Below are 54,533 nucleotides of genomic sequence, written 5' to 3' on the forward strand. Positions count from 1 at the left end.
TCGAAGATCTGCGCACAGAGCTCCACCTCTGTCTTGCCGTCACGGTAAAGCTTGCCCACCTCGCGGGTCATCAGCGTCGCCAGTTCATCAGCGTGGTTGCGCAGCGCTTTGGCGATCTTGGTCAGGTACGGCGCGCGGTCACGGTGGGACAGAGAGCGCCAGCCCAGAAAGGCTGCATGACACGCCTCGACCTTGGCCATCGCGGCGGACGGATCCATGACCTCATATGTGGCAATGGGGGTTTCAGTGGCGGGATTGATGGTTTCCATCTTTGACATGCTGACCTCGAATGTGATTATCGGTTTCGTTGGTCAGGCAACGCGTGATCGGGGGGATCGTTCCCTTCGCCGCCCCAAGGTGCCGCGCGATCTTGACGCCGATCAGAGCGCGTCGTATCCCAGCCCGCAGAGCGCGGGTATGGTGAAAAGGTATCACGCGAGCTTCCCAAGCTTACGTTGCGGGTTCGATTCCCGCTACCCGCTCCACTCTCCGACAACAGAGTACTTCGCCGACAACAGAGCATTTGGCCTGCGTGGTTTTTTCTGCCATTCTGACACTTGCATTCATGGCGGCCCGGTGCCGCAAACCTTATTGTCAAAGCTGATTTCCGGAGACCCGCCATGGTCGCCCCACCCCGGCCTATTTTTCCCAAACCGCATGTCAAAGGCACCTGCCGCCACTGCGCGCAGCCGCTTGCGCCCAAGGACAATCCCGCCGAGGCGCTGTGCCATCGACCCTCTTGCGTGACGCGCCACCAGATCGAGGCGGCGGCTGATATTGGGCGGCGGGCGTTGGCACGTGATGCGGCCTATCACGAGCTCAGCCGCCGACGGGCGCGCCCTGTACTCAAGGCTGCGGCTGCAGCGGTGGGGCAGCCGGATCTGGGCCGGATCGCCCATGGCATCGCGCCCCGTTTCGACCGGCCTCTGGTGCCTCTGCCCGACGACCGGCGCGCCGCTTTTGTCGCCCATCTCGATATGACGCTCGAGGAAAGTTACGCGCAGGCAGACGGGATCACCCGCGCCCCCGCACAACCCGAGCATGACCACGATTACGTCACCCGCAGAAAAGAGGAACAGCCCGAGCCTGTTGTCGTCAATGCCAGCTGCATTGCCTGCCAAGGCGAATGTTGTCTGAACGGTGAGTCAAGTATGGCCTTTCTCGAGGTGGCGACGATCGACTATGTACGATGGTCCCGGCCTGACCTGACGCGGGACGAAATCCGCGATCTGTACCTGTCACACATCCCCGAAACATCGACCTCCGGCAGCTGCGTCTATCATGGTGCGTTCGGCTGCACGCTGGAACGGAACCTGCGCGCCGATATCTGCAACAGGTACCAGTGCCGTTATCGCCATGCGCTGATGGAGGCCTATGCAAAAAAGCCCGACCATGGCGCAGTTGTGGCGGGCCTGTCCGCCGACCATGTTGACGATCCCTCTGCCGGGGCGCCCTACCTGCGGGTGGTCTCGGTCTCTGAAGATCACGAGGTGCGGGTGCATAACACCCTCCGCCTGCCCGGCCTGCGTAAAGGGATGCCCAAGTTCTAAGGCCGGGGCCCGCGAAGTTTTGGTCGAACGGTGCGCCCTGCGGCTGGACGGGCTGTGAGCCGCCATCTGCTGGACCGTCGCAGAAGATGGCGGCGGAACGACACAAGTGCCAGCCGCATCCCCCAAGACGCCGCCTGCGATGCGTCGACGCTTGGCTGCTATGCGATGACGGACAGCCTCATGCCTTGGCCGATTTTGCGTCCTTCACCTTCTTCGCGAGATCCTGCGCAATCGAAAAGGCCCCTTTGATCTTGTCGCTGTCCTTTGCCCAATCGCGGCGGACGATGATCTTGTTGTCTTTCACCTTGGCCAAGCCGTTCTGATCCTTGATGAAATCCACCAGACCTTCGGGTGAGGCGAATTTGTCATTGTGGAATTGGATCGTCACGCCCTTTGGCCCGCCGTCGAGTTTTGCAATCCCCGCCAATTTGCACATCGCCTTGATACGCACCACAAGCAGTAGCGTGTTCACTTCGCGCGGGAGTTTCCCAAAGCGGTCGATCAGTTCGGCCGCAAAGCCTTCCAACTCTACCTTTGTCGAGAGCGAGGACAGGCGGCGATACAGGCCCAGACGCACGTCCAGATCAGGCACATAGACCTCAGGAATCAATACCGATACGCCAAGATTGATCTGCGGTGCCCATTGGTCATGTGTCTCGGACAGCCCCTCCAATTCGCCGGATTTGATCTTGGCAATCGCCTCTTCCAGCATGGATTGGTAGAGTTCATACCCCACATCGCGCATCTGGCCGGACTGTTCTTCGCCCAAAAGGTTGCCCGCGCCGCGAATGTCGAGGTCTTGGGAAGCCAGCGTAAATCCGGCCCCCAGCGTGTCGAGCGATCCCAGCACGCGTAGCCGCTTCTCGGCGGCTGGTGTCAGCTTGGCACGGGGTTTGGTCGTCAGATACGCATAAGCGCGGGTCTTGGATCGGCCCACCCTGCCCCGGATCTGATAAAGCTGCGACAGCCCGAACATGTCCGCGCGGTGGATGACCATCGTGTTCGCGGTGGGAATATCCAAGCCGGATTCCACGATCGTCGTCGCCAACAGTACATCGTATTTGCCGTCGTAAAACGCGTTCATGCGGGTGTCCAATTCGCCCGCCGCCATTTGGCCATGGGCCACGACATAGGACACTTCGGGCACCTGCGTTTTCAGGAAGTCTTCGATCTCAGGCAGGTCGCTGATGCGCGGCACCACGAAAAAGCTTTGACCGCCGCGATAATGTTCGCGCAGCAGACCTTCGCGGATGGTCACCGCGTCAAATTCGCTGACATAGGTGCGGATCGCCAAACGGTCGACGGGCGGCGTGCCGATGATGCTCAGATCACGCACGCCGGACAACGACAGTTGCAGCGTGCGCGGGATGGGAGTGGCGGTCAGCGTCAGCACGTGGATGTCCGAGCGCAACTGCTTGAGTCGTTCTTTGTGTCCGACGCCGAAGTGCTGTTCTTCGTCGATGATCAATAGGCCAAGGTTCTGGAACTGGATGCCCTTGGCCAAAAGCGCATGGGTGCCGACAACGATATCGACGGTGCCACGGGCCAATCCGTCTTTAGTGGCAGCGGCATCCTTGGCCGAGACAAACCGCGACAAGGGTCTGACTTCCAAAGGAAATCCCCGGAAACGTTCGGCAAAGCTCTTGTAATGCTGACGGGCCAGCAAGGTGGTTGGCGCGATCACCGCAACCTGAACGCCGGACATGGCGGCGACAAAGGCCGCGCGCATTGCAACTTCGGTTTTGCCAAAGCCCACATCGCCGCAGATGAGGCGATCCATCGGCTGGCCGGAATGCATGTCCGCCATAACGTCTTCGATGGCGCGCAGCTGGTCGTCGGTTTCCTGATACGGGAACCGCGCCGAGAATGCATCCCACGCGCCTGGAGGCGGATCCATGATCGGCGCTTTGCGCAAGGCGCGTTCCGCCGCCACGCGGATCAACTTATCCGCCATCTCGCGGATGCGCTCTTTCAGGCGGGCTTTCTTGGCCTGCCACGCACCACCGCCCAGCTTGTCAAGCAGGCCTTCTTCATGGCCGTAGCGGGACAGCAGTTCGATGTTTTCGACCGGGAGGTAAAGCTTTGAGCTTTCGGCATATTCCAGCAGCAGGCATTCATGCGCGGCACCCGCTGCGGTGATGACCTCCATGCCCAGATAGCGCCCGATGCCGTGATCCACATGCACCACCAGATTGCCTGGCGAAAGCGACTGGGTCTCGGTCAGGAAATTCTCGGCTTTGCGGCGCTTCTTGGGGGACCGGATCAGGCGGTCGCCCAGAACGTCTTGTTCGGACACCACAGTGATCCGCGCATCCTTGCCTGAGTCAGACCACGGTGCCTCAAAGCCCTGTTCCAGCGGCCATACCAACAGGTGCAAGCCGCGTTTGCCAACGCGGGTCAGGTTGTTGATCGCGATGGTCTCCGACAGGCCTTCGTCTTCGATCAAGCCGGTCAGTCGTTCGCGTGCACCGTCAGAGTAGGACGCGATGACAACTGGGCCATCTTGCATCTTTTTGCGAACATGATCCGCCAACGCGCTGAAAAGGCTAATGCTTTCTTGCTGGCGCTCTGGTGCGAAATTACGCCCGATCCGCCCGCCTGCATCCACGACCTGCGGACCCGAGGCTTGGGAGAGCGGATGGAACTGTACCACCCGACGGTCACCCAAAGCTGCGACCCATGCGGCATCGTCAAGGTACAGTTGTTCGGGCGACACCGGCTTGTAGACCGTGTCCATGCGCGACTTCTGTGCCAAGGCCGCCTTGCGGGTCTCGTACTGGTCCACGATCCCATCCCAGCGAGAGATCCGCGCGGGTGTGATCTGGTCGTCCTGCGTGACCGGCACGCCGGGCAAATAATCGAACAGCGTTTCCAGCTTTGCGTGGAAGAACGGCAGCCAATGCTCCATCCCGGCTTGTTTGCGGCCCGCGCTGACCGCTTCATAGAGCGGGTCATCGCTGCCAGCAGCGCCAAACTCGATCCGGTAGTTCTGACGGAACCGGGTGATCGCCGCTTCGTCCAAAATGACCTCGGACACCGGAGCCAACTCGACCAGTTCAAGCTTTTCCGTGGTGCGCTGCGTGGCCGGATCGAACCGCCGTGCACCGTCCAGCACATCCCCGAACAGATCCAGCCGCACCGGCCCACCATCCCCCGGCGGGTAGATGTCGATGATACCGCCCCGAATGGCATAGTCGCCGGGTTCAAGCACCGTGGGCGCTTGGGAAAACCCCATGCGGACAAGGAAATTGCGCAGCGCCCCTTCGTTGACACGCCCACCGACACGGGCGCTGAATGCAGCTTCACGCAGCACGTCCCGCGCGGGCACGCGCTGGGTGGCGGCACTCATCGTGGTCAGCAACACGTATTGCGATGGCATCGCGTGCGTCAGCGCCGCCAGCGTCGCCATGCGCGTGGCGGAAATGTCGGGATTCGGCGACACCCGGTCATAGGGCAGACAATCCCAGCCGGGAAAGACAAAGACCGGCATCGCGGGCGCAAAGATCCGCAATGCGTCGCGCATCTGCGCCAGACGTCGGTCGTCGCGGGCGATGTGGCAAACCGCTCCGCCCTGTTTCTCGGCCTCGGCCAGAACCAGACGGGCGTCAAAGCCTTCGGGCGCACCGCCCATGGTGATGTGTTGGGATGTCTTCATAGCGCGCTCATGTGGCGCGCCGCCCGCCCCGCGTCAACCGCCAAGAGCCCCGACACTGAGGTTGATGTACATGCCCCACATGGCGGTGATGAAAATTGATACCATCCCGATGCCCTGAACCATCAAGCGATGTCGCCCAAGGCGTTTATATACCGCTTCAAGGTCATGGTCCTTTTCGTGCAGGGCACGGGCGGTGTGGACGCTCAGCAGGCTGACCAGCGACATCGGAAAGGCAAGAAGGAAAAGCGCTTGCGCGATCTCGACCCAATAGACCCAGCCCAAAACGGCAAACCCGGTAAGGAAAAACGCGCCCGACGCGATCACCCAAAGCCCGGCTTCGTCGGCAATATACAGAAGACGCGAGGTGTAGATGCGCAGAAGATCCGTCAGATCCTCGGCCGTTTGCCCACCTTTGCGCCGCGCGCGACCGACCATGTCGAACGGCACGCCAAGCACCCAATGGCTGGCCGTGGACCACACGACAGCAAACGCGATCCAGAACCAGAGGTTGGAAAAAGACCGCATGTCGATCAGTTCGAAAACGGTTGAGTACCAATCCAAGGCGCGCGTAATCCCTTGTTCAAACGGCCTTAACGCGTGGCAGGCCTTGTTCCAGCGGTCATTCCATGCCACCCAATCACGGTAAAGACAAGGACTGCCCCAATGAAACCGATCACCCCCGCTTTTCCCGCCACACGTTTGCGTCGCCTGCGCCGCACCGAAGGTTTGCGCGCCATGGTGCGTGAGAACACCCTGACGCCCGACGATTTTATCTGGCCGGTATTCGTGCGCGATGGTGACGGGATCGAGGAGCCTGTGGCGTCGATGCCCGGTGTTGTGCGGCGGTCAGTGGACAAGGTGGTCGAGGCGGCGCGTGAGGCCCACGCTTTGGGCATCCCGGCGATTTGCCTCTTTCCGTACACGAACCCCGCGCTCAAAACCGAGGATTGCGCCGAGGCGTGGAATCCCGAGAATCTGTCCAACCGCGCCACACGCGCGATCAAGGACGCGGTGCCGGACATGATGGTGATGACCGATGTGGCTTTGGACCCGTACAACATCACAGGCCATGATGGGTACATGGACGAACACGGCTACATCGTGAACGACCAAACCGTCGAGGCGCTGGTCAAACAGACGCTGTCACAGGCGCGCTCCGGATCCGACATCATCGGGCCGTCCGATATGATGGACAGCCGCATCGCGGCGATGCGGGGTGCATTGGAAAGCGAAGGCTTTTCGAACGTCGCGATCCTGAGCTATGCGGCGAAATATGCCAGCGCGTTTTATGGTCCGTTCCGCGATGCGGTGGGTGCCTCGGGGGCGTTCAAAGGCGACAAGAAGGGCTACCAGATGGACCCCGGCAATTCGGACGAGGCGATGCGCCTGATTGCGCGCGACTTGTCGGAAGGTGCCGACATGGTGATGATCAAGCCCGGGATGCCATATCTGGACATTTGCCGACGCACGAAGGACATGTTCGGTGTGCCGACGTTTGCCTATCAGGTGTCGGGCGAATACGCGATGCTGGCAGGGGCTGCCGAACGCGGCTGGCTGGATCACGACCGGGTGATGCTGGAAAGCCTGATGGCGTTCAAACGTGCAGGCTGCGATGGTGTTCTCACCTATTTTGCACCGGCGGCGGCACGGCTCCTCAACGGATAGCGGTGCGCCGCTTATCGTGATCTATCCTTAGTGACAGGACGCGTCTCTGCGGCTATACTTGCGTCCAACCGGCGGAACAGCCGGATTCCAGAGGCATCGGCACAGAAAGAGCAGAGACAATGACATCCCTGACACGACGCAAGTTGGCCTTGGGCCTTGGCGGCACATTCCTATTGGGTGCCTGTAACAACGCCGTCGGCGGCAATGGCGGTGCGCGGATCGACGCGCGGGTCGATGCGACGATCGCCGAAATGTACCGCCGCTTTCCGGGCACGCAGAACCTTGCGGCAAATGCCAATGGTCTGCTGGTCATGCCGCTGGTCACCGAGGCGGGATTGGGCATTGGTGGTGCATTCGGACGCGGCGCATTGCGTGTCGGTGGCATCACGGTGGATTACTACTCGACCACCAAGGCCAGCGCCGGGCTGCAGATCGGCGCGCAGCAATATGCGCATGTGCTGTTCTTCATGACCGAAGACGCGCTGATGAATTTCCGCCGCTCGCCCGGTTGGGCCGCCGGAGCCAATATCGAATATGCCATCCCCGAAGGCGGTGAGACCATTGCAGCCGAGACCACAACGTCTTTGGCCCCGGTCATTGCAGTGATCTTCGGTCAGGCGGGTCTGCGCCTTGGGGCGACACTGGAAGGCGTGAAATACACGCGGATCATTCCATAACCAACGAAGACAAGGGGGCTCTGCCCCCGTCGCCCAAGGGCGACTCCCCCGAGGTATTTGGGGCCCAAAGAAACCAGAAGCGGTGCGTCTGAAGCTTCTTTGGGCCGAAAATACCTTCGGGGGTGAGGCGCGGCACGCGCCGAGGGGGCAGACAGCCCCCTGACCCGATCAGCCAGCCATCGCTGTGGTCAGTTCTTTCAAAGCTGCAACAGGATCGTCCGTGCGCCAGATCTCTTCACCGATGCCGAAGAAATCGGTGATCGGGGCGAGTGTTCGCACGATGTCGGAATCAAGCCCGCCTTCGGCAACTACGGGGATTTCGATCATTTCGGACCACCACTGGAACAACTCCGCCTCGGCGCGCGACCCGTCGCCAAGAGTGGTGTCACCAACAGGGCCAAAGCTGACATAATCCGCCCCGGCCTCGCCCGCGCTCATCCCGTCGTGGCGCAACTGGCCGCAATACGCGCCGACGATGGCATCTGACCCCAGTTCCTTGCGGGCCATGCGCACAGACCGCGCGCCGTCAGTCAGGTGCACGCCGTCCAGACCAAGGCGCTGGGCAAGAACCACATGGGTGTCGATCACCAAAGCCACATCGTACCGGTGCGCCACGTCGCGTACGGCATCGGCGGCGCGCAGGATCAGGTCTTCGTCGCGGGTGGCCAGAGACAGGCGGATACAGGCGATGTCCTCGGCATCCAGAATGCGGGCCAGATCAGTCGGGAAATGGCTGAGTTCGATCTCGGGTGGTGTGATCAGGTAGATCTGTGGCTGCTCTGCGTCGGACATCTTCGGCCCCTTCCTTGGTGGTCGACACCCTATACCGTGATTTCGCGCCCTGCGCCAAGGGCTTGCACCGCTTGCCCTTTGACGCATGGCACAATAGTCAGGCGCGACCTGAGATTTTCGGAGAGGTCTTCCATGCCGAGCGATACGCCGCAGCCCAGTTTTGTTCTGGTGCGCCCGCAAATGGGCGAGAATATCGGCGCCGCTGCCCGGGCGATGCTGAATTTCGGGTTGGACCGGATGCGATTGGTGGCACCACGCGACGGCTGGCCGAACCAGAAAGCGGTCGCGATGGCTTCGGGGGCGGGACGGATATTGGATGATGCGGCGCTGGTGGATCGCACGGTCGATGCGGTGGCGGATTGTTCATACGTCTTTGCAACCACAGCCCGGCAGCGCGACATGACAAAGCCGGTGATGACACCGGAACGTGCAATGGAAGTGGCGCGCGAGAAGATCGCCGCCGGCGAAAAGGTGGCTGTGCTGTTCGGCCCGGAACGCGCAGGGCTTGAGAATGATGATATCGCGCTGGCCAATGCGATCATCTCGGTTCCGGTAAACCCGGAGTTTCCGTCTCTGAACCTTGCGCAATGTGTGTTGCTGACGGGGTATGAATGGCGGCGGCAATCGGTTGAGATTGCATCCGAGGCCACGGAAATGGCGGGCACCGATTGGGCCAATGCCATCGAGATGGACAAACTGGCCGGGCATTACGAGAGCACGCTGGACAGTGCCGGGTTCTTTTTCCCCGAAACCAAGGCGGACAGCATGAAGCTGAACCTGCGGAACATGTGGTCGCGGATGCCGCTCACCCGCGCGGATGTTCAGATGCTGCATGGTGTGCTGCGGCAAATGGTGCGCTGGAAGGAGAAGGGCTAGGCCTGCGCCTTGAAGCGCCCCTGCCCCAAGCCTAGTCTTTCGGCCAAGAAGGAGACCCTCTGAATGAGCACCAAACGCAGCATCTTTGAAGAGGTCGGTGCAGAGACACCGCGCAAAGACGCCCCCAAGGGGGGCATGATCGACGCAGGCAAGCGCGGGGCGCGGGGCGCGATCCGGGTCTGGCTGATGATCCTGTTTGCGCTGGTCATGGTGATGATCGCCGTGGGTGGGCTGACGCGCTTGACCGATAGCGGCTTGTCGATCACCGAATGGCGGCCTCTGACTGGGGCTTTGCCGCCAATGACGGCCGAGGATTGGCAACGCGAGTTCGACCTCTATCGCGCGATCCCGGAATACCAGTTGCAGAACAAGGGCATGAGCCTTGCCGAGTTCCAGTTCATCTATTGGTGGGAATGGGGCCACAGGCAATTGGGCCGGGTGATTGGGCTTGTCTGGGCGCTGGGCTTTTTCGGGTTCCTGCTCGCGCGCAAGATCCCAACTGGCTGGACCGGGCGGTTGTTCTTCCTTGGCGTCCTGGGTGGCATTCAAGGGGCAATCGGCTGGTGGATGGTGGCGTCCGGCCTCACTGGCACCATGCTCGATGTGGCCTCATACCGATTGGCGACGCATCTTGGCTTGGCCTTCGTAATCCTTGGGTTCATCGCGTGGTACACGTTCGAGCTGGGCCGCGAAGAGCGCGATCTGATGCAGGCGCGTCGGTCGCGGGAGGGCAAGCTCTATGGGCTTGGCACCGGGTTGTTGCACTTTACGTTCCTGCAAATCCTGCTGGGCGCGTTGGTGGCGGGCATAGATGCCGGGCGCACCTATAATGACTGGCCGCTGATGGCGGGGGCGTTCCTGCCGCCCTTCCCCTTCGACATTGAGCCCATCTGGCGCAACTTCTTCGAGAACGCTGGGCTGGTGCAGTTCATGCACCGAATGGCGGGCTATCTGCTGCTGGCCTTCGGCATCGTTGTCTGGCTCAAGGCGCGGAAATCGCCCAATGCAGACACGCGATTCCGGTTCAATGCAGTCTTTGCGATGCTCTGGGTGCAAATGGCGCTGGGCGTTGTAACCGTGCTCTACATGGCGCCGTGGCAGATCGCGATTGCGCATCAGGTGGGTGCTGTGATCCTGTGGGTGTTGATCTTGCGGGCGCGGTTCGCCGCGCAATACCCGGTACAACAATCCATTCGAGGAGCGACGGCATGACCACGGCCTATGACGAATTGATGGCCTTCACGCGCGAGACAGAGGCGCTGGGCCAAGTCGCAGGGCGACTTGGTTGGGATCAGGAAACCACCATGCCACGGGGTGCTGCCGCACAGCGGGCCGAGGAGATGGGCGCACTGGAAGCGGTGCTGCATGCACGGCGCATGGACCCGCGTGTGGGTGACTGGCTGTCCAAGGCCAAAGGCAGCGATAACGAGGCCAAGGCGCATCTGCGGCACATCCAGCGCGATTTCGACCGGGCGTCAAAAGTGCCCGGCGATCTGGCGGCGGAACTGGCGCGCACCACGTCGATGGCGCAGGGCATCTGGGCCGAGGCGCGGGCAAATGACGATTTCGCGGCCTTTGCGCCGACGCTGGAGCGCGTGTTGGACCTGCGGCGACAGGAAGGTGCGGCACTTGCGGATGGCGGCGATCCTTATGACGCGCTGTTGCAGGATTACGAGCCGGGTGCCACGGCGGCGGATCTCGACGCGATGTTCGGTGCTTTGCGGCCGCGTCTGGTAGAGCTGCGCGACAAGGTGTTGGGTGCGCCTGCCCCGGCAGCGCTCAGCGGCACGTTTGACGAAAGCGCGCAGATGAAGCTGTCGCGCCAGATCGCCAAGACCTTTGGATATGACATGAGCCGCGGGCGTGTGGACAAGGCGGTGCATCCGTTCAGTTCCGGCTCAGGCAATGACGTGCGGATCACGACGCGGACCAATCCGACCGATCCGTTCAATTGTATCTATTCGACGATCCACGAGGTTGGTCACGCCGCCTATGAGCAGAATATCGACCAAGCGTACCTGCTGACGCCCTTGGGGCGCGGTGTGTCGATGGGGGTTCATGAGAGCCAGTCGCGGATCTATGAGAACCAGCTGGGCCGCTCACGGGCCTTTACCAGCTGGCTACACGGGCAAATGGTCGATGCGTTCGGCGATTTCGCCATCAGTGATCCCGACGCCTTCTACGGCACGGTGAACCGCGTCAATCAGGGGTTTATCCGCACCGAGTCCGACGAGGTGCAGTACAATCTGCACGTTCTGCTGCGGTTTGATCTGGAGCGCCAGCTGATCGCAGGTACTTTGGCGGTGGCCGATCTGGAAGAGGCGTGGAACACGCGCTTTGAAGCAGATTTCGGCTTTGCGGTCGACAAACCGTCCAACGGCGTGTTGCAGGATGTGCACTGGTCGGTGGGGCTGTTCGGCTATTTCGCCACCTATTCGCTGGGCAATGTCTATGCGGGCTGCCTGCACGAGGCGTTGCGCATGGCGGTGCCTGATCTGGATGCGCAGTTGGCAGCCGGTGACATGGCTGCTGCGACAGGCTGGCTGCGGGACAACCTTCAGCGTCATGGCGGGCTGTATGAGCCGCGCGAGGTGATTGAGCGGGCCTGTGGGTTTGCGCCGACTGAAGCGCCGTTGCTGGCCTATCTCGAAGCGAAGTTCGGTGAGATTTACGGGGTGTGAGGCAGAAGCCCGTTGAAACGGGCTTGAACGCATTTTCAAAAATGCGCCAAGGCCCTTCGAAGGGCCTTGGTCCCTTGCATCAATGGACCGTGAATTCGCCCACGATCTGTCGCCATTCGCCGGAGGACAGCAGCTTGCGGTGGGTGTATTGCACCGAATGCAGCGGGCCTTCGATCGTGTCCTGCCAGAACTCGATGAACTCGAACAGTTTCGGATGATCCGGGGCCAAATCGTATTCCTGCCAGACAAAGGTGTTCAGCACATTCTTGTAGTCTGGCATCCGGTAGAACAATTGCGCGGTGGTCAGCCCGTAGCCACGCAGCATCAACTCGGTTTCACTCATTTCGGTCATGCAAACCTCATCGTTTTTTATTGTACGAATGAGTGTGCCATGGATTCGCGACTTTTCAACAAAAACAGTGTGTTAGCCAGAGCAGAGCGTGAGTGCCAAGAGGCGGGCGCCACTAATTTGGTCAAGTGCATTGCGGCCTACATGCTGTCTCTGATATACATTAGGCCAACAAAATATAGACATAACGACAGCAGGCTATCCACGTGAGCGACACGCCAGAAACTCCTGATAACACAGAAGATATGCCGCCTGAGCGCCCCAAATATGCGGGTCCGCAGGTGTCGATCACCGATGAGATGAAGACATCGTATCTCGATTACGCGATGAGCGTGATCGTGAGCCGGGCCATTCCGGATCTGCGCGATGGTCTGAAACCTGTGCACCGGCGCATCCTCTATGCGATGCACGAAAGCAACAACGGGCATGACAAGCCATACCGCAAATCGGCGCGTCCGGTGGGCGATGTGATGGGGAAATACCACCCGCATGGCGACAGCGCGATCTATGACGCGCTGGTGCGGATGGCGCAGGATTTCTCCATGTCGCTGCCGCTTCTGGACGGTCAGGGCAATTTCGGGTCGATGGACGGCGATAACGCAGCGGCCATGCGGTATACCGAAGTGCGGATGGACAAACCCGCCGCCTATCTGCTGGCGGATATCGACAAGGAAACTGTCGATTTTCAGGACAACTACGATGGCAAGGACCGTGAACCGACGGTCCTGCCCGCGCGCTTTCCCAACATGCTGGTCAATGGTGCGGGTGGTATTGCTGTCGGCATGGCGACCAACATCCCGCCGCACAATCTGGGCGAGGTCATCGACGCCACGCTGGCGTTGATCGAAGAGCCTGATTTGAGTTCAGAACAGTTGATCGAATACGTCCCCGGCCCCGATTTCCCCACCGGGGGCATCATGTTGGGCCGAACCGGCGCGCGAAAAGCGTATCTTGAGGGACGTGGATCGGTGATCATCCGGTCCAAGACGCGGGTCGAGGAAATTCGCAAGGATCGCTGGGCGATTGTCATCGACGAGATCCCCTATCAGGTGAACAAGGCCACCATGATCGAGCGCATTGCCGAGGCGGCGCGTGAAAAGCGGATCGAGGGGATTTCCCACGTCCAGGACGAATCCGACCGCAATGGCGTGCGGGTTGTGATCGAGCTGAAGCGCGATGCGACAGCCGAGGTGGTTTTGAACCAGCTCTTCCGCTTTACGCCGATGCAGGTCTATTTCGGCTGTAACATGCTGGCGCTGAATGGTGGCCGACCCGAGCAGTTGACCCTGCGCAAGTTCCTGACCTCGTTTATCGACTTCCGCGAAGATGTGGTGGCACGGCGCACGGCGCACCTTCTGCGCAAGGCACGCGAACGCAGCCATGTGTTGTGTGGTCTGGCAGTGGCTGTGACCAATATCGACGAGGTGGTCGCGACGATCCGGTCGTCTGCCGACGCCGCCGAAGCGCGCGAGCGGTTGATGACACGGCGTTGGCCCGCGGCCGAGATCCTGCCCTATATCGCGCTGATCGACGATCCGACCCATACTGCGAATGAGGACGGCACTTATAACCTGTCCGAGATACAGGCGCGGGCCATTCTCGAACTGCGTTTGCAGCGCCTGACCCAGATTGGTGTCAAAGAAGTCACTGATGAATTGGAAGAACTGGCTGGAAAAATCCGCGAGTATCTTGAAATTCTTGGCTCGCGCGACCGGATCATGGGGATTATTTCCGACGAGTTGAAAGAGGTCCGCGACCTGTTCGCGGTGCCGCGCCGGACCGAGATTGTCGATTGGTCGGGCGACATGGAAGACGAAGACCTGATCGAGCGCGAGGACATGGTTGTGACCGTGACCCAATCGGGCTGGATCAAGCGCACACCGTTGGCCGATTTCCGGGCACAAAAGCGCGGCGGCAAAGGTCTGTCTGGTATGGCGACCAAAGACGATGACGTGGTGACCACGTTGTTCGTGGCCAACACGCACACGCAGCTTTTGTTCTTCACCACCGAAGGCATGGTCTACAAGCTCAAGACGTGGCGCTTGCCGCAGGGCGGGCGCACTGCCAAGGGCAAAGCCATCGTCAACATCCTGCCCATTCCGACAGGTGTGTCGATTGCCGCCATCATGCCGGTGGATCGCGACGAAAAGCATTGGGACGACTTGCAGATCATCTTTGCCACCAGCGCTGGTGACGTGCGGCGCAACGCGCTGTCTGATTTCACCAATGTGATGCGCAACGGCAAGATCGCGATGGATCTGCCCGAGGGAGTGGAGCTGGTGAATGCCCGCATCGCGTCCGAGGATGACGACGTGATGCTGGTCACGGATGCGGGACGCGCCATTCGCTTTCCGACCACGGCGGTGCGGGTGTTCAAGGGTCGTAAATCCACTGGTGTTCGGGGAATTCGCCTGAATGGCTCGGACCGTGTGGTCAGCATGGCTGTGATCCGGCACTTCGAGGCAGATCCGGCAGAACGGGCCGCTTACCTCAAGATGCGTCGCGCGGTGGCTGGTCTGGCGGATGATGCCGAGATCGAAGATGACGAGGATGCAACGGCTCCGGGGTCCATCACACAGGAACGCTATGCCGAGATGTCGGCGGCGGAAAACCTGATCCTGACGATCACCGCCAAGGGTGCTGGCAAACTGTCGTCGTCGCATGATTACCCGGTTCGAGGTCGCGGTGGCCAAGGTGTGCAGGCGATCGACAAGGGTATGCGCGGCGGAGCCATTGTGGCGTCTTTCCCGGTCGAGATGGACGACCAGATCATGTTGGCCACTTCGAAAGGTCAGTCGATCCGGGTTCCGGTCGACGGCATTTCCTTCCGCTCGCGAAGCGCGGGTGGTGTGCGGGTGTTTAACACCGGGGCGGACGAAGAGGTCGTGTCGGTGGCTTGGATCGCAGATCAGGGTGAAGAAGACGAGGCTGCTGGCGAAAGCTGAACCAAAATCACATCAGGATTACCTCGTAGTTCACTGACATATAACATTTTTAAAAGGCGCGGGATCGTCCTGCGCCGTTTTGCTTTTGTGTTACGCGACTCGTCTATTCTTGGTTTGACGCAACGAATTCGACGAGGTTTCACGCTCATTTCACGGGAAAATCCGACCGAGGTCAGGTATTCCAGACCTGCGCTGACTTAGCGTCATCTATATAACAAAGCGCATAAGGATAGTTCTTCGCAGACCACAACGCCGACACATTATTTCAATCGGTTGGCGGCTCCGGGCTTGGTTCGGACGGGGGATGTGACGGGTAACAAGGATCGGTTTCGGTTCACAAAGACTTTTTAAGGTTGCGCTTGGGTCAGCCCTCATCTGGCTCTGGCGTGTTTTCAGATTGTCGGCCCGACTGTTCGCCATGTGCAGCAGTCGGGTCTATTTTACGGAGCGCATGTATGACAGGCCTCTTCGAAGCCATGCGGGCTTATCCCGACCTTCTTCAGGTCTGCGGCGTTGTGGGATCGTTCCTGTATGTCGGGGGATTCGCGCTGGTGCAGACGGGTCGGATTTGCGGCAACGGGCCATATTATTCCTGCAACCAATTGACTGCTGCAACGCTTGTTCTGATCAGCCTGATCGGCGCTTTCAATTTGGGGGCGTTCTTTATCCAGGTGGGGTTTCTGATCTTTGGATCAATTGGCCTCGTGTGTAAGTTGCGGATGCGCAAGCTTGGGATTTACCCCAGTGGCACTGGGGTCATGGATCGGGTGTCGGGTGGGCCGACCGAACCTGCGATTCCAGATGGCTGGCCAGCGACTTGCGATTGGGAAAAGCGTCGACCCGCATTGGCCCATGATAGACCAGTTCAACCTTGCCTTGCGGGTGCTGCGCCAGCACCTTGAGCAGATGTTGGGCAAAGCCCATGTCCCCCCACCAGCCATAAAAGCGCGGGTCTTCGCCATCGGGGGCGTGATAGATCACGGTGACCGGCTGAATGTGCATGTCATGTACAATCCGGTCGGAAAAGAAAGGGGCGAACAACGTGGGCTTGAACGGCAAAACCCGCAGCGTGTCGGTCGATGTGCCTTCGGGAAAGAACAGCAGTCGGTGCCCATGTTCCAGCCGGTCTTCGAACACCGCGATCTGGGCTTTTACCTCGCGGGGGTCGCGCTGGATGAAGACTGTTCCGGTGGCCCGCGCCAGCCAGCCTATTCCGGGCCAAGAGGCGACCTCAGATTTGGACACGAAATAGACGTTCTTGCGCGCGTTGAGCGCAAAAATATCAAGCCATGATCCGTGATTGGCAACCACCGCACCCGGCACTTTCATACGGGGCCCGCGCACCAAAAGCGGCAGGCGCAGGATGACAAACGCGCACCGGCACACGGCCTGAGTGATATAGGGTGTCAGAGGACGGTCGACGCCGAAGATCGGCCGCTCGACAAGTCGGAGCAGCAGCAGCAGTGCGAGCCCGCCGAACACCACCGCACCCAATGAGATGCCACGCAGCAGCACCCGCACCCAGCCTGCCGACGAGATCGGAGGATCGGTGATGGGATCGTCGCTGTCCCATGTTGGGCTCATGTTGCGCGCCGTGCGGGTCTGTCGAAACGCCCTGCAGTCATCTGCGCCGTGTCGAGGATCAGGCAGACATCGGTTGTGTTGAAGGCATGGTCCACAAAGACGCCCTGCCCGATTGTGCCGCCCAGCTTGAGGTACGATTTGATCAGCGCAGGCGTGTCACGCATCGCGGCCTTGCGGTCGATCCGGTGTGGCGGCAGCAGCGCCAGATCTGTGGTCATGGTCGAGGTGACGCGTAGCGGCTCGGGCGCAAGATAGGTGGCGTGAAGGTGCGAGATCGGGTGCTGCAACGCCTCAAGATCCGTGCCGTGAAAGCTGGCCGTGCCGAACAGGATGTCGATGTCGTGGCCTGCCACATAATCGGCCAGCCCCTGCCAAAGCGCCATCAGCGCAGGCCCACCACGATGATCAGGATGCAGGCAGGATCGCCCCAGTTCCAAGAGGCAAAGACCACTGCTCAACAGGGGCGTCAGATCAAATTCCGAAGCAGAGTAGAACCCATTCGCGGCAGTCGCGTGGCCTTGGGTCATCAGGCGGTAGACCCCGACGACAGCGTCGGACCCGTTTTTTAAATCGCGCAACAGCAGATGGTCGGCATGGGTGTCGAACCTGTCGATTTCAAGCCGGTTCGAGTGATCGACGCCGTCGCCACTGCCGCCCAGTTCGGCAACGAACACCTCGTAGCGAAGCCGTTGCGCCGCGCGGATCTCGGCCTTGGATCGGGCAAGCGAGGTCTGATACTGGGGTGCAGTCTGTAGCATTTGGGGTGGCCCGCCTCGTTCGCAGTCACCTTAATGTGCCACCTGGTGACGCGCAACGGCGTCGGATTGACCGAAAAACCAACGTTTCCGAAAGAAATTAAGCTTTCATCAACTTTTGGTTGTGATGTTTACTCATCGAAAACAGGAACCAACCCGATGCGTGACCCATCAATAACTACTTTTCCCACTTCGCGGAAATTCACGGTGATGCGGTCGCCGATATTGGATTGCACCTGCCCGACACCCCAATCGGGTTCATCGGGGTGGCGAACCAGCGATCCTGGTTCCAGAATTCCATTCAGATCAGTCATGCGCGGTCTCCGTACTGCGTATGGGAGGATATAGTGCATCAGGATGCAGCTTCATTGGCCGCGTTGATCGGATCGCGCATTTGCCACGACCTCATCAGCCCTATTGGCGCAATTTCGAACGGATTGGAACTGGCTGGTATGACGGCTTCGGCACCGGTCGGGCCGGAGATGTCGTTGATCCAGCAAAGCTGCGATCATGCCACGGCCCGCATCCGTTTCTTTCGCATCGCGTTTGGCACCGCCACTGATACCCGCGCAATTCCCGTTGCAGAGGCGCGCAAGACGCTGACCGATCACTATGCGGGGACACGCCTGTCCACAGAATGGCGGATCGCTCAGGATTTGGGCCGCGACGTCACGCAGCTGGCCTATCTATCGGCCCTGTGCCTTGAGGCGGCCTTGCCTCAGGGCGGGTTGCTAAGCTTTGATGTCCATGACCGCAGCCTTGTTGCGCGCGCCGATGCCCCAAACGTGCGTGGGGAACTGCCGATTTGGGCCGTGGTCACTGATCGGGTATGTGCCGACATGCAAGGTATCAGCCCTGCGCATGTGCAGTTTGCGCTGCTGGCGCGGCTGTGCCATGACCGCGACATCTGGCCGGAGTGTGAATTGCAAGACGATCGCGCCGTGTTACGCCTGCCGCTACCCGGCCTGCCAAGCTGACCCGGATTTCAGATGCGCAATTGCCGCGCGGACCTGCTCTGAAATCGGGCCGGGCCGTGGGTCATCAAGCAGCGTCGTCAACAGCACGTCCGAAGGTTGTGCCTTTCGTGACCAACGAAGCGCTTGCAGAATATCTGTCGCGTTTTGCGGCAAGCGATCCGGGATCTCGTGTCCGGCCAGTGTTGCCCAAACGCAGGTCCAGGCACGCCCGACGCTCCACGGATTGTAGCCCCCACCACCCGAGACAATCAGGCGTGGCGCCATCGCGCGCAACGCCGTGACCGCCTTCACGTGACAGCGGTTCGACAGTGTAAGACGCGACAGCGGGTCTTCGGTCACGGCATCTGCACCGCATTGCAGGTAGATGGCATCCGGCTTTTGCGCTGCGAGAGCAGGCAGGATCACGTCGTTCAGGATCAGGTCGAATTCGGTATCGTTGAACCCGCGTGGGACGGGAATGTTGATCGCCGCCCCGCCCGCGTCGTCGTCAAGCGCGCCGGTAAAGGGCCAGCGCTTGTCCTCGTGGACCGAGATCATGCGCACCTGCTCGGACCCATGGAATGCCACAGCCACCCCATCGCAATGATGTGCGTCGATATCGACATAGGCGATGCGGTTCAGCCCCATGCTCAGCAAGTGCCGGATCGTCAGCACCGGTTCGTTGATGTAGCAAAAACCATTGGCCCGATCGGGCAGCCCGTGATGGGTGCCACCACCGGGATTGTAGGCGACCCCCCCTGCCCGTACATGCTCGGCCGCCAGCAGCCCACCGCCCGCCGCCGTTGCGGGGCGTCGGTAGACCTCGGGAAACACTGGGTTCGACAATGTGCCCAAATCAAAGGCGGGATCTGCCTGCAGGGTGGCCTCGGCGCGCTGCAGGGCTGCGATGTAAGCGGGGGTGTGAAAGTTCATTAACGCAGACGGTTTGGCACAGGGGCTCGTGCGGTACTGCGTGTCCGTCAGCCAGCCAAGCGTGCGGCAAAGGTCGGTCACCGTCGGAACGCGGGGAATCGATAAAGGGTGGCGCGGGCCATAGCTTGAACCGCGATAAATGCGGGCGCCGATGAAGATGGGGTCGTTCATAGCGCCGAAGTTAGGTCACCGCACGCGTCCCGCCAGACAGAGCGCGAAGATGCGGCACCGCATTTTGGCGTTTCCATTGATCGAAGCGTCACCCAGCCTCGGCCTTTTCCGACAATTCCAGCCAAAGATCTTCGGCCTCGGCCAACGCGGTCTGTCGGGTGACCAACGCTTCAGAGGCTTTCTTGAACTTCACGGGTTCGCGCGTGAAAAGTTCCGGATCGGCCATCAGCTGTTCCAGCTTGTCGATCTCGGCGGTCAGGCGGTCAATTTCGGCGGGCAATTCCTCAAGCCGGTGCTTTTCCGTAAAGCTCAGACCGGTTTTTGATTTGGGCGCGGCTGCAGGTTTGGTCGCTTGCTTGGGTGCGGATTTAGACGCTGTGGCCTCGGAGGCATCTTCGCCCCGCTGGGTGCGATAATCGCTCCACCCGCCCGCATAGACCGTGGCGCGCCCGCGCCCTTCCATTGCCACGGTGGTGGAGGCCACGCGGTCAAGGAAATCGCGGTCATGGCTGATCAGCAGAACCGTTCCGTCATATTCGCCCAGCAGATCCTGCAGCAGGTCAAGCGTTTCGACGTCCAGATCGTTGGTCGGTTCGTCCAACACCAGCAAGTTCGATTCACGTGCCATGATCCGGGCCAGCAGAAGTCGTGCCTTTTCGCCCCCCGACAATGACCGCACAGGCGCGCGGGCCTGTCGTTCGTCGAACAGGAATTCCTTGAGATAGCCCACCACATGTTTCGGCGCACCGCGCACCATGATCTGATCGGCTTTGCCCGAGACCCGCATTTCAGGATCGCCCGTCAGGTTTTCCCACAAGCTGAGGTCTTCGTTCAACTGCGCGCGGGTCTGGTCGAACACCGCCGGTGCAAGGTTCGTGCCCAGCTTGACCGTGCCCTCGTCAGGGTCGATTTCGCCCATCAGCATGCGGATCAACGTCGTCTTGCCCACGCCATTGGGGCCGACAAAGGCCACCCGGTCGCCACGCTGTATGGTCAGGGAAAAATTGCCCACGATGGTTGTGTCATCAAAGACTTTGGTCAGACCCACAGCCTCGATCACCTTGCGGCCTGACTTTGGCCCCGAGGCCAGTTCCATCGCGGCGGTGTCCTGCCGTTTGATCATTGCGGCACGCTCGCCGCGCAGATCTTGCAGCGCGCGGACGCGGCCCATGTTGCGTTTGCGACGGGCGCTGATGCCTTCGACGGCCCATCGCGCTTCGGATTTGATCTTGCGGTCCATCTTATGACGCTGGAGGTCTTCGTCGTCCCACGTCTTGTCGCGCCACGCCTCGAACGCGTCGAACCCTTTTTCCTGACGCCGCACTTGTCCGCGGTCGATCCAGAGCGTCGCGCGGGTGAGTTCAGAGAGAAAGCGCCGGTCGTGGCTGATCAGAACAAAGCCCTTGCGGGTGCGTTTCAACTCGTCCTCAAGCCAGCCGATCGCTTCGATATCAAGGTGGTTGGTCGGCTCGTCCAGCAGCATCAGATCCGGATCCTGCGCCATCAATCGTGCCAATGCGGCGCGGCGGCGTTCGCCGCCGGATGCGGTTTCTGTCATGCGGTCGGGGTCGAATTTAAGCCCTTCGCCCGCGCGTTCCACCTTGTACAGTTCCGACGAATCAAGCCCGTGCATGGCGTAATCGCCCAGCGTGGCAAACCCGCTGAGGTCGGGGTCCTGCTCCATATATCCGGTGCTGATACCCGGCGGGACAACGCGGTCGCCGCGATCGGGTTCGACCAGCCCGGACATCACCTTCATGAGGGTGGATTTGCCCGAACCGTTGCGGCCCACAAGTGCCACACGGTCGCCCGGTTGCACCACAAGGCTGAGGTCATGGAACACCGGCTCACCGCCAAAGGTAAGCGAGATGTCGTTGAGTTGCAGAAGCGGAATAATGGCCATGCCGTCGCGCTACGGCGCGGCGGGCGCAAGGTCAAGGGGGCTGGTTTGTGCAGCCTGCGCCAAGGCGCGCAGCCGGGCCTTGCGGGGCGCTGGAATGGCATCGACGGGCAGCCCTGTAAACACGTGCAGCCGGTCAAGTTCCCGGTCGATCACCGCATGGTCGCTGACCCATCCACCCATCGCCAAATAGCTGCGCAAAAGCTGCGGCAAGCCGGTCGGTGATGCAGGACCATCGGGCAGATCAATGGCATCGGCTGACGCTCGGTTTGGGCGCAGTGCCTTGGGACCAAGGTGATGGGCGTGCAGAAATGCAAGCTCTGCGCGGTGTGTTTCGGGATCGGCTCCGGAAAACGAACTGCACCCAATCATCATGCGAATGTCGTGCCGGTCTACCAGAACGCCAAGAGCTGCCCATGCCAGCCGAAGCGCTGTCACGTCGGGTGAGCCACTGGACTGACAGAACCGACCCAGCTCAAGATACGGCCCCGGCATCCGGTGTAGCGGTGACAGGTCGTAATTCTGGCCGGTATAGCTGTCGGCCAGCGCGCCTGGGTCTTCGATCAGTCGGGCCCGAAATGCGACCAGCGCTGTATCTGTGCGGTTGGTGACGCCGCAGTGAAGACACAGCGCATCGAACCGGTCTGTATCAGATTCACCGTTGCGGAAGGCGGCCGCGCGTAGGGACAGTGCGGCCTCGCGACTTGCACATGAGGTGCCGATCACCGCTCGATATGGGCCAAAGCGCAACGACACATGATCCGGAACAGCAGCGATCTGCGCCGCTGCCGCCATCGTCATCAGTTGAAGAAGTCGGCTGCGTTGATCCCGCCGATGTTGCCGAAGAGCTTGCGGATAAAGCTGATGTCGCCGTCCCCGGAGCGGGTGATGCGGCGGGCGATCGGCACGACCTGTCCGTCTTCGAGACCAAAGCGTTCGATGTTTTCGACGACACCTGTGGAATCAAACGTAATGGCCAGAACTTCGCGGTCGACCACTTCGGGTTGTTTCCATGCGAAATGGCGGACATCGCTTTCGATGTAATAGAACCCGGATTCGTTCAGCGTGCCCGACGTGGATGGCACGCCGACAAGATCTTCGACCGTGGCGCGGGTGTCGACCCCCGGTACGATCTGCTGCAATTCGTCTTCGGATGGAACATAGCCATGCGTGCGGTAACGCGCGGTGCATCCTGCAAGCGCAATGCACAGAAGCGTCACAAGCCCGATCCTGACTGTCGATCTGATGCCCTGCATGGCGCCTCTCTTGCGTTGGCGTTCGCTGCCTTTTATCCCGATTACACGGCCTTGGGCCTGCGTTCAAGCAAAGGGTGAACACAAGATATGCCACAAGAGGTTCTGAAACCCGGAGAATATCGCGTCAGCGACCTGTCGAGCCGACGTGAAACCGCGTTCGACTTGCAGCCCGATGCGGGTATGCGGGCGGCGATTGCGAGACAGCTCGACCTGCCGGGCGTTAAGAAATTGCGCTTTACCGGCGAGATTTCGCCATCGGGCGCGCGTGGCTGGACGTTGACGGCCAAGCTTGGGGCCACAGTGGTGCAGCCTTGCGTCGTTACACTTGATCCGGTGACCACGCGTATCGATGAACCCGTCGAGCGGCGGTATGTCCCGGAAGAATATTTCGAGGATGTGGAAGCCGGGGCTGAAATGGAGATGCCAGAAGACACCAGCACAGAGCCGCTGGGTGCGATCATCTCTGCCCATGATGCGATGGTCGAATCGCTCTTGCTGGCTTTGCCGCTTTATCCTCGGTCCGAAAACGCCGAACTGGGCGAAGCGGTGTTCGCCGAGGACGGTGTGGCCCCCTTGAAAGATGAGGACACCAAGCCGTTTGCAGGTCTGGCCGCCCTGCGGGATCAGTTCGATGAAAAGTCGTAAAGAAACCCGCCAGAAAACGCTTGCGGATTTCACGATTGCCCCTATGTTCGCGCCTTCATCTGAGGTGGGGTTGTCACCCGGCCCGGTTTTCCCTTAAGAGGCCGGACACACCCAAAACGCGGCATGGCGAGCATGCTACAGATTATAGAAAATTGAGGTTGAGACATGGCTGTCCAACAGAACAAAGTATCCAAGTCGCGCCGCAACAACCGTCGCGCACATGACGCTCTGGTTGCTGCAAATCCGAACGAATGTTCCAACTGCGGCGAACTCAAGCGGCCGCACCACGTGTGCCCGTCCTGCGGCCACTACGCGGATCGCGAAGTGATCGCACAGGCCGACGAAATCGACCTGGACGAAGACGCGGCATAAGCAACGATTGGGCGAAACCCTCCGCATGACCTCTTCGCAGGATCATAAAAAGGTGGGTGTCGCGCCGATTGTGCTATCTATCGACGCTATGGGCGGCGATCTGGGGCCGGAGGCAGTTGTCTCCGGCATGTCTCGTTCTGCGAAGGCGAATCCGGATATCCATTTCCTCGTCCATGGGCCCCAAGGCAAGCTGACCAAACTGATCGAGCGGAAAAAGGCTTTGGCCGGACGCTGCGAAATCAGGGATGCGTCGGGCATTGTGTCGATGGAAGACAAGCCAAGCCACATCATGCGGCACGGGCAGGACACATCCATGTGGGCCGCCATCGAAGCCGTGCGTGACAAGGAAGCGACCGTTGCGGTGTCCTGTGGCAACACAGGCGCGCTGATGGCGTTGTCGATGATCCGCTTGCGCAAATTGCCGGGGGTGAACCGCCCGGCCATCGCGATTCTGTGGCCCTCGCGCAATCCGCAGGGCTTCAACGTGATGTTGGACGTGGGTGCGGATGTGCGCGCCGACGCACAAGACCTGCTGCAATACGCGCTTATGGGCGTGTCCTATGCCCGCAATGGGCTTGATCTGGACCGGCCGCGTGTCGGGTTGCTTAACGTGGGCACCGAGGAACACAAGGGCAAGGCCGAACTCAAAGAAGCACATGAGCTGATCGGCAGGATGGCTGACAAGGCGCAATTCGAGTTCGTCGGATTTGTCGAAGGCGGCGACATTCCCGGTGAGGCCTGTGACGTGATCGTCACCGATGGCTTTACCGGCAATGTCGCGTTGAAAACCGGTGAGGGTACGGCTTCACTGATCGGGGATCGTCTGAAAGAGGCATTTGCCTATTCGCCCCTGTCGCGGCTCGCGTCACTTTTGGCGCTGACATCCCTGCGACGCCTCAAACAAAAGATCGACCCGCGCCGGGTGAATGGCGGCGTGTTCCTTGGGTTGAACGGCACCGTCGTGAAATCGCATGGCTCTGCCGACGCAACCGGCGTTGCCGCCGCGATTCAGCTTGCAGTGCAACTGGCGCAATCGGGCTTTTCCGAACGGCTGGCTGCCCGGCTGGCGTCGATCACAGAAAATGCGTCCGAATCGGACCAACAGACCAATACAGACGAGGAGAGCCCGAAATGACCACACGTTCGGTTGTCGTAGGGCTGGGCCATTACCTGCCAGAGCGGGTTGTGCCCAATTCTGAATTCGAAGCAACGCTGGACACGTCCGATGAATGGATCAAGTCCCGGTCCGGCATCGAGAGCAGACATTTCGCAGCGGATGGTGAAACCACGTCGGATATCGCGACCAAGGCCGCGCGGAACGCTTTGGCCAATGCAGGTCTGACGGCCAACGATCTGGACGCGATCGTGCTGGCCACGTCGACTGCCGATCTTACCTTTCCTTCTGCTGCAACCATGGTGCAGGCCGCGCTTGGCATGAACCGCGGGTTTGCCTTTGACGTGCAGGCCGTCTGCGCCGGGTTCATTTATGCCATGGCCAATGCAAATGCGTTGATCATATCCGGTCAGGCCAAGCGGATCATGGTGATTGGTGCAGAAACCTTTAGCCGCATCATGGATTGGTCAGACAGATCCACCTGTGTGCTGTTCGGTGATGGCGCTGGTGCCGTGATCCTCGAAGCGCAGGACGGTGTTGGTGACAAGACGGATCGGGGCATCCTGTCGGTTGATTTGAATTCCGACGGCCAGCACCGCGATATCCTGTATGTCGATGGCGGCGTGAGCACGCAAACGACCGGGTTTCTGCGGATGCAGGGTAAGGAAGTGTTCCGCCACGCGGTGGAAAAGCTGGCCAAGACCGCCAGCATTGCGATGGAGAAAGCGGGTATTGCCAATGACGAAGTGGACTGGATTGTCCCGCATCAGGCGAATATCCGCATCATACAGGGCACCGCCAAAAAGCTGGGTCTTTCCATGGATAACGTGGTGGTGACGGTTCAGAACCACGGCAACACCTCGGCCGCATCCATTCCCCTTGCCTTGTCCGTCGGTGTGGAACGTGGCCAGATCAAGCGCGGCGATGTGATAGTGACCGAAGCGATTGGCGGCGGTCTGGCCTGGGGTGCTGTCGTTATACGCTGGTAGGCAAAAACCTTTTCTAAATACCCACCTGCAACCCGTTGATATTGACTCGGAAAATCGCAAGGCGCATGCTGTCGCAAACCGGGGAGGTTTGTGTATGGGACAAAAGACACTGACACGTATGGACCTGAGCGAAGCTGTGTTTCGCGAAGTGGGGTTGTCGCGGAATGAAAGCGCGGACCTCGTGGAAACAGTCCTCAATCATATGTCCGACGCTTTGGTCGAAGGTGAACAGGTAAAGATTTCGTCCTTTGGTACGTTTTCGATCCGGGACAAGGCTGCGCGTGTCGGGCGCAATCCCAAAACCGGCGAGGAAGTTCCGATCAACCCGCGCCGGGTTCTGACCTTCCGCCCCTCCCACCTCATGAAAGACCGCGTGGCCGCAGGCAACAAGGGCTGAGCGCATGAGCAAATCCGCAGACGCCTTTCGCACGATCAGCGAAGTCGCCGAATGGCTGGACACACCGGCCCACGTTCTGCGGTTCTGGGAAAGCAAATTCACCCAAGTCAAACCTGTCAAACGTGCAGGCGGGCGGCGGTATTACCGCCCCGCTGATATGCGCCTTCTGGGTGGGATCAAAAAGCTGCTGCACGATGATGGAATGACCATCAAGGGTGTGCAAAAAATACTTCGAGAACAAGGCATTAAACATGTATCCTCGCTTTGTGAATTAAGCCTGAGCGACGAAGAAGAGGCCGATCTGGCACTTCTCGAGGACGTGCCCGCATCCGAGCCGCTGGACACGGTTGTGCCCTTCGCCAAGCCTGAGACCGTCGAGGACACGCCGATTGCGGAAGACCTGCCCGGTGCCGCTGCCGACGCTGAACCAGAGCAGGCGGACGCAGCGGATGACATACCTGATCAGGCGGTCACATCGGAGCCCCAGACGCCTTCTGCAGACATCGCAGAGACCGAGCCGGAGCCTGCCGTTGAAGACGCGTTCCTCGAGGAGGAACCACAGGCCGCGGAACCTGAACCGGAGGTGGTTCTTGCAGCTGAGCCGGAACCCGAAACCGCCCTGCCCGGATTTCTCCAACGTTCAATGGCGGATCGCGTGGCCACAGAAGACGCCGTTAGGGAAGAGGCCGACACCGTCCAAGAACCCGTCGTCCCTGTTGTGGCCACCCCTGCGGAACCAAAGCCAAGTGCCCTGACCTATCTTGCAGGCATACGGCACCTGTCGCCCGCACAAGCGCAGCAGATCGCACCGATTCTGGATCAGTTGAAAGCGGTTGCCCGGTAAGGGCTGCTTTGTTGAAACTGCCGAAATTCGCACTTGCGGCCCGACCCAAAACCGTTATGACAGGCCGCAGTCGGGCTATAGCGCAGCCTGGTAGCGCGTCCGTCTGGGGGACGGAAGGTCGCAGGTTCGAGTCCTGCTAGCCCGACCAATCACCACACAGCTATCAATACCGCTTTGCAGGGAAAAACGCCCTCGCATGGGGCGCAGTGGCTTGCTATGCAAGACAAACTGCGGCGAAGGGGGTTCCGATGACAGGTGTATTGGCCAATCAGCAGATCACGGAGCTGATGGATCGCGGTATCATCGCGGCGGACACACCCTTTGTCGAGGGTCAGGTGCAACCGGCCAGCCTCGATCTTCGCTTGGGTAATGTGGCTTACCGGGTGCGCGCGTCGTTTCTGGCTGGTAAGGGACGGCGAGTTGAAGACCGTCTGGCGGATTTCGAAATGCACCGCATTTCGCTTGAGGGCGGCGCGGTGTTGGAAAAGGGCTGTGTGTACCTTGTTCCGTTGATGGAGCGCCTTGCCCTGCCCTCGGATATCAGCGCTGTCGCAAATGCCAAAAGCTCGACCGGGCGGCTGGATCTGCTGACGCGCACAATTACGGATGAGGGCAGCGAATTCGACCGGATCGCAGCGGGATACCAAGGCCCGCTTTGTGCCGAGATTTGTCCGCGCTCATTTTCAGTTCTCGTGCGTCCGGGTATGCGGCTCAATCAGATCCGGTTCCGGCATGGACAATCGGTTTTGTCAGACGACACTCTGCGCGCGCTGCATGAAGAACAAACGCTTGTGACCGGCGGTCCAGCGGTGATCAGTGACGGGCTGGGGTTTTCGGTCGATCTCAAGCCTGAAAGTGGCGATCTTGTGGGGTATCGGGCCAAGCCGCATACGGGTGTAATCGACCTCGACAAGCTGGGACATTATGCACCGTCCGAGTTCTGGGAAGAGCTGCGCACCAGCAATGGTCAGATCATCCTTGACCCGGATGCGTTCTATATCCTTGTCAGCCGCGAAGCTGTGCATATCCCGCCGGATTATGCTGCTGAAATGGCGCCATTTTTGGCAATGGTCGGGGAATTCCGTGTGCACTATGCCGGGTTCTTTGATCCGGGGTTCGGCCATGATGCAGCCGGCGGCACCGGGTCACGCGGCGTTCTAGAAGTGCGCTGCCATGAGGCGCCCTTTGTGCTTGAGCATGGGCAGATCGTTGGTCGTTTGGTCTATGAACAAATGGACCAATCCCCGAGCCAGCTGTATGGCGCGGGGATCGCGTCGAATTATCAGGGACAGGGTTTGAAACTGTCCAAGCATTTCGCAGTAAGTTAATCGCGCGGGCTTTGGTCTTGGGGAGCTGCGGGCTTTTTACGCTTGGACAAAGCGTTCTGACCTGCATTCATGCTTGCGTTGATCCCGGAATTGATAACGCGGCGCATCACGGTGCGCATCACCATGTTGATAATTTGATTGAGGTTCATGTCGTCCTCCTATTGTGTGTGGCTGCCTCAGGACCAAAGATAGGGGACAATTGCGACGATTTTCAGGCATTGTTTCAAAAAATCTGAGACTTGTGGTGAAAATTCGAATGGTTCGGGAGGGCGATGCATCAACGCATCGCGTCATTCCTCCTGAGGAAAGACGTGCTCAATCCTCGAACAGTTCGGATTGACCCTCTTCGATCTCTTCCTCGGAATCCACATCGCCTTCGCCCATGTTCGGCATCGTGCTAGGAGGGGGACGGTTTTCCAGCAGACCTGCGGCGCGCAATTCCTTGAGCCCCGGCAAATCCCGCGCGGATTCGAGACCGAAATGATCAAGGAAATCCTGCGTCACCACGAATGTCACTGGACGGCCCGGTGTCATCCGCCTGCGACCAAAGCGAATCCATTCCATTTCAAGAAGTTGGTCCACCGTGCCCCGGCTGACCGACACGCCGCGGATCTCTTCGATCTCGGCGCGGGTGACGGGTTGATGGTAGGCGATGATGGCCAGCGTTTCGATGGCGGCACGGCTGAGCTTGCGGGTCTCGACCGTTTCCTTCTGCATCAGGAACCCGAGATCGGGCGCGGTGCGGATCGCCCATGCGTCACCCACCTTGACCACGTTGACGCCCCTGCCCTCGTAGCGTTTGCGCAGGTGAACCAGCGCCTCGGCGGCGTCGGCACCGTGTGGCATGCGGTCGTTGAGTTCCTTCGTTGTCACGGCTTCGGCGGTGGCAAAGAGGATCGCCTCGACCATGCGTTCCTGTTCGCCCATGGGGGGCGCTTCGAACAGGCTTTTCTCGAGCTTGGTCTCGATTTCGGTGTCGTCGGTCATCGCCCATCCCTCCGGCGCAATTCTATCGGCGCGAACGTGTCGGACTGGCGCAGCTCTACCTTGCCTTCTTTGGCCAACTCCAACGATGCGGCAAAGGTCGATGCCGTGGCCGACCTCCATTTTACCGGATCGGCATCCCAACCCTCGGGCATGTAGGAGGAAATAGCAGTCCATGTTCCGGCAAAGCCGATCAAACCCCGCATTCGTTCCAGCGCCTGTTCCATCGTGAAAACCGCATCCCGATCCATGACGAAGGGGCGGAATTCGTCCTTGGTGCGGATGCGTGCATAGCCTTGCATCAGGTCCAAGAGCGTTGCGGTGTATTCGACCTTCCGCACCCGTTCGACCTGTTGCGTGATGCCTCTGGCAAAGAAGTCGCGGCCCAATTGATCCCGCGCCATCAGCTTGGCCGCGACATCCCGCATCGCTTGCAGACGTTCGAGTTGAAACGCCAGATGTGCCGCAAGGTCTTCGCCGGACGGGCCTTCTTCGGTCGGATCGGGCGGCAGCAGCAAACGGGATTTCAGGAAGGCAAGCCATGCCGCCATCACCAGATAATCGGCGGCCAGTTCAATTCTCAGCGCCTTGGCCTTTTCGACAAAGGTAAGGTATTGCCGCGCCAGATCCAAAACCGAGATCTTGCGCAGATCGACTTTTTGCGTGCGGCTGAGTGTCAGAAGCAGATCCAGCGGGCCTTCAAAGCCGTCCACATCAACGATCAGCGCTTCCGCCGCCAAACGGTCCGCGACCGAGTCGTCAAAACTGTCCGATGTCGCGTCGTTCATGCACCGCGCCCTTGCTCCAGTTCCGCAAGCTTGGCTTTGAGGGCCGCAATGTCAACATCCTGAGGTTGGGTTCGACGGGCCAGTGCGGCTTCAGCGCGCGCTTGGCTGGCCTTGGGCATGGTGCCGATGCGATCCATCAGGGCGATGCGTTCTGCCAGATCGCCGTTGCAGTGCAGGATCACGTCGCAACCTGCTTCCATCGACGCAGCCCCGCGTTCAGGGACGGTGCCCGAGAGGGCCTGCATGCCGATATCGTCGGTCATCAACAGGCCGGTGAAACCAAGGTCGTCGCGGATGCGGCGGATCATACTGGCCGAGGTGGTGGCCGGGCCAGTTTCGCCAAATGCGCTGTAGACAAGATGTGCCGTCATGCCCATCGCCACATCGGCAAAGGGGCGGAAAGCGGCAAAGTCGATGTTGTCCAAAGTCTCGGCCGACACATCGATACGCGGCAGATCAAGATGGCTGTCCATCTGCGCAAGGCCATGTCCGGGAATGTGTTTGATCACCGGAAAGACGCCGCCCTGTTCATGGCCTTCGACGACAGCACGGCCAATTTTTACAACTTGATCAAGATTTGACCCGTAGCAGCGGTTGCGCAGGAAACGATGGGTGTCTGGCCGTGCGACATCAAGCATTGGCGCACAATTGGCGTCGATGCCAAGCGCTATCAATTCATGAGCTATGATACGGTAGCGCAGGCGCATACCGTCTTCGGCATTCGGGCCAAGCAGGTCGACGTGATCCAGCGGTGGCAGCCAGTCGGTCGCCAACGGAGCGCGGAGCCGTTGCACACGGCCGCCTTCCTGATCAATGAAAACCGGTGCGGTCCATCCCACCGCCTCACGCAGTTCGGTTGTCAAAGCGCGGATCTGATCTGGGCTTTCCAGATTGCGGTCAAAGAGGATGAAGCCAAACGGATTGGCATCCGCAAAAAACGCGCGCTCGTCCGGGGACAGGCGCGCGCCGTCGCAGCCAAAGATGGCAGCTCCGAACAGGTTGGATGTCACCGGCTGACCACGGGAATACAATCAGCCCCTTCAGCAACAAGAGCGGCACAAAAGCGTCGCGACTCGCTCAGATCGCTAAATCCATGGGCGCGGAGTCGGTAGAACACCCGGCCACCCGACGTGGCCTCTTCGATTACGCGTTCCTTCTCGCCCAGAAACTCTGCGAACCGTGCAGACAGCTTCGTCCATTGTTCACGGGCGATCTCCGGGCTGTCAAACGCGCCGAACTGGACAAGCCGCGTGCCTGGAGGGATCTCACTTGAGGCGCGTTCTGCCACGCCTGAAGAGATCTGCGCTGCAGAAGTCGGTGTGGACAGCGAGGCCAATTGCAGCCCGGCAGGGCGTTGTGCCGGACGCAATGAGCGGGTCACACCGGGCACTGATGGCGGAATGATGTCTGCGGCGGCCACGAGCTCTTGCTCGGATTCGTCTTCGAAGATGGCGGTGTCCCGTGCCGGGGCAATTTCCGAGAACGGCGTCGCATTCGCCGCGATCTGGTCAGCAAGCGCCTGAATCGGGTCATCAGCATTGGCAATGTCGGTCAACGCGAGCGCGGGCGCTTGGGTTTGGGCGTCTTCCCTTAGCGACGCCAAGGCCACCTCTTCCTGAGTCGTCAGCGTGCGGGTGTCCGCGATCTCGGTCACGACCATGTCTTCTTCAGTAATATCAAGCGGCCGGGGCGCCAAAACGATCTGTTCGGGAGGTGGGGCCGAGGTGCCCGTTCCAGCGATGTTGTTAACTGCCAGCCCTTCATGGCGCGCGATCTGCCCACCGGGGTTTTCCGGTGCAACGCGCATCGGGCCTTCTATCGCCCGCACCACGGGCACACCCGAGACATCGCGCACGATCAGCCGATATCCCCAAACCGCAACACCCACCACAAGTGCCAGCGACATGGCCGCGCCCAGCCAATTGGCTGTCGTGGCCAGGTTGCCAGACGTTTCTTCCCCGCGTGCGGGGCCCGTCATATGCATGTCTGCCATGTCCGCCTCATCTCCCGGTGGACGTTGCCACCGGTGTTTCTTGCCTCTGCCTCAACCGGTCATGGCGCTTTTGTCAGCGCATTTCTTCGACCGGAGTGACACCCAAGATACCAAGGCCTGCGGAAATAACAACAGAGACGGACCGCGCGAGGGCGATTTTCGCCTGTGTGGCGTCGGTGTTGCCTTCCTGCAAAAAGCGCAGTTCGGGAACATCGTTGCCCTTGTTGTAAAGTGCGTGCAGATCGGAAGCGAGTTCGTAGAGGTAGAACGCGACGCGGTGCGGCTCGTTTGTGCGGGCGGCGATTTCGATCAGACGCGGCCATTCGGCCAACTTGCGCGCGACGGCCAGCTCGCTGTCATGGGCCATGTCCGACAGATCAATCCCCGCAAGCGTGGCATCATCCACTTGGACACCGGCTTCGGTTGCCTTGCGAAGCACCGAGTTCACCCGTGCTACGGCGTATTGCACGTAGAACACCGGGTTGTCTTTGGACTGCTCCAGCACTTTGTCGAAATCGAAATCCAGTGGCGCGTCGTTCTTACGGGTGAGCATCACGAACCGTGTCACATCGGGGCCGACCTCTGCCACCACATCGCTTAGGGTGACAAACGTCCCTGCCCGCTTGGACATCTTGAACGGCTCGCCGTTCTTGTAGAGCTTCACCAGCTGCGTCAGCTTGATGTCGAGCGGCGTCTTGCCCCCCGACAGAGCACTGACTGCGGCTTTCATCCTTTTGACGTAACCGCCGTGGTCTGCACCGAAGACGTCGATCAGCAGGTCGTATCCACGCTGCACCTTGTCGTAGTGATAGGCGATGTCCGGGGCGAAATAGGTCCATGCCCCATCCGATTTCTGGATCGGACGATCCACATCGTCGCCATGCGCCGTGGACCGGAACAGCGTTTGTTCGCGCGGTTCCCAATCCTCGGGGGTTTTGCCCTTGGGCGGTTCAAGCGTGCCGCGATAGATCAGACCCTTGTCGTCGAGATCCTTGATGGCGGATTCGATCAGGCCTGTTCCATAAAGAGACTTTTCGCTGAAGAATTTGTCCATCTCGACGCCAAGCGATCCAAGATCGGCGCGGATCAGCATCATCATGGCGTCGGTGGCAAAGTTGCGCACCGCTTCCAGCCAGACGTCTTCGGGTTGGCCGACATAGGCATCACCAACCTTGTCCTTAAGCGCCTCACCCACCGGGATCAGGTAATCACCCGGATAGGTGCCGTCGACGAAGGCCACATCCTGCCCGTGAGCTTCGAGGTAGCGCAGGTAGACCGACCGCGCCAGCACATCGACCTGCGCGCCACCATCGTTGATGTAGTATTCGCGCGTGACTTCGTAACCTGCATAATCCAGCAGGGATGCCAGCGCGTCGCCAAAGACCGCACCGCGTGTGTGGCCCACATGCAGCGGGCCGGTGGGGTTGGCCGACACGTATTCCACGTTAACCTTTTTGCCCTTCCCCATGACGGATTTGCCGTAGGCCATGCCGGAGGTCAGGATCGCCTTGGGCAAGCCCTGCCAGACGGCGTTGCCCAGCCGCAGATTCAGGAACCCCGGCCCCGCCACTTCGGCGCTTGACACGCGGAGATCATCGGACAGCTCGGTGGCCAATGCCTCGGCGATGTCACGCGGTTTGGCACCGGCGGGTTTCGCCAGCACCATCGCGGCATTGGTGGCCATGTCGCCATGTAGCGGATCGCGCGGCGGCTCTACAGTCACGTTGGCAAAGTCGAGACCACCTGGCAGCGCGCCTTCGGCCACCATCGCGTTCAGGCTGTCGATCACAAGCGCCCGGATATCGGAGAAGAGGTTCATGTCACACGTCCTTTGTTCGGGACGTCCTCTACCACCTTGGCGCGCGGCGTCAAATGTTAGGCTTGCCCTTCCGCCTTGGCGCGGTGTTCTTTCATCGGCAACATTGCGATCAGGCGGGTGCCACGGGTGTCCTTGGGTGTGTCTTTGGGGCCAAGAATGCGCAGCGTGCCGCGCGGTCCGATATCGGCGATCGGGATGCCTTCGGGGTGGGTGTCGTACCAGTTCTGAAGGGTGAATTCCTCGGACAGCGTGGTCGAACGGAATTCCCACCCGTCCCACATGCGCCGCTGCACCTGCCAATAGGTCTCACCTGCGCCGATGTACCGACCGCCCAGTTTCGGCGGCAATGCATAGCGCGCCGAATCCGAGGTTTCGCGGGTGAGTTGGTAGACGTTTTCGCGTCCGAATTCGGGGGCAAGGTCGGTGGCGACCAGCGTGTTATAAGCGTCATTGTCGGTGGCAGCGATCACGGTTTCATAGGCCATAAGGTCAAGCCGGTGTTCAGCGCCTTCAGACAGGATGTCACCGGTATAGATTTCAAGCCCCGCTTCGCGCGCATCGCGCAGATGGCTGCGGTTCGGGTCTGAAATCATGACCGGAAGATCCAGCTTTTTCAGCAGCTTGCCGAACTCAACTGTCCAGCGATTGCCGCCCACCAGCAGCACACCGGGCGTGGTTGAGGCGTTCAGCCCCAAAAGCCGCGCCACCGGCTTGAGTGTGAAACCGTGCAGAACAACCGTACCCGCCACAAGCGCAAAGGCCAGAGACGAAATCTGCGCAGCATCTTCGATCCCGGCTTGCACCAGACGGTCTCCGAACAGCCCCGCCACGGCGACCAGCACAACGCCACGCGGGCCGGTGAAGGCGACCAGCAGGCGTTCGGCCCAAGGTACGTTGGAAAAGGCGAGCGAGATCAGCACAGTCACGGGGCGTGCGATCAGGATCACCGCGACAACTGTCGCCAGCGTTTGCCAATTCATCGCCAGCAGCGTCTCGCGTGTCATGTTGGCGGCCAAGAGGATGAACACGCCGGACACCAGCAGGATCGTCGCGTGTTCCTTGAAGCGGTGCATCTCGGCATGGCTGGGCAAATGCGCGTTCGCGATCCACACACCCATGATGGTGACCGCCAGCAGCCCGCTTTCATGCAAGAGCGAGTCGGAGGCCGCAAAGGCCACCAGCACGCTGACAAACAGCACCGGAACCTTCATGTATTCCGGCACCCAGCCGCTGGAGAAGGATTTCGCGATGCCCCACCCTGCCACAAGGCCCACCAGAGTGGCGACAACGATGCCGATCGCAAGTTCGGTCACCGCCTGTTCGACGGTTGTGGCGGTCTGCCAGACGAGCACCACTTCAAAGGCCAGAACGGCGGCCAACGCGCCTGCGGGATCGTTGACGATGGCTTCCCACTGCAAAAGCGCGGCCGGACGGCGTTTCAGGCGTGCTTGGCGCAAAAGCGGCGCGATCACAGTTGGGCCGGTCACGATCATGATCCCGCCAAAGACGGACGCTGTGGCCCAGCTTAGACCTCCGACGTAATGCAAGACCGAAGCTGACAGCAGCCAGCCCACCGGTCCTCCGATGATGACCAGCCGTTTCACACCAACGGCGGCATCGGTCAGGGATTTGAAATTGAGCGTCAGGCCGCCTTCGAACAGAATAATCGCCACTGCGATGGCCACAATCGGTTGCAGCAGATCCCCCATCGCCACGGATGGATCAAGGATGCCGAAAACCGGCCCGACCAACAAACCTGCCAACAACATCAGCACGATCGCCGGAAGATTGAGCCGCCACGCAAGCCATTGCGCCCCGACGCCCAAAGCTCCGACCAAAGCAAAGGCGGTGACCGGGTTCATGCCGGCGTCTGCAGGTGTTGCCACGATGGTATCCCCTTATGACCTAGCGGAAATCACGTCCGATCCTGTCAGGCGCGCATGCTCCTGCAGGGCAAACCGGTCGGTCATTCCGGCTATGTAATCCCCGACAAGCCGTGCAAGTTCCGTCTCGGTCTGAATTTCTGCGACATCCTTGCGCCATTGCTTGGGCAAAAGCGACGGGTCGGACATGAACAAAGGGAAAAGTTCGTTGATCACTTTGGTGACCTGCGCGCGCATCACAATAACGTCCGGCGCGCGGTACATACGATGGAACAGAAACTCGCGGATCACCTTGAGATCGGTCCAAAGCGCCGGGGTGAATTGCACCATCATTCGCCCTGCTGCGCGGATATCTTCCGGCGATTGCGGATCGAGGTCTTTTAGATTTGCTCGGGTGACATTGATCACATCGCTGACCAGCACACCGAAAAAGCGGCGTAACGCTTCGTGCCGACGCCGGTAGTAATTAAGGCCGGGGTAAATGCGATCTACTTCTGCAAAACAATCACTTACGATGGGAAGTTCAGCCAGCTCATCAGTTGAAAACAGCTCGGCTCGAAGTCCGTCATGCAGGTCGTGATGATTGTAGGCGATGTCGTCGGACAAGGCCGCGACCTGCGCCTCGGCACTCGCATGGGTGTGCAATTCCAGATCATGCCGCGCGTTGTAAGCCGCCAACGCGTGCGGGATCGGCTTCTTCACAGGACCATTATGTTTTGCAATGCCTTCAAGGGTTTCCCAAGTGAGGTTCAACCCGTCGAAATCGGCATAGTGCCGTTCCAAAGAGGTGACGATGCGGATCGCCTGCGCGTTGTGATCGAACCCGCCATAGGGTTGCATCAGCGCATCCAGCGCGTCTTCGCCGGTGTGACCGAAGGGCGTGTGGCCCAGATCATGCGCCAGCGCCACCGCTTCGGTCAGTTCCAGATCCAGCCCCAGCGTTTTTGAGATCGTCCGCGCGACCTGCCCAACTTCGATGGAATGCGTCAGACGCGTTCGGAAATAGTCGCCCTCATGTTCGATGAAGACCTGCGTCTTGTGTTTCAGCCGCCGAAACGCCGAGGCATGAATGATCCGGTCTCGGTCGCGCTGAAAACACGACCGAAAGGCGCTTTCCTCTTCGGGGTATAGCCTGCCGCGCGACCTGCCCGGTTCGCATGCGAATTGCGCCGTCATGTTCGACCGCCTGTTCTTGTTCCCTGTCCCGATCGCCCTTATATTCAGATCAGTGCACAATTCAAAGCGAACCCGAGGGTGACATGCAGCTTCCACCGAAAGTGACAGAACGCGCGTTCGAACGTTTGTCGGAAATTGGCGCCAGCGCCGACGGGAAAGCCCTACGCGTGGCGGTAGAGGGCGGCGGGTGTTCGGGTTTCCAGTATGAAATCAAGCTGGACGAACCGCTGGCGGATGATCTGGTCCTTGAAGGTCAAGGCGAACGCGTCGTGGTGGATTCGATGTCATTGCCGTTTCTCGCGAACGCGGTGATCGACTTTTCCGAAGAACTGATCGGCGCGCGCTTTGTGATCGAAAACCCGAATGCCACGTCCTCTTGCGGATGTGGCACCAGTTTTTCGATGTAAGCGCGTAGGCGCTAGTGCAACGCGCCCAGTGGATCGGCGCGGGCAAAGCCGTGAAAGAACGCTTCGAAATGCCGGGACGAGGTTTCGGCCTTTTCCAACACCTGCATCGCTTCGGGTGAGAGACGGTCTTCCATGTGAAGCCGCATGCTCATCCAGTCGCCACTGCGTGCATCGTCGAGATTGAACATTGCTTCGGACATCTCGCGCATTGGAGTGGCTCGGCCAACATTGCGGTCGAACCGCATCCGGTCATAGACAAAGCCTTTGGCAAACGCGGCATCACCCACCATCGCCTGATGCCAATTGCACACCAGAAATTCGTGGTAATCGTCCTGAACGCTGACACCCGTACCATCAGTCACGGTGAACAAGGCAGTTTCGCGTTTCAGCCAATCGGTCCACAGCACAGGCGGCATTTCTCCGGCATAGTGCATGGCGATGCAGATCTCGGACAGTAGGTCGGCGTTTTGTTCGATGAACGCCAGAAGTCCTGCGAAATGCAGGCTGCGCTTTGCGTCAGCATCCAGTTGCGGATCACACCGCCCGTATTCGCTTAGATAAAAGACAAGGTGGGTCAGTTCGTAAGCGGCCTTTTTGTTTGGCAAGGCAAAGGTATTGGACCGTGCCATGAAATAGCGCGCGCGGTCTTCAAGCGTTGGGTCGGTGCCCTTCGGCGTCATGTCCCTCCGAGCCATCAGGCGCAGCGCTTCCATGCGTTGGAGGTCGGACAGTTCTGCACGGGGCAAATCCTGTTCCAGTGCCCATCCAACCAGACGTTCCCCATGATTGCCGGGCATGCCCAAATCTTCGAGGTCAAGCGTGATCGACAGGAAGAAGCGATAGTATTGCGGAAAGAAACGCAGGCGTTTTTCGACTGTTTCGTAGAATTCCGCATAGGCGTCGAGCGCCGCCTCGCCGGGCGCCGTTCCGGTGGATTCCAGAATGTTCAAAATCTCGGCGTTTTCCTTGAGCCAGAACACATCGTCACCGTGGCGACGGTGTTGGGCAAAACAGCTCAGAAGCGCGCCAAAGCGCGCTTCTTGCGGGTTGATCCGGGACGGGGGGGTAAGGTGGATGACGTTGGTCATGATCCAATCCTCCTAGGGGGGGTAAGGGGACGGGCCACCCCGCCCCGGGTCAATGCGTAGATTATGAGCCGGAGGTGAAGAGCGCGCAGCCTTCGCCATCGGCGGTGGTCTCGGCAGTCACCGGGCTGGACCCAGATGTGAACGCTTCGACAGCGTCTCCGGTTGTTGTGTCGCTTGTCACCGGGCTGGAACCAGACGTGAAGGCTTCGACCGCGTCTCCGGTACGCGCATCCGATGTGGCAGGTGCAGAGCCGGACGTGAACGCTTCTACCGCGTCACCTGTACGGCTGTCGGATGTTGTGGGCGCGGAACCGGAGGTAAACAGGCCGACCGCTTCGCCGTTGCTGGCGGATGTGCCGAACGGCGCAGAACCGGATGTGAACAAGCCTGTCGCGTCCCCCACAAAGGCTGTTGCGCTGGCCGCCGGAGCGGAGCCAGATGTGAACATCTCGACCGCATCGCCCAAAAGAGCACCTACAGAGCCCATCGGCGCAGAGCCGGACGTGAACAGAGCTGTGGCGTCCCCGCTGTGAATATCATCACGAGCGTCGGTATTGTACTGATTTTGCTGAAGGAACTGAGTAGACTGAATTTTACGAGCTGCGGTCATGTTGGCCTCCTCTGGCTGGTTGGGTGAGTTAACGATGACACGCAAAAAATGTATTTGAGAAGTCGGAATATCGCTAAACGTGTATCAGAGCGAGTTATCCACATGAAGATTCTCCCATAGGTTGTTTGGAAAAAAAAGGTCCTGAAGTTATCAACAGATTTGAAAAATCTGGGGATAAGTCTTTTCGCGTCGACCGGGCGGGCATCGGCGCTGGTGCGACGGGCTGAACAAACCGCGATTTCGGGGCATTCAATGACGTTCGATTCGGCCAGATCCCTTCTTGTACGTCCGTGCCCTTCTTGGGATAGAAAGGACAATCGGGGAGACCACATATGAAAATCGCGACGTTCAACATCAACGGGATCAAGGCCCGCCTGCCCGCACTGACCGACTGGTTGCGCGACAGCGCGCCGGATGTGGCGTTGCTGCAAGAGATCAAATCGGTCGATGAGGCATTCCCGCGCGAGGAATTGGAGGATTTGGGCTACACGGTCGAAACCCACGGTCAAAAGGGCTTCAACGGCGTGGCGATCCTGTCGAAGCTGCCACTTGAGGATGTGACCCGCGGCCTCCCCGGTGATGACAGCGACGAACAGGCACGCTGGATCGAAGCGACCGTGATCGGGGACACGCAGGCGGTCCGCGTCTGTGGTCTCTACCTGCCCAACGGAAATCCAGCGCCGGGGCCGAAATACGATTACAAACTGGACTGGATGAAACGGTTGGAGGCGCGGGCCCGTGATTTGCTGGCTGATGAGATGCCTGCGCTGATGGCAGGTGATTACAACATCATCCCGCAGGCCGAAGATGCGGCCAAGCCCGAGCAATGGACAGAAGACGCCTTGTTCCGACCCGAATCCCGGAAGGCGTTCCGGCGCATCCTGAACCTTGGCTTTACCGAAGCTTTCCGGGCGCGAACGCAGGGCGGCGGGCATTATTCGTTCTGGGATTATCAGGCCGGTGCGTGGGAGCGGAACAACGGTATTCGCATCGACCACTTCCTTTTGTCGCCCGCCTGCGCAGACATGATGAGCGATTGCTGGATCGAAAGCGCGGTGCGTGGACGCGAGAAACCGTCTGACCACGTGCCGGTTTGGGTGTCATTGGCAACCTAACCCGCAGCAGCGCCTTGCGGAATAGCAAAGCCCGGCATACATCTTTTTCAAAGTCCACAATCGGAGAGCAGCGCAATGGCCATGCAAGCGCAGGAAATCGAAGACCTGATCCGCGCAGAGTTTCCCAACGCCAAGATCACGATCACGGATCTGGCCGGGGACGGGAACCACTATGCGGCCGAGGTGATCGACGAAAGCTTCAAGGGCATGAACCGCGTGCAACAGCAACGGGCCGTCTATGCCGCGCTGAAGGGCAAGATGGATGGCTCGCACGGTGAATTGCATGCGCTGGCCCTGACCACGAAAGCCCCCGCCTGATGCCCGCGCGGGTCTGGAATATCCTGATGATCCTGTTGATCGGTCCGTTCGCTTGGTTCACCTGGCGACGCCCTAAAGCGCAGAACCACTCTGGGGATGTGGCATGATCGACTTTCTGTCAAACACTTGGCCAATGTTCGCCGCCATTGGTCTCGTCACCCTAATCACTGTCGGCGCCACAATGCCGTATATCCGCAAGGACCGGAAACGCCGCGAAGAGATGGAGCAAAAGAATGACTGACGCGAAACAGATGATCGACGAAACCGTCAAAGCGAATGACGTGGTGCTGTATATGAAAGGCACCAAGTCCATGCCGCAATGTGGGTTCTCCAGCAAGGTTGCCGGTGTGCTGAACTACATGGGCGTCGAATTTGCCGACGTGAACGTTCTTGCGGACGAGAACATCCGTCAGGGCATCAAGGAGTATTCCGATTGGCCGACGATCCCGCAGCTTTATGTCAAAGGCGAATTTGTCGGTGGCTGCGACATCATCACCGAGATGACGTTGTCTGGCGAGCTGGATCAGCTGTTTGACGCAAACGGCGTCGCTTATGACAAAGACGCGGCGGAAAAGATCCGCGAAGCGAACGCATAAACGGTTTTCGCGAGAACAATGACAAACGGCGCCCAATGGGCGCCGTTTTGCGTTGAGGTCCGGGCGAAGCGCAAAGAACGTCCTACCCGGCTTTATCCTCGACATCGCGGGCCAGAGCCTCGGCGCGTGCTGCGATTTCTTGCAAGGACTCGGTCACGTCGGTTGGCACCACCGGCACTTCGATCCGTTCCGGTTCGGGCGGCGGCGCGTCTTTGATGGCACGCAGTTCGGACAGATACGCCTCTGCGCGGTCTTCGCTTTCGCGTAGCTTGTCTTCCAGACCGGCGGTCTTGTCTGCCAGCATCAGCCCGGCCATCAACAGCATCCGCGCTTCGGGAATGCGGCCAACCTGCTGTGCCAGCACTTGTGCTTCGGTGTCGAGCATGCGGGCCGCGGAATGCAGGTATTGCTCTTCGCCTTCCTGACAGGCCACGTCAAAGCTGCGGCCCCCGATGGTGATTTCGACTTCCGGCATCAGTTCGCCTCCTCGGATTCAGCAGCCGCTTCGAGCAAAGGTGTCAGTGACGCGATGATGGCGCGGGTTTCCGCTGCGTCGACCGAGCGGGCGGCACGAAGACCTTCCAGTTCGGCCAGCATTGCCTTGTTGATCAGATGTGGTTCGCCGACATTGTCGGCCAGCGCGCGGCGCAGTTCTTCATTCGTGGCGCGCAGCATCTCGTTGGATTGGCGCAGGCGTTGTAGGTCAAGATCAAGCGCGGCCACATCCACAGTTGGTTGCGGCGCTGGTGCAGGTGCCGGGACCGCTACGGCCTTGGCTGCCTCAAGCTCCTGACGGTGGGTTTCGTGCAGCTTGCGCACCCGTTCTTCAAGTTGGGCATTGGCCAGCTTTTCTTCGTCCAGCGCATCCTGCAGGCGCGCCACTTCGGCTGGGTCGATCCCCGGCTCGGCGGGTTCAGGCGCTACAGGGTGTGCCGCGCGCTCTTCGAGCCGGGCGACCCCTTGCGCAACCCGGTCCAGCGCCGCTGTGATGCGATGTTGTAACTCGTTAATTTGGGTCATTTGCCTGATCCCCGTTTTGTTGTTTATCTGACCGAGGTGAGACCCCTCCAGACGCATTTTTCCGTGCTCTCGAAACGAATCGCTCCGTCCTCTTAATGTGAAAGTTTAACAATCCGCGTCTGAAAATGCGCCCCCTTATGCGCATCCGGCACGGCTGTGCCGCTTGAACTCTGCGTTGACACTGGTATGAGCGCCGACAACGACCCCTTTTGCCCCCATCATGAAGGACGCGACGGCCCGTGGATATCGAGACCCTCAAAGCCCAGAACCCCGATCATTGGAACAAGGCGGCGGCGATCCGTGCGCTTTCACTGGATGCCGTGGCTGCCGCCAATTCCGGCCATTCTGGCATGCCCATCGGCATGGCGGATGTGGCCACCGTGCTTTATGAAAAGCACCTCAAGTTCGACGCCGCACACCCCGGCTGGCATGACCGCGACCGGTTCATCCTGTCGGCGGGTCACGGCTCCATGCTGCTTTATTCGCTGCTCTACCTTGTAGGTGATCCCGAGATCACGTTGGATCAGGTCAAGAATTTCCGCCAATGGGGCGCGAAAACCGCTGGCCATCCCGAGAACTTTCTCGCGCAGGCGATCGAAACCACCACCGGTCCGCTGGGTCAGGGCATTGCGAACTCTGTTGGCTTCGCCATGGCAGAAGAAGCGCTGCGCGCGCGGTTCGGCAAGAAGCTGGTCGATCACTATACTTACGTGATCGCAGGCGACGGGTGCCTGATGGAAGGCGTCAGCCACGAAGCCATCGGCATCGCCGGGCGTCAGGAACTGTCCAAGCTGATCGTCTTCTGGGACAACAACAACATCACCATCGACGGCACTGTTGACCTGTCTGACCGCACCGATCAGGTAGCGCGGGTCACTGCAGCAGGCTGGCACGTGCAGGAAATCGACGGCCACAACCCGGCCGAGATCGACGCAGCCATCACGGCAGCCAAGAAAGACAAGCGCCCGTCGATGATCGCGTGCAAAACGCATATCGCCCTTGGTCACGCGGCGCAGGACACCTCGAAGGGTCACGGCGCATTGACGAATGCCGACCAGAACGCCGAGGCCAAAGCGATTTGGGGTTGGACCACTGGCCCGTTCGAAGTGCCAGGCGACATCAAATCGGCATGGGAAGAGATCGGTCGTCGCGGTGCTGCGGACCGTGCCGAGTGGGACGTGCGTCTTGCCGAGATGTCCGCCGCCCGTCAGGCCGAATTCGCCCGCACCATGGCAGGTGAAGCGCCGAAAAAGCTGTCTTCGACCATCAAGGCGCTGAAAAAGCAGATCAGCGAAAGCGCCCCCAAGGTGGCCACGCGCAAAAGCTCGGAAATGGTGCTGGAAGTGCTCAACCCGATCCTGCCGGAAACCTTTGGCGGCTCGGCTGACCTGACCGGATCGAACAACACCAAGACCGGCGATCTGGGTGTGTTCGACGTGGACAACCGCAAGGGCCGTTACATGTACTGGGGCATCCGCGAACATGGCATGGCGTCGGCGATGAACGGCATGGCGCTGCACGGCGGCATCCGTCCCTATGGCGGCACGTTTATGTGTTTCACCGATTACGCCCGCCCTGCGATGCGCCTGTCGGCACTGATGCAGGTGCCGACGGTTTACGTGATGACGCATGACAGCATCGGTCTGGGCGAAGATGGCCCGACCCACCAGCCTGTCGAACATCTGGCGATCAGCCGGGCGACGCCGAACACACTTGTGTTCCGTCCTGCCGATACGGTGGAAACGGCTGAGGCTTGGGAGATTGCGTTCACCCAGACCAAGACGCCGTCGGTTCTGTCGCTGACCCGTCAGAACCTTCCGACCGTGCGGACCGAGCACAAGACCAAGAACCTGACCGCGCAAGGCGCCTATGTTCTGGCTGATGCCGACGGCAAGCGTCAGGCGATCCTGATGGCCACCGGTTCGGAAGTCGAGATCGCCATGGCGGCGCGCGACATTCTGCACGCCGAAGGGATCGGCACGCGGGTCGTGTCGATGCCCTGCTGGGAATTGTTCGAAGAGCAGGACGAAGCCTACCGCAAGCGCGTCCTGCCGGGTGGTCCGGTGCGTGTCGGGGTCGAAGCGGGCATCCGCTTTGGTTGGGACCGCTGGCTGTTCGGAGAGCGCGGCAAACGTGAAAAGTCGGGCTTTGTCGGGATGCACGGCTTTGGGGCCTCGGCGCCCGCGGAAACGCTGTACGAAAAGTTTGGCATCACGGCAGAGGCCGTGGCGCAAAAAGCACGCGATCTGGTCGAGGGCCGCTGGCAGGCTGATCCGCGCACATAAATGCATCTGGGCGGCTCTGAAACTCGGAGTCGCCCAAATGCGATGCATCGATGCATCGCACGAACGCGTTGACGCGTTCGCACCCCACCTGAAGAGCTGCTCCCCGGATCTCCTTGCGTCGACGCAAGAAGGAAACGCGTTGACGCGTTTCTACCACTCGACCCGAAATCGCGGCGGCCATGCTGCGTCGACGCCGCGATACACCGCGGCGACGCGTTTTTTGCTGCACCTATTTTATCGAAAAATGCCACCGCGCTCCGAAGGCCATGCCCTCTGCGACAGGCTTGGTGGGTCACGCTGCACGATCAGGCGCACCGGATCACGATTGCAGAACACCACCAACTGTTCGCCATTTTCCACCACCGTAAAGCCGCGTCGCTGCACTTCGCGCAGAAACGCATCCCGCCCCACAACCCGCTCAACATCGCGCGCCGACCGGTGGATCACGCCGCCACGTCCCACGGCCTTCGCCGAGAAGACGTTGCGCAGCCATGTGTCGGGATCAAGATAAATCGGTATCGTCATGCATCCAGCATAGCGATGACAAGGTTAAGACCGACTTAATGCAAATCAAACACCCTTGGGCATCACCGAGGTCCAGATCGGTCCCACGATCTTGACCCCGATCGGGATCAGGATCAGCCCCCAGATCAAACCAAGCACGAAATCGATCCCGGCTGTCACCGCCCATTCGACAAAGCCCTGCCCGGCCCCGACAGCCACTGCGATGCCGTGGATCGCATCTTCCGGCCCATGCCAGCCCATCTGCGCCACCGAATGTACGATGATCGACCCTCCGACCCAGAGCATTGCCGCTGTCCCGACGACGGTCAGGCCTTTCAGAAGCCACGGCATGAACTTGACGATCCCGCGTCCCAGAGCGCGCGTCAGACCAAGGCGCCCCACCCGCGACAGCCAAAGGCCCACATCGTCCATCTTAACGATCACCGCCACCGCGCCATAAACCGCCAGCGTCACCATGATCCCCACAACGGCCAGCGTGGCACCCTGCATCCAGATATTGTCGCTTTCGATCACCGACAGCGCGATGGTCATGATTTCAGCCGATAGAATGAAATCGGTCTTGATCGCGCCTTTGATCTTTTCCTCTTCCAGATGCTTTGGATCAGCCACATCATGGCTGCCATCCGGCCCGCCGGAATGGTCGTCATGCGGCATCAGCACGTGCACGATCTTTTCCGCCCCCTCGAAACACAGATAACTGCCCCCGAGGATCAGCAACGGCGGGATCATCCACGGCGCGAATGTCGACATCAGCAATGCGGCGGGCAGCAGAAAGACCAGCTTGTTGACCAGGGAGCCTCGCGCAATCCGCCAGATGATCGGCAATTCGCGGTCAGGCTCGAATCCGTGGAGGTATTTCGGCGTCACCGCCGCGTCGTCGATCAGCACACCTGCCGTCTTCGATCCGGCCTTGGCGGCCGCCGCCCCGATGTCATCGACCGAGGCCGCCGCCACCTTTGCAATGGCAGCCACATCGTCGAGAAGGGCCAACAATCCGCTCATACCTGCACTCCTTAGACTGATTGCTTCAACACATAACGTCCGGGGCCATGCGCCGCCAACACCAGGCACCCGCCAGCGATGGCCCAGTTCTTGACAAAGATGCTCATTTGCCACGGATCGTCCGGGATCAGGTGGAAAAAGCTAGTCACTGCGCAATAGCCCGCAAGCAGGAAAGCCAAAGGTCGCACGGCCCACCCTGCCAAAACCATCACGCCCGCAACAGCGTTAAAGCCAAGCGCGGGCCAGACCAAATCGGCAGGCAAGCCGAACCCGATCAACAATTGCGAAGCCGGGGTTGGGTCGATGGCCTTTTGCAGCGCCCCCGCAAGGAACAGCAGAGCAATCAGACTGCGACCGACAAGAACCGCGAGATCCGCAGACACGGGCATTATTTCTGATTCCGAAACATCCTTCAGGTGTTACCGCAAACCGTCCCGCAACGTTAGCGCCATCATGCCTCTGACTCACACCTTTTGCGCTAACATGTTGTGAAATCGTGCCTTTTTTACTTTGCGGTTGCAGCATACCTGCGTATACGAACCACAACCTACAGCGCAGGAGACATGCCCATGACCGTCACACTTGGAATCAACGGTTTCGGTCGTATCGGCCGCTGCACCCTCGCCCATATCGCCGAAAGTTCGCGCAATGATGTGCAAGTGGTCAAGATCAACGCCACCGGCCCGATCGAGACCAACGCCCACCTGCTGCGCTATGACAGCGTGCACGGGCGTTTTGGGGGCGAGGTCAAGATCAAGGGCAACACGATGGATCTGGGTCGTGGCCCGATGGAAATGTTCTCGACCTACAATCCTCAAGAGTTGGACTGGTCGGGCTGCGATGTGGTTCTGGAATGCACCGGTAACTTCAACGACGGTGATAAGGCTGGCATCCACATGGAGCGCGGCGCGAAATCGGTTTTGATCTCCGCCCCTGCAAAGAATGTGCAAAAGACCATCGTTTACGGCGTGAACCACCGGTCGCTGGTCGAAGGCGACACGATGATCTCGAACGGGTCCTGCACCACCAACTGCCTTGCGCCTTTGGCCAAGGTGCTGGACGAGGCGTTGGGAATTGAATCGGGCATCATGACCACGATCCATTCCTACACTGGCGACCAGCCGACACTCGACCGCCGCCACGACGATCTCTACCGGGCGCGGGCCGCTGCCATGGCGATGATCCCGACCTCCACAGGCGCCGCCAAGGCGCTGGGTGAAGTGTTGCCGAACCTCAAGGGAAAGTTGGACGGATCTGCCGTGCGCGTGCCGACGCCAAACGTGTCGGCTGTGGACCTTACCTTCTATGCGGGCAAGGACGTCACCGTTGCGGACGTGAACGAAGTGGTCCGCGAAGCGGCTGCCACGCATATGGGCACGGTTCTGGGGTATGACCCCGAACCCAAGGTTTCCATCGACTTCAACCACACCACGCAATCGTCGATCTTTGCACCCGACCAGACCAAGGTTGTGGGCAAGCGTATGGTCCGCGTGCTGGCTTGGTATGACAACGAATGGGGTTTCTCGGCACGTATGGCCGACGTGGCTGGCGCGATGGGGCGTCTGCTGCACTGATCCCTCAGAAGGTGCACCGTCGCGCCTTCCGATCCTTAGACCAAAACCGATCAAATTTTCATCCGCCCCTGTTGTGAATGCCGCGACAGGGGCGGTCCGATTTATATCGGGGCTATAAAGCCCGCCCGGGCACAGTCTTGCGACCCTTCGGTTTTTCACGTCGGCCCCGGCCTGTTAGGCTTACACCAGCGGCAAAACCGGACAGTCGATTGGAGGTCAAAGGATGACGCAGATTTTTTCGGGCATCTGGGCGCTCTTGATCGGCATCGTGTTCATCATGCTGGGCAACGGCATGCACTTCACCCTGATCGGTTTGCGCGGCGCGATCGAAGGGTTTTCTGCCACTGAACTGGCGATCGTGGCATCCGGCTATTTCCTTGGATTTCTGTCAGGCGCACGGTTGACGCCCGGAATGATCAAACGCGTCGGCCATGTGCGCGTGTTCGCAGCCCTTGGCAGCTTTATGTCGGCGGGCTTGATCGCGTTTCCATTGCTGACGGATCCGATCCTGTGGACTGTGCTGCGCGTTCTTGTCGGGTTCTGCATGTCCGGCATCTATGTCACCGCGGAAAGCTGGCTGAACGCGTCAGCCACAAACGAAACCCGCGGCAAAGTTCTGTCGGCATACATGATTGCCCAGACACTTGGCATCATCGGGGCGCAGGGACTTTTGACCTTTGGCGAGGCAGCGACCGCCGGTCTCTTCATTGGTGCGTCGATCCTCGTGTCGATCTCGTTCGGGCCGATCCTTTTGTCCGTGACCCCGACACCCGCAGCCGATGTCACCCGACCGATGCCGCTTCGGGATTTGTTCAAAGGATCACCCCTTGGCACGGTTGGGATATTTCTGTTGGGCACCATCTACGCCACGCAATCCGGCATGGGCGCGGTGTACGGCACGCAAGTCGGAATGAGCGCCAACGAGATCTCACTGTTCATTGCGATGCTGTTTGGCGGTGCATTGCTGCTTCAATTCCCCATAGGCTGGCTGTCGGATCGGATCGACAGGCGCAAGGTCATCCTGGGCTGTTCCGTTCTGGGGGCTGCGTTTTGCGTGTTGGGTCTGATCGATGGCACAAACGTGGTGCTGCTGATGGGCGCCGCGTTTCTGACCGGCGGTGTGACCACACCGCTTTACGCGCTGATCCTCGCCTACACCAATGATGCGCTCGATGCCGAGGACATGCCAGCGGCGTCAGGTGGGCTTGTTCTGACCTTCGGCATTGGTGCGATCCTTGGGCCTTTGGCAGCGGGGGCTGCAATGGAATACTTCGGGCCGCAGGCCTTCTGGCTGGTGCTGGGTGTCACCTTTGTCGGAATCGCGATGTATTCAACCTATCGGATGACCCAGCGCCCTGCGGCTCCAGTTAGCGAAACCGACAGTTATCTCGGCGTCTTGCCAACAGCCTCTCCGGTTACCGTCGAGGCCGCGGGGGCATGGGCTGTGGAACAAGGGGACATCGACCGCGAGGCAGAGGCGTAGGTCTCCGGTATCGGCGGTATCTGGCTCTAAACCTGAGTTGCAGGTGGGCCTGACCTGACCCCGGTCCAATGTCCAAACCGCCGGCGGGATGCGATCTGATCGTCATCGGCGCTGCATGACGCAGCCCCCATGATCCTCAAGGAGACATCCCATGACCCGCATTCTCGCCCTCGCCCTTGCCCTCTCCATGCCGGTTTCGGCCTTCGCATCCAGCGACTATTCGGCCCTGACCGCAGAACGCAAAACCGAGATCACGAACAAGCTGACCGCCGAAGGTTATGAAGTCCGCAAGATCGACTCGGAAGATGGCATGATCGAAGTCTACGTCCTTAAAGACGGTCAGCGTCTCGAGCTTTATCTCGACGCCGCTCTGAATGTCGTCCGCACCAAGATCGACGATTGATCCCAGCAGGTCCGCGCCACCCTGCGCGGACCGCCAATTCCGGAGCGTGACATGACATCCTACAAAGTCTGGGACCCGTTTGTCCGGGTCTTTCATTGGGCGCTGGTTGCTGGCTTTGCCGCAAACGCCTTGTTCACTGATGACGAAAGCAAGCTGCATGAATGGCTTGGCTATGCTTTGGTCACACTGATCGCTTTGCGGCTGGTCTGGGGCGTGGTCGGTCCCCGCTATGCTCGGTTTACCTCGTTCTGGCCGACTGTGTCCAAGGTCATTGCACAGGTATCGGACATGGCCACTGGCCGAACACGCCTGCATCTGGGCCACACACCACTGGGCGCGCTGATGATCTTCAACCTGTTGGGCGCGGTGCTGTTGATCGGCGTAACCGGCTATATGATGACCACAGATGCCTTTTGGGGCATCGACTGGGTTGAAGAGGCGCACGAGGCCTTGGTAACCTGGGCAGAAATTTCCATCGTGCTGCACATCGCCGCCGTGATCTGGGAAAGCCGTCGGACAGGTGTGAACCTGCCCCGCGCCATGATCACCGGGATCAAGACTGTGCCGGACGGAGCCAGGACGGACCCGTGACTTTGAACACTTCCACCAGACCTTTATCGTTGTTGGTCCTGATCGTCGCGCAAACCCTCTGCGCGGCGTTCTTCCTATGGGACGTGGCGGTGGACGGGTTCGACATGGGAATCGCGGCTTTTCTATCCAGCCATTTTGTCATCGAACTGTTGGCAGTGCTGGCGCTGATTGCCGGTGTGGTCTTCGAGAGCCGCTATCTGTTCGCCCTGCTCCGCCGCAAGGCGCATCTGGAAGAGCAGCTTGGGCTGGCGGCAGGTGCGTTTCATGACATCGTCGAGGCCCGGTTCGATACATGGGCGCTAACCCCGTCCGAACGCGATGTTGCGCATTTTACCCTTAAGGGCTTTGGCATCGCCGAGATCGCCGAACTGCGCGGCACCGCCGAAGGCACCGTCAAGGCGCATCTGAACGGTATCTACCGAAAAGCAGGTGTCACCGGGCGCGGTGCTTTTGTCAGTCTCTTCATTGAAGACCTCATGGCGCTGCCACAATCGGCTGCAACGCTGCCTGCGTGACAAGCGCGTGTGGCTCTGGCATCTTGCGCGCACGAGCAGAGGGGCACAGGCGACATGACCAATACACTCGCCATCGGTTTGGGCTTGGCGGTTCTGGGTGGGCTGGCGATTGACGCCTTCCTGACAGGCGGCGACGGGTTCATGTTTCTTGCCTCGAAATGGATCGACCTTCTTGAGTGGATGGCCTTTTGGCGGTGACCTGACGGCCGCACGGTTGCTTGACAGCTTCGTTGAGTTCTGTTTGTTAGCGGTAACGGAACCCGGCAGAGCTTTCTGTCCGAACCAGTGAGGGCATCCCAATGAGCACCAAAGTCGCCATCAACGGATTTGGCCGCATCGGCCGCAATATCCTGCGTGCGATCATCGAATCCGGCCGCACCGATATCGAGGTCATCGCGATCAACGATTTGGGTCCGGTGGAAACCAACGCGCATCTTCTACAATATGATAGTGTGCACGGGCGTTTCCCGGTCGAGGTGACGACCGGCGAAGACTTCATTGACGTGGGCCGCGGCCCAATCAAGGTCACGGCGATCCGCAATCCCGCTGAATTGCCTTGGTCGGATGTGGACGTGGTTCTGGAGTGCACCGGCATCTTCACCAGCAAAGAGGCCTGTCAGGCACATCTCGACAACGGGTCCAGCCGGGTTCTGATCTCGGCACCGGGCAAGGACGCGGACAAGACCATCGTCTACGGCGTCAACCATGACAGCCTGACCGCGGACGATATTGTTGTGTCGAACGCGTCCTGCACCACGAACTGCCTGTCCCCGGTCGCCTATGTGCTGAATAACGCGATCGGCATCGAACGTGGCTTCATGACGACCATCCACTCTTATACCGGCGACCAGCCGACGCTCGACACGATGCACAAGGATCTCTACCGCGCCCGCGCCGCAGCACTTAGCATGATCCCGACATCCACCGGGGCGGCCAAAGCCGTGGGTCTGGTGCTGCCGGAACTCAACGGCAAGCTGGATGGCGTTGCGATCCGCGTTCCGACGCCGAACGTGTCGGTCGTTGACCTGACCTTTACCGCCTCGCGCGATACCACCGTCGAAGAAATCAACGACGCGATCCGCGCTGCCGCGAATGGACCGCTTAAGGGTGTTCTGGGCTATACGGACAAGCCGCTGGTGTCGTCGGATTTCAACCACGACCCGCATTCGTCAATCTTTCACACCGACCAGACCAAGGTGATGGATGGCAATATGGTTCGCATCCTGAGCTGGTATGACAATGAATGGGGCTTCTCGAACCGCATGGCTGACACCGCCGTGGCGATGGGCAAGCTGATTTAAGTAAATATCGGCACGCCAGATAGGGGGCGCGCCGACCATCGATCTGGCAGAAACATGCCTGCCGCACTTTTCATTGCGGCCGCTTCGGGAACCAGTGCTGGTTTCCGGAATTACCTTTTCAGACGGGCATTAAGTCCCGTCAGAAAAGGAGACGACATGACCGACAGCGCGCTCAATCCTGGAAAACCGCATCTTGACCCGATGTTCGAGACCGGTCCCACCACACCCAATGATTATTTGCGCGATCTGTATACACGCATTATCGACGCCAAAGCCGGGTTCGATGTGATGGTCGACAAGGCGGAACCCGAGTTTTTGGACGTCGCCACGTCCTTCCGAGACATGCACGCCGAACATGCGTCTAAAATCGCTGATCTTCTGCATGGACATGTCGACGCCGACGGGTCGCTTATGGGCACGGTCAACAAAGCGGTGGTCTCCTTGCGCGCCTTTTTCGACGAGATTGACGAAGACATCATGGATCAGGTGCGCAACGGAGAAAAATGGGTGCTTGAAGCCTTCCGTGAGGCCGAAGCGCATTGTGCCGCACCGCATGAGGCGCAACTGATCGCCTTGCGGGCAGAGCTGGAGGATCTGTTAGAGCGCACTGCGCATCTGGATTGACGGGCTAAATCGACAGGTTCTGACCACATCGACCCTTGCATGGAACGCAAGGCGGCCTTTCCGGTCTGTCAGTTGTGCTGCGGCGCCGCATGACTATCTTCAATCCTGTAGCTGGTAGCGCAAACAGACTGCTGGCTCAGGACCATAGAGCAAGGAAAGGACTGACCATGGCCCATCTTATGTCTTCCCTGCGGGACCGTCTTAACAAGCGGGCCGCGTATAACCGCACTGTTCATGAAATCCGGTCGATGCCACTTGATGTGGCACTGGACTTGGACATCTATCCCGGCGATGCCGAGAAGATCGCAGCACAGGCCGTTTACGGCCGTTGATCAACGCTCATCCGTTGGCACATGATACAGCCGCGCAAACTTGCGCGGCTTTTATCATTTTGAGGGGTCGAATTTTTTGATCAAGGCCAGCCGCACCGGGGCGGTGACGAATTTCGACACATCCCCCCCCAAGCGTGCGATTTCCTTGACCAACTTGGACGCAATCGCCTGATGCCGTGCTTCGGCCATCAGAAATACGGTCTCTACACTGTCGTCCAAAGCGCGGTTCATGCCGACCATCTGGAATTCATATTCAAAATCCGCGACCGCACGCAGACCGCGCACGATGATCGTGGCATTCACATCGCGGGCGCAGTCGATCAACAGGTTTTCGAACGGATGAACCACAATCTCGATGCCGGTCTGTTCCGACAGAGACACACATTCCGCTTCGATCATCGCGACTCGTTCGTCTAGGCCAAACAACGGCCCCTTGTCACGGTTGATGGCAACGCCGATGACAAGCCGATCCAGAAAGGCGGACGCCCTGCGGATGATGTCGATATGGCCCATGGTGATCGGGTCAAATGTCCCGGGATAAAGACCGATGCGCATGGGCAGTCTCCGGTAAGTCGTCAGGTTTGCCCCTGTCTCGCATCAAAACTGCGGGAAGATCAAGCAGATGACCCGATCAGGGTCAGTGCCCCATGATCATCCCTTCCAACGCGTTGCGCTCCATCGCCAGTTCAGTGAGGCGCGCTTTGACCACATCTCCGATGGTGATCAGGCCCACCAGCTTGCCGTCTTCGACCACGGGCATGTGGCGGAACCGGCCTTCGGTCATCTGGGCAAGGATGTGATCGGCGTCGTCATTTCGGCTGCAGGTCACCAGCTTTTCGGTCATGTAGGTTTCCGCCGCATCCGACAGACAGGTCGCGCCGCGATTTGCCAGTTCCCGCACGATGTCACGCTCGGACAGGATGCCAAGCGCGATCTCGTCATCATTCGACACGACCACGGTGCCGATGCGCTTTTCGGTCACGATCTTTGCAACGTCCGCAATGCTGGTGCCGGATTTCACCGTCACAACCGCATCGGTGGCCTTGCTTTTGAGAATGTGATGAACTTGCATGGTCTGTCCTCCGGTCCCTGTGCCCCCTCAGCGTCATCACAGACCCGTGTTCTGTCAAGTGCCTGAAAGTAGCGACTCCAATCGCGTCACCTCGGCGCGCACGCCTTGCGCAAGGGCAGTGGCGAACCGCGTGATCCGGTCAAGTCGGCGATCTTCGGCGTGGCGCACAAGGTAAAAGCTGCGCGTGAAGGACAGCGCATTGGTCAAAACCCGTCGCACACCGGGCGCAAAGGGTAGCGCAAAATCATGCGCGATGCCGATCCCGCCATGTTGCCGCAGCAGTTGGATTTGCACCGATGCCGAGTTCGACGCAAGCGCCACATGCTCCAACGCCAGATCACTCAGGTAATCCAGTTCCTTGTCGAAAATCATATCGGGGATATAGCCCACAATCCGATGGTCCCGCAGATCGCCAACAATGGTCAGAGGCGGCCGCGTCGACAGATAGGTATCGCTGGCTGCAAGGTGAAGTTTGTAATCGGTGATCCGCTGATACGACAATCGCGATGCGGTGGGTGGGCTGACGGTGATCGCCATATCCGCCTCGCGCCGAGACAGGTTCACCACACGCGGTAAGGCCACGATCTGCAGATCG

The 54,533-nt window shown here is 59.8% G+C and carries 60 protein-coding genes, 2 tRNA genes and 1 pseudogene (2 of these 63 cut by a window edge); 33 read left to right on the plus strand and 30 right to left on the minus strand.

Going from position 1 to position 54,533, the window contains the following annotated elements:
• On the minus strand, window positions 1-278 hold the 5' end (the start) of the coding sequence (locus ACK3EW_RS09045) for an NAD-dependent succinate-semialdehyde dehydrogenase (RefSeq protein ID WP_493809302.1). It extends 1,099 nt beyond the left edge of the window; only the first 278 of its 1,377 coding nucleotides appear in the window; its start codon is at window positions 276-278; the stop codon falls past the left edge of the window.
• Between the two features lie 133 nt (window positions 279-411).
• Here ACK3EW_RS09045 and ACK3EW_RS09050 point away from each other — a divergent pair.
• Window positions 412-485 (plus strand) — tRNA-Gly (locus tag ACK3EW_RS09050).
• A gap of 135 nt (window positions 486-620) precedes the next feature.
• Entirely contained in the window at window positions 621-1,550 is a 930-nt protein-coding gene (locus ACK3EW_RS09055; RefSeq protein ID WP_493809303.1) for a hypothetical protein, read from the plus strand.
• Between the two features lie 178 nt (window positions 1,551-1,728).
• Here ACK3EW_RS09055 and mfd read toward each other — a convergent pair whose 3' ends face one another.
• Both mfd and ACK3EW_RS09065 read right to left on the minus strand, forming a co-directional pair.
• Window positions 1,729-5,205, minus strand: coding sequence for a transcription-repair coupling factor (mfd, locus tag ACK3EW_RS09060; RefSeq protein ID WP_493809304.1), 3,477 nt, complete (start codon window positions 5,203-5,205; stop codon window positions 1,729-1,731).
• Between the two features lie 33 nt (window positions 5,206-5,238).
• On the minus strand, window positions 5,239-5,766 hold the full coding sequence (locus tag ACK3EW_RS09065) for a component of SufBCD complex (RefSeq protein WP_493809305.1): 528 nt from the start codon (window positions 5,764-5,766) through the stop codon (window positions 5,239-5,241).
• Between the two features lie 102 nt (window positions 5,767-5,868).
• Between ACK3EW_RS09065 and hemB the strand changes: the two genes are divergently transcribed.
• Entirely contained in the window at window positions 5,869-6,870 is a 1,002-nt protein-coding gene (gene hemB / locus ACK3EW_RS09070; protein WP_493809306.1) for a porphobilinogen synthase, read from the plus strand.
• A gap of 119 nt (window positions 6,871-6,989) precedes the next feature.
• Window positions 6,990-7,547 (plus strand): lipid-binding SYLF domain-containing protein, encoded by a 558-nt coding sequence (locus tag ACK3EW_RS09075; protein ID WP_085630715.1) that lies wholly within the window; start codon window positions 6,990-6,992, stop codon window positions 7,545-7,547.
• Window positions 7,548-7,715: 168 nt separating this feature from the next.
• On the opposite strand, the gene ACK3EW_RS09080 is transcribed toward ACK3EW_RS09075, so the two are convergent.
• A complete protein-coding gene (locus ACK3EW_RS09080) occupies window positions 7,716-8,339 on the minus strand; it encodes a thiamine phosphate synthase (RefSeq protein WP_493809307.1) in 624 nt (207 codons plus the stop codon).
• Between the two features lie 132 nt (window positions 8,340-8,471).
• Between ACK3EW_RS09080 and ACK3EW_RS09085 the strand changes: the two genes are divergently transcribed.
• From ACK3EW_RS09085 to ACK3EW_RS09095, 3 genes are all read left to right on the plus strand, one after another.
• A complete protein-coding gene (locus ACK3EW_RS09085) occupies window positions 8,472-9,215 on the plus strand; it encodes an RNA methyltransferase (RefSeq protein WP_493809308.1) in 744 nt (247 codons plus the stop codon).
• Window positions 9,216-9,278: 63 nt separating this feature from the next.
• Window positions 9,279-10,427 (plus strand): heme A synthase, encoded by a 1,149-nt coding sequence (gene ctaA / locus ACK3EW_RS09090; protein ID WP_493809309.1) that lies wholly within the window; start codon window positions 9,279-9,281, stop codon window positions 10,425-10,427.
• Window positions 10,424-11,896 carry a carboxypeptidase M32 gene (locus ACK3EW_RS09095; protein WP_493809310.1) on the plus strand — a complete coding sequence of 491 codons (1,473 nt, stop codon included), beginning with the start codon at window positions 10,424-10,426 and terminating at the stop codon, window positions 11,894-11,896. Before ctaA ends, ACK3EW_RS09095 begins: the two co-directional genes overlap by 4 nt.
• Window positions 11,897-11,975: 79 nt before the next feature.
• Here the strand turns inward: ACK3EW_RS09095 and ACK3EW_RS09100 are convergent, their stop codons facing one another.
• On the minus strand, window positions 11,976-12,248 hold the full coding sequence (locus tag ACK3EW_RS09100) for an usg protein (protein ID WP_416882109.1): 273 nt from the start codon (window positions 12,246-12,248) through the stop codon (window positions 11,976-11,978).
• A 242-nt stretch (window positions 12,249-12,490) separates the two neighbouring features.
• Between ACK3EW_RS09100 and gyrA the strand changes: the two genes are divergently transcribed.
• Together gyrA and ACK3EW_RS09110 are read left to right on the plus strand one after the other, a co-directional pair.
• Window positions 12,491-15,190 carry a DNA gyrase subunit A gene (gene gyrA / locus ACK3EW_RS09105; protein WP_493809714.1) on the plus strand — a complete coding sequence of 900 codons (2,700 nt, stop codon included), beginning with the start codon at window positions 12,491-12,493 and terminating at the stop codon, window positions 15,188-15,190.
• A gap of 476 nt (window positions 15,191-15,666) precedes the next feature.
• Window positions 15,667-15,897: pseudogene (locus ACK3EW_RS09110) on the plus strand (CBU_0592 family membrane protein); the annotation flags it as partial.
• A gap of 49 nt (window positions 15,898-15,946) precedes the next feature.
• Here the strand turns inward: ACK3EW_RS09110 and olsA are convergent.
• The 3 genes from olsA to ACK3EW_RS09125 all read right to left on the minus strand — a co-directional run bounded on the left by olsA (window position 15,947) and on the right by ACK3EW_RS09125 (window position 17,843).
• The gene (gene olsA, locus ACK3EW_RS09115; protein WP_493809311.1) at window positions 15,947-16,774 is read right to left on the minus strand and encodes a lyso-ornithine lipid O-acyltransferase; all 828 of its coding nucleotides are present in this window, start codon (window positions 16,772-16,774) and stop codon (window positions 15,947-15,949) included.
• Window positions 16,771-17,532, minus strand: coding sequence for an L-ornithine N(alpha)-acyltransferase (olsB, locus tag ACK3EW_RS09120; protein ID WP_493809312.1), 762 nt, complete (start codon window positions 17,530-17,532; stop codon window positions 16,771-16,773). The genes olsA and olsB overlap by 4 nt, the downstream gene beginning before the upstream one ends.
• Window positions 17,533-17,660: 128 nt before the next feature.
• The gene (locus ACK3EW_RS09125) at window positions 17,661-17,843 is read right to left on the minus strand and encodes a DUF3553 domain-containing protein (protein WP_085630699.1); all 183 of its coding nucleotides are present in this window, start codon (window positions 17,841-17,843) and stop codon (window positions 17,661-17,663) included.
• 33 nt (window positions 17,844-17,876) lie between these two features.
• Between ACK3EW_RS09125 and ACK3EW_RS09130 the strand changes: the two genes are divergently transcribed.
• Entirely contained in the window at window positions 17,877-18,506 is a 630-nt protein-coding gene (locus ACK3EW_RS09130) for a histidine phosphotransferase family protein (protein WP_493809313.1), read from the plus strand.
• Here the strand turns inward: ACK3EW_RS09130 and ACK3EW_RS09135 are convergent.
• From ACK3EW_RS09135 to ACK3EW_RS09150, 4 genes are all read right to left on the minus strand, one after another.
• Entirely contained in the window at window positions 18,486-19,589 is a 1,104-nt protein-coding gene (locus ACK3EW_RS09135) for an acetoin utilization protein AcuC (protein ID WP_493809314.1), read from the minus strand. The two genes, ACK3EW_RS09130 and ACK3EW_RS09135, sit on opposite strands and share 21 nt — an antisense overlap.
• An 88-nt stretch (window positions 19,590-19,677) precedes the next feature.
• Complete coding sequence (locus ACK3EW_RS09140) at window positions 19,678-21,492, minus strand: ABC-F family ATP-binding cassette domain-containing protein (protein ID WP_493809315.1); 1,815 nt, start codon at window positions 21,490-21,492, stop codon at window positions 19,678-19,680.
• A gap of 9 nt (window positions 21,493-21,501) precedes the next feature.
• Entirely contained in the window at window positions 21,502-22,290 is a 789-nt protein-coding gene (locus ACK3EW_RS09145) for a GNAT family N-acyltransferase (protein WP_493809316.1), read from the minus strand.
• On the minus strand, window positions 22,290-22,745 hold the full coding sequence (locus ACK3EW_RS09150; protein WP_493809317.1) for an outer membrane protein assembly factor BamE: 456 nt from the start codon (window positions 22,743-22,745) through the stop codon (window positions 22,290-22,292). The genes ACK3EW_RS09145 and ACK3EW_RS09150 overlap by 1 nt, the downstream gene beginning before the upstream one ends.
• 87 nt (window positions 22,746-22,832) lie before the next feature.
• On the opposite strand from ACK3EW_RS09150, the gene ACK3EW_RS09155 reads away from it, so the two are divergent.
• The 8 genes from ACK3EW_RS09155 to ACK3EW_RS09190 all read left to right on the plus strand — a co-directional run bounded on the left by ACK3EW_RS09155 (window position 22,833) and on the right by ACK3EW_RS09190 (window position 28,434).
• Entirely contained in the window at window positions 22,833-23,390 is a 558-nt protein-coding gene (locus tag ACK3EW_RS09155; RefSeq protein WP_493809318.1) for a YceD family protein, read from the plus strand.
• A gap of 165 nt (window positions 23,391-23,555) precedes the next feature.
• Window positions 23,556-23,762, plus strand: a complete 207-nt coding sequence (gene rpmF, locus ACK3EW_RS09160; protein WP_085630687.1) for a 50S ribosomal protein L32 — start codon at window positions 23,556-23,558, stop codon at window positions 23,760-23,762.
• A gap of 25 nt (window positions 23,763-23,787) precedes the next feature.
• Window positions 23,788-24,897 (plus strand): phosphate acyltransferase PlsX, encoded by a 1,110-nt coding sequence (gene plsX / locus ACK3EW_RS09165; RefSeq protein ID WP_493809319.1) that lies wholly within the window; start codon window positions 23,788-23,790, stop codon window positions 24,895-24,897.
• Complete coding sequence (locus ACK3EW_RS09170) at window positions 24,894-25,865, plus strand: beta-ketoacyl-ACP synthase III (RefSeq protein ID WP_493809320.1); 972 nt, start codon at window positions 24,894-24,896, stop codon at window positions 25,863-25,865. Before plsX ends, ACK3EW_RS09170 begins: the two co-directional genes overlap by 4 nt.
• Before the next feature lie 94 nt (window positions 25,866-25,959).
• Complete coding sequence (gene ihfA, locus ACK3EW_RS09175; RefSeq protein WP_085630683.1) at window positions 25,960-26,262, plus strand: integration host factor subunit alpha; 303 nt, start codon at window positions 25,960-25,962, stop codon at window positions 26,260-26,262.
• A gap of 4 nt (window positions 26,263-26,266) precedes the next feature.
• On the plus strand, window positions 26,267-27,106 hold the full coding sequence (locus tag ACK3EW_RS09180) for a MerR family transcriptional regulator (protein ID WP_493809321.1): 840 nt from the start codon (window positions 26,267-26,269) through the stop codon (window positions 27,104-27,106).
• A 71-nt stretch (window positions 27,107-27,177) separates the two neighbouring features.
• Window positions 27,178-27,254 (plus strand) — tRNA-Pro (locus ACK3EW_RS09185).
• A 100-nt stretch (window positions 27,255-27,354) separates the two neighbouring features.
• Window positions 27,355-28,434 (plus strand): 2'-deoxycytidine 5'-triphosphate deaminase, encoded by a 1,080-nt coding sequence (locus ACK3EW_RS09190; protein ID WP_493809322.1) that lies wholly within the window; start codon window positions 27,355-27,357, stop codon window positions 28,432-28,434.
• Here ACK3EW_RS09190 and ACK3EW_RS09195 read toward each other — a convergent pair.
• From ACK3EW_RS09195 to ACK3EW_RS09230, 8 genes are all read right to left on the minus strand, one after another.
• Window positions 28,431-28,583, minus strand: coding sequence for a hypothetical protein (locus ACK3EW_RS09195; protein WP_493809323.1), 153 nt, complete (start codon window positions 28,581-28,583; stop codon window positions 28,431-28,433). The genes ACK3EW_RS09190 and ACK3EW_RS09195 overlap by 4 nt on opposite strands.
• A 166-nt stretch (window positions 28,584-28,749) precedes the next feature.
• Window positions 28,750-29,421 carry an SMC-Scp complex subunit ScpB gene (scpB, locus tag ACK3EW_RS09200; protein ID WP_493809324.1) on the minus strand — a complete coding sequence of 224 codons (672 nt, stop codon included), beginning with the start codon at window positions 29,419-29,421 and terminating at the stop codon, window positions 28,750-28,752.
• Window positions 29,418-30,206 (minus strand): segregation and condensation protein A, encoded by a 789-nt coding sequence (locus ACK3EW_RS09205; protein WP_493809325.1) that lies wholly within the window; start codon window positions 30,204-30,206, stop codon window positions 29,418-29,420. The genes scpB and ACK3EW_RS09205 overlap by 4 nt, the downstream gene beginning before the upstream one ends.
• Entirely contained in the window at window positions 30,203-31,237 is a 1,035-nt protein-coding gene (locus ACK3EW_RS09210) for a glycoside hydrolase family 3 N-terminal domain-containing protein (protein WP_493809326.1), read from the minus strand. The genes ACK3EW_RS09205 and ACK3EW_RS09210 overlap by 4 nt, the downstream gene beginning before the upstream one ends.
• Window positions 31,213-32,199, minus strand: a complete 987-nt coding sequence (locus tag ACK3EW_RS09215) for an SPOR domain-containing protein (protein WP_493809327.1) — start codon at window positions 32,197-32,199, stop codon at window positions 31,213-31,215. The genes ACK3EW_RS09210 and ACK3EW_RS09215 overlap by 25 nt, the downstream gene beginning before the upstream one ends.
• 73 nt (window positions 32,200-32,272) lie before the next feature.
• Complete coding sequence (gene argS, locus ACK3EW_RS09220; RefSeq protein ID WP_493809328.1) at window positions 32,273-34,018, minus strand: arginine--tRNA ligase; 1,746 nt, start codon at window positions 34,016-34,018, stop codon at window positions 32,273-32,275.
• Between the two features lie 56 nt (window positions 34,019-34,074).
• The gene (locus ACK3EW_RS09225; protein ID WP_493809329.1) at window positions 34,075-35,904 is read right to left on the minus strand and encodes a cation:proton antiporter; all 1,830 of its coding nucleotides are present in this window, start codon (window positions 35,902-35,904) and stop codon (window positions 34,075-34,077) included.
• Window positions 35,905-35,916: 12 nt separating this feature from the next.
• Window positions 35,917-37,077: a deoxyguanosinetriphosphate triphosphohydrolase gene (locus tag ACK3EW_RS09230; RefSeq protein WP_493809330.1), complete on the minus strand. Its 1,161-nt coding sequence runs from the start codon at window positions 37,075-37,077 to the stop codon at window positions 35,917-35,919.
• Between the two features lie 83 nt (window positions 37,078-37,160).
• Between ACK3EW_RS09230 and ACK3EW_RS09235 the strand changes: the two genes are divergently transcribed.
• On the plus strand, window positions 37,161-37,484 hold the full coding sequence (locus ACK3EW_RS09235) for a HesB/IscA family protein (RefSeq protein ID WP_493809331.1): 324 nt from the start codon (window positions 37,161-37,163) through the stop codon (window positions 37,482-37,484).
• A gap of 11 nt (window positions 37,485-37,495) precedes the next feature.
• On the opposite strand, the gene ACK3EW_RS09240 is transcribed toward ACK3EW_RS09235, so the two are convergent.
• Both ACK3EW_RS09240 and ACK3EW_RS09245 read right to left on the minus strand, forming a co-directional pair.
• A complete protein-coding gene (locus ACK3EW_RS09240; protein WP_493809332.1) occupies window positions 37,496-38,572 on the minus strand; it encodes a DUF6902 family protein in 1,077 nt (358 codons plus the stop codon).
• A gap of 61 nt (window positions 38,573-38,633) precedes the next feature.
• Window positions 38,634-39,182 carry a hypothetical protein gene (locus tag ACK3EW_RS09245; protein ID WP_493809333.1) on the minus strand — a complete coding sequence of 183 codons (549 nt, stop codon included), beginning with the start codon at window positions 39,180-39,182 and terminating at the stop codon, window positions 38,634-38,636.
• 332 nt (window positions 39,183-39,514) lie between these two features.
• Between ACK3EW_RS09245 and xth the strand changes: the two genes are divergently transcribed.
• The 4 genes from xth to grxD all read left to right on the plus strand — a co-directional run bounded on the left by xth (window position 39,515) and on the right by grxD (window position 41,211).
• Entirely contained in the window at window positions 39,515-40,297 is a 783-nt protein-coding gene (gene xth / locus ACK3EW_RS09250; RefSeq protein WP_493809334.1) for an exodeoxyribonuclease III, read from the plus strand.
• A gap of 75 nt (window positions 40,298-40,372) precedes the next feature.
• On the plus strand, window positions 40,373-40,615 hold the full coding sequence (locus tag ACK3EW_RS09255) for a BolA/IbaG family iron-sulfur metabolism protein (RefSeq protein ID WP_085630658.1): 243 nt from the start codon (window positions 40,373-40,375) through the stop codon (window positions 40,613-40,615).
• A 103-nt stretch (window positions 40,616-40,718) separates the two neighbouring features.
• A complete protein-coding gene (locus tag ACK3EW_RS09260; protein ID WP_171046177.1) occupies window positions 40,719-40,856 on the plus strand; it encodes a hypothetical protein in 138 nt (45 codons plus the stop codon).
• Entirely contained in the window at window positions 40,849-41,211 is a 363-nt protein-coding gene (grxD, locus tag ACK3EW_RS09265) for a Grx4 family monothiol glutaredoxin (RefSeq protein WP_493809335.1), read from the plus strand. Before ACK3EW_RS09260 ends, grxD begins: the two co-directional genes overlap by 8 nt.
• An 82-nt stretch (window positions 41,212-41,293) precedes the next feature.
• On the opposite strand, the gene ACK3EW_RS09270 is transcribed toward grxD, so the two are convergent.
• Window positions 41,294-41,686 (minus strand): cell division protein ZapA, encoded by a 393-nt coding sequence (locus tag ACK3EW_RS09270; protein WP_493809336.1) that lies wholly within the window; start codon window positions 41,684-41,686, stop codon window positions 41,294-41,296.
• Window positions 41,686-42,231, minus strand: a complete 546-nt coding sequence (locus ACK3EW_RS09275; protein ID WP_439121151.1) for a hypothetical protein — start codon at window positions 42,229-42,231, stop codon at window positions 41,686-41,688. Before ACK3EW_RS09275 ends, ACK3EW_RS09270 begins: the two co-directional genes overlap by 1 nt.
• A gap of 239 nt (window positions 42,232-42,470) precedes the next feature.
• Here ACK3EW_RS09275 and tkt point away from each other — a divergent pair, with 239 nt between their 5' ends.
• Entirely contained in the window at window positions 42,471-44,516 is a 2,046-nt protein-coding gene (gene tkt, locus ACK3EW_RS09280) for a transketolase (protein ID WP_493809337.1), read from the plus strand.
• Between the two features lie 234 nt (window positions 44,517-44,750).
• On the opposite strand, the gene ACK3EW_RS09285 is transcribed toward tkt, so the two are convergent.
• From ACK3EW_RS09285 to ACK3EW_RS09295, 3 genes are read right to left on the minus strand one after another with little or no spacing between them, the layout of a single operon-like run.
• On the minus strand, window positions 44,751-45,041 hold the full coding sequence (locus tag ACK3EW_RS09285) for a hypothetical protein (protein ID WP_493809338.1): 291 nt from the start codon (window positions 45,039-45,041) through the stop codon (window positions 44,751-44,753).
• Window positions 45,042-45,086: 45 nt separating this feature from the next.
• Window positions 45,087-46,043, minus strand: a complete 957-nt coding sequence (locus ACK3EW_RS09290) for a DUF808 domain-containing protein (protein ID WP_493809339.1) — start codon at window positions 46,041-46,043, stop codon at window positions 45,087-45,089.
• An 11-nt stretch (window positions 46,044-46,054) separates the two neighbouring features.
• Window positions 46,055-46,432 (minus strand): DoxX family protein, encoded by a 378-nt coding sequence (locus ACK3EW_RS09295; protein WP_493809340.1) that lies wholly within the window; start codon window positions 46,430-46,432, stop codon window positions 46,055-46,057.
• A 180-nt stretch (window positions 46,433-46,612) separates the two neighbouring features.
• Here ACK3EW_RS09295 and gap (ACK3EW_RS09300) point away from each other — a divergent pair, with 180 nt between their 5' ends.
• The 9 genes from gap (ACK3EW_RS09300) to ACK3EW_RS09340 all read left to right on the plus strand — a co-directional run bounded on the left by gap (ACK3EW_RS09300) (window position 46,613) and on the right by ACK3EW_RS09340 (window position 52,866).
• Window positions 46,613-47,617, plus strand: a complete 1,005-nt coding sequence (gene gap, locus ACK3EW_RS09300) for a type I glyceraldehyde-3-phosphate dehydrogenase (protein ID WP_493809341.1) — start codon at window positions 46,613-46,615, stop codon at window positions 47,615-47,617.
• A 223-nt stretch (window positions 47,618-47,840) separates the two neighbouring features.
• Window positions 47,841-49,100, plus strand: coding sequence for an MFS transporter (locus tag ACK3EW_RS09305; protein ID WP_493809342.1), 1,260 nt, complete (start codon window positions 47,841-47,843; stop codon window positions 49,098-49,100).
• 151 nt (window positions 49,101-49,251) lie between these two features.
• Complete coding sequence (locus ACK3EW_RS09310) at window positions 49,252-49,503, plus strand: PepSY domain-containing protein (RefSeq protein ID WP_439121511.1); 252 nt, start codon at window positions 49,252-49,254, stop codon at window positions 49,501-49,503.
• 51 nt (window positions 49,504-49,554) lie between these two features.
• Window positions 49,555-50,094 (plus strand): cytochrome b/b6 domain-containing protein, encoded by a 540-nt coding sequence (locus ACK3EW_RS09315; RefSeq protein WP_439121510.1) that lies wholly within the window; start codon window positions 49,555-49,557, stop codon window positions 50,092-50,094.
• A complete protein-coding gene (locus ACK3EW_RS09320) occupies window positions 50,091-50,609 on the plus strand; it encodes a helix-turn-helix transcriptional regulator (protein ID WP_493809343.1) in 519 nt (172 codons plus the stop codon). Before ACK3EW_RS09315 ends, ACK3EW_RS09320 begins: the two co-directional genes overlap by 4 nt.
• Before the next feature lie 54 nt (window positions 50,610-50,663).
• Window positions 50,664-50,807 (plus strand): glyceraldehyde-3-phosphate dehydrogenase, encoded by a 144-nt coding sequence (locus ACK3EW_RS09325; RefSeq protein WP_493809344.1) that lies wholly within the window; start codon window positions 50,664-50,666, stop codon window positions 50,805-50,807.
• Window positions 50,808-50,908: 101 nt separating this feature from the next.
• A complete protein-coding gene (gap, locus tag ACK3EW_RS09330; protein WP_085630636.1) occupies window positions 50,909-51,910 on the plus strand; it encodes a type I glyceraldehyde-3-phosphate dehydrogenase in 1,002 nt (333 codons plus the stop codon).
• 156 nt (window positions 51,911-52,066) lie between these two features.
• Window positions 52,067-52,534, plus strand: coding sequence for a DUF2383 domain-containing protein (locus ACK3EW_RS09335; protein WP_493809345.1), 468 nt, complete (start codon window positions 52,067-52,069; stop codon window positions 52,532-52,534).
• Window positions 52,535-52,701: 167 nt separating this feature from the next.
• Window positions 52,702-52,866 carry a hypothetical protein gene (locus tag ACK3EW_RS09340; protein ID WP_493809346.1) on the plus strand — a complete coding sequence of 55 codons (165 nt, stop codon included), beginning with the start codon at window positions 52,702-52,704 and terminating at the stop codon, window positions 52,864-52,866.
• Window positions 52,867-52,920: 54 nt separating this feature from the next.
• On the opposite strand, the gene coaD is transcribed toward ACK3EW_RS09340, so the two are convergent.
• From coaD to ACK3EW_RS09355, 3 genes are all read right to left on the minus strand, one after another.
• Window positions 52,921-53,421 carry a pantetheine-phosphate adenylyltransferase gene (gene coaD, locus ACK3EW_RS09345; RefSeq protein WP_493809347.1) on the minus strand — a complete coding sequence of 167 codons (501 nt, stop codon included), beginning with the start codon at window positions 53,419-53,421 and terminating at the stop codon, window positions 52,921-52,923.
• An 82-nt stretch (window positions 53,422-53,503) separates the two neighbouring features.
• On the minus strand, window positions 53,504-53,938 hold the full coding sequence (locus tag ACK3EW_RS09350) for a CBS domain-containing protein (RefSeq protein WP_493809348.1): 435 nt from the start codon (window positions 53,936-53,938) through the stop codon (window positions 53,504-53,506).
• A 54-nt stretch (window positions 53,939-53,992) separates the two neighbouring features.
• Window positions 53,993-54,533: the 3' portion of a LysR family transcriptional regulator gene (locus ACK3EW_RS09355; protein ID WP_493809349.1), read on the minus strand. The gene runs 362 nt beyond the window's last position; the window shows 541 of its 903 coding nt (coding positions 363-903); its start codon lies off the right edge, out of view; its stop codon occupies window positions 53,993-53,995.

This window comes from Marivita sp. NO-S04, from assembly GCF_059070475.1.

Bases quoted from the DNA above. Each gene is read 5' to 3' on its own strand.
- olsB (WP_493809312.1), bottom strand. From the start codon at position 17,532: ATGCTACAGACTGCACCCCAGTATCAGACCTCGCTTGCCCGATCCAAG.
- ACK3EW_RS09315 (WP_439121510.1), top strand. From the start codon at position 49,555: ATGACATCCTACAAAGTCTGGGACCCGTTTGTCCGGGTCTTTCATTGG.
- xth (WP_493809334.1), top strand. From the start codon at position 39,515: ATGAAAATCGCGACGTTCAACATCAACGGGATCAAGGCCCGCCTGCCC.
- ctaA (WP_493809309.1), top strand. From the start codon at position 9,279: ATGAGCACCAAACGCAGCATCTTTGAAGAGGTCGGTGCAGAGACACCG.
- ACK3EW_RS09255 (WP_085630658.1), top strand. From the start codon at position 40,373: ATGGCCATGCAAGCGCAGGAAATCGAAGACCTGATCCGCGCAGAGTTT.
- ACK3EW_RS09125 (WP_085630699.1), bottom strand. From the start codon at position 17,843: ATGACTGATCTGAATGGAATTCTGGAACCAGGATCGCTGGTTCGCCAC.
- ACK3EW_RS09145 (WP_493809316.1), bottom strand. From the start codon at position 22,290: ATGACGATGGCGGCAGCGGCGCAGATCGCTGCTGTTCCGGATCATGTG.
- gap (WP_493809341.1), top strand. From the start codon at position 46,613: ATGACCGTCACACTTGGAATCAACGGTTTCGGTCGTATCGGCCGCTGC.
- ACK3EW_RS09205 (WP_493809325.1), bottom strand. From the start codon at position 30,206: ATGAACGACGCGACATCGGACAGTTTTGACGACTCGGTCGCGGACCGT.
- plsX (WP_493809319.1), top strand. From the start codon at position 23,788: ATGACCTCTTCGCAGGATCATAAAAAGGTGGGTGTCGCGCCGATTGTG.
- scpB (WP_493809324.1), bottom strand. From the start codon at position 29,421: ATGACCGACGACACCGAAATCGAGACCAAGCTCGAGAAAAGCCTGTTC.
- argS (WP_493809328.1), bottom strand. From the start codon at position 34,018: ATGAACCTCTTCTCCGATATCCGGGCGCTTGTGATCGACAGCCTGAAC.
- ACK3EW_RS09340 (WP_493809346.1), top strand. From the start codon at position 52,702: ATGGCCCATCTTATGTCTTCCCTGCGGGACCGTCTTAACAAGCGGGCC.
- grxD (WP_493809335.1), top strand. From the start codon at position 40,849: ATGACTGACGCGAAACAGATGATCGACGAAACCGTCAAAGCGAATGAC.
- ACK3EW_RS09270 (WP_493809336.1), bottom strand. From the start codon at position 41,686: ATGCCGGAAGTCGAAATCACCATCGGGGGCCGCAGCTTTGACGTGGCC.
- rpmF (WP_085630687.1), top strand. From the start codon at position 23,556: ATGGCTGTCCAACAGAACAAAGTATCCAAGTCGCGCCGCAACAACCGT.
- ACK3EW_RS09100 (WP_416882109.1), bottom strand. From the start codon at position 12,248: ATGACCGAAATGAGTGAAACCGAGTTGATGCTGCGTGGCTACGGGCTG.
- ACK3EW_RS09140 (WP_493809315.1), bottom strand. From the start codon at position 21,492: ATGGCCATTATTCCGCTTCTGCAACTCAACGACATCTCGCTTACCTTT.
- ACK3EW_RS09195 (WP_493809323.1), bottom strand. From the start codon at position 28,583: ATGAACCTCAATCAAATTATCAACATGGTGATGCGCACCGTGATGCGC.
- ACK3EW_RS09290 (WP_493809339.1), bottom strand. From the start codon at position 46,043: ATGAGCGGATTGTTGGCCCTTCTCGACGATGTGGCTGCCATTGCAAAG.
- gap (WP_085630636.1), top strand. From the start codon at position 50,909: ATGAGCACCAAAGTCGCCATCAACGGATTTGGCCGCATCGGCCGCAAT.
- ACK3EW_RS09170 (WP_493809320.1), top strand. From the start codon at position 24,894: ATGACCACACGTTCGGTTGTCGTAGGGCTGGGCCATTACCTGCCAGAG.
- ACK3EW_RS09295 (WP_493809340.1), bottom strand. From the start codon at position 46,432: ATGCCCGTGTCTGCGGATCTCGCGGTTCTTGTCGGTCGCAGTCTGATT.
- ACK3EW_RS09245 (WP_493809333.1), bottom strand. From the start codon at position 39,182: ATGACCGCAGCTCGTAAAATTCAGTCTACTCAGTTCCTTCAGCAAAAT.
- ACK3EW_RS09080 (WP_493809307.1), bottom strand. From the start codon at position 8,339: ATGTCCGACGCAGAGCAGCCACAGATCTACCTGATCACACCACCCGAG.
- ACK3EW_RS09150 (WP_493809317.1), bottom strand. From the start codon at position 22,745: ATGCAGGGCATCAGATCGACAGTCAGGATCGGGCTTGTGACGCTTCTG.
- ihfA (WP_085630683.1), top strand. From the start codon at position 25,960: ATGGGACAAAAGACACTGACACGTATGGACCTGAGCGAAGCTGTGTTT.
- coaD (WP_493809347.1), bottom strand. From the start codon at position 53,421: ATGCGCATCGGTCTTTATCCCGGGACATTTGACCCGATCACCATGGGC.
- ACK3EW_RS09285 (WP_493809338.1), bottom strand. From the start codon at position 45,041: ATGACGATACCGATTTATCTTGATCCCGACACATGGCTGCGCAACGTC.
- ACK3EW_RS09190 (WP_493809322.1), top strand. From the start codon at position 27,355: ATGACAGGTGTATTGGCCAATCAGCAGATCACGGAGCTGATGGATCGC.
- ACK3EW_RS09310 (WP_439121511.1), top strand. From the start codon at position 49,252: ATGACCCGCATTCTCGCCCTCGCCCTTGCCCTCTCCATGCCGGTTTCG.
- ACK3EW_RS09075 (WP_085630715.1), top strand. From the start codon at position 6,990: ATGACATCCCTGACACGACGCAAGTTGGCCTTGGGCCTTGGCGGCACA.
- ACK3EW_RS09135 (WP_493809314.1), bottom strand. From the start codon at position 19,589: ATGAACGACCCCATCTTCATCGGCGCCCGCATTTATCGCGGTTCAAGC.
- ACK3EW_RS09155 (WP_493809318.1), top strand. From the start codon at position 22,833: ATGCCACAAGAGGTTCTGAAACCCGGAGAATATCGCGTCAGCGACCTG.
- ACK3EW_RS09095 (WP_493809310.1), top strand. From the start codon at position 10,424: ATGACCACGGCCTATGACGAATTGATGGCCTTCACGCGCGAGACAGAG.
- ACK3EW_RS09055 (WP_493809303.1), top strand. From the start codon at position 621: ATGGTCGCCCCACCCCGGCCTATTTTTCCCAAACCGCATGTCAAAGGC.
- ACK3EW_RS09235 (WP_493809331.1), top strand. From the start codon at position 37,161: ATGCAGCTTCCACCGAAAGTGACAGAACGCGCGTTCGAACGTTTGTCG.
- ACK3EW_RS09335 (WP_493809345.1), top strand. From the start codon at position 52,067: ATGACCGACAGCGCGCTCAATCCTGGAAAACCGCATCTTGACCCGATG.
- gyrA (WP_493809714.1), top strand. From the start codon at position 12,491: ATGCCGCCTGAGCGCCCCAAATATGCGGGTCCGCAGGTGTCGATCACC.
- ACK3EW_RS09085 (WP_493809308.1), top strand. From the start codon at position 8,472: ATGCCGAGCGATACGCCGCAGCCCAGTTTTGTTCTGGTGCGCCCGCAA.
- ACK3EW_RS09240 (WP_493809332.1), bottom strand. From the start codon at position 38,572: ATGACCAACGTCATCCACCTTACCCCCCCGTCCCGGATCAACCCGCAA.
- ACK3EW_RS09350 (WP_493809348.1), bottom strand. From the start codon at position 53,938: ATGCAAGTTCATCACATTCTCAAAAGCAAGGCCACCGATGCGGTTGTG.
- ACK3EW_RS09180 (WP_493809321.1), top strand. From the start codon at position 26,267: ATGAGCAAATCCGCAGACGCCTTTCGCACGATCAGCGAAGTCGCCGAA.
- olsA (WP_493809311.1), bottom strand. From the start codon at position 16,774: ATGAGCCCAACATGGGACAGCGACGATCCCATCACCGATCCTCCGATC.
- mfd (WP_493809304.1), bottom strand. From the start codon at position 5,205: ATGAAGACATCCCAACACATCACCATGGGCGGTGCGCCCGAAGGCTTT.
- ACK3EW_RS09230 (WP_493809330.1), bottom strand. From the start codon at position 37,077: ATGACGGCGCAATTCGCATGCGAACCGGGCAGGTCGCGCGGCAGGCTA.
- ACK3EW_RS09325 (WP_493809344.1), top strand. From the start codon at position 50,664: ATGACCAATACACTCGCCATCGGTTTGGGCTTGGCGGTTCTGGGTGGG.
- ACK3EW_RS09275 (WP_439121151.1), bottom strand. From the start codon at position 42,231: ATGACCCAAATTAACGAGTTACAACATCGCATCACAGCGGCGCTGGAC.
- ACK3EW_RS09215 (WP_493809327.1), bottom strand. From the start codon at position 32,199: ATGGCAGACATGCATATGACGGGCCCCGCACGCGGGGAAGAAACGTCT.
- ACK3EW_RS09305 (WP_493809342.1), top strand. From the start codon at position 47,841: ATGACGCAGATTTTTTCGGGCATCTGGGCGCTCTTGATCGGCATCGTG.
- ACK3EW_RS09260 (WP_171046177.1), top strand. From the start codon at position 40,719: ATGATCGACTTTCTGTCAAACACTTGGCCAATGTTCGCCGCCATTGGT.
- hemB (WP_493809306.1), top strand. From the start codon at position 5,869: ATGAAACCGATCACCCCCGCTTTTCCCGCCACACGTTTGCGTCGCCTG.